General features: G+C 69.3%; 47 protein-coding genes (1 of these 47 running past the window's edge). 17 read left to right on the forward strand and 30 right to left on the reverse strand.

All coding sequences use genetic code 11. The features are described from left to right. Nucleotides 1-144: 144 nt before the first annotated feature. Nucleotides 145-2,352 (forward strand): prolyl oligopeptidase family protein, encoded by a 2,208-nt coding sequence (locus FMQ63_RS10220; protein WP_011553179.1) that lies wholly within the window; start codon nt 145-147, stop codon nt 2,350-2,352. A gap of 69 nt (nt 2,353-2,421) precedes the next feature. Here the strand turns inward: FMQ63_RS10220 and FMQ63_RS10225 are convergent, their stop codons facing one another. Next, entirely contained in the window at nt 2,422-2,784 is a 363-nt protein-coding gene (locus tag FMQ63_RS10225) for a hypothetical protein (RefSeq protein ID WP_225909229.1), read from the reverse strand. A 450-nt stretch (nt 2,785-3,234) separates the two neighbouring features. On the opposite strand from FMQ63_RS10225, the gene FMQ63_RS10230 reads away from it, so the two are divergent. Then, entirely contained in the window at nt 3,235-3,921 is a 687-nt protein-coding gene (locus FMQ63_RS10230) for a hypothetical protein (RefSeq protein WP_020478568.1), read from the forward strand. 125 nt (nt 3,922-4,046) lie between these two features. Next, nucleotides 4,047-4,424, forward strand: coding sequence for an ArsC/Spx/MgsR family protein (locus tag FMQ63_RS10235; RefSeq protein WP_011553176.1), 378 nt, complete (start codon nt 4,047-4,049; stop codon nt 4,422-4,424). 128 nt (nt 4,425-4,552) lie between these two features. Here the strand turns inward: FMQ63_RS10235 and FMQ63_RS10240 are convergent, their stop codons facing one another. Continuing rightward, on the reverse strand, nt 4,553-5,650 hold the full coding sequence (locus FMQ63_RS10240; RefSeq protein WP_011553175.1) for a winged helix DNA-binding domain-containing protein: 1,098 nt from the start codon (nt 5,648-5,650) through the stop codon (nt 4,553-4,555). A gap of 135 nt (nt 5,651-5,785) precedes the next feature. Here FMQ63_RS10240 and FMQ63_RS10245 point away from each other — a divergent pair, with 135 nt between their 5' ends. Then, nucleotides 5,786-6,877: a D-TA family PLP-dependent enzyme gene (locus FMQ63_RS10245; protein WP_011553174.1), complete on the forward strand. Its 1,092-nt coding sequence runs from the start codon at nt 5,786-5,788 to the stop codon at nt 6,875-6,877. Between the two features lie 10 nt (nt 6,878-6,887). Here the strand turns inward: FMQ63_RS10245 and FMQ63_RS10250 are convergent, their stop codons facing one another. Then, a complete protein-coding gene (locus FMQ63_RS10250) occupies nt 6,888-7,880 on the reverse strand; it encodes a hypothetical protein (protein ID WP_225909227.1) in 993 nt (330 codons plus the stop codon). Between the two features lie 212 nt (nt 7,881-8,092). On the opposite strand from FMQ63_RS10250, the gene FMQ63_RS10255 reads away from it, so the two are divergent. The 3 genes from FMQ63_RS10255 (at nt 8,093) to FMQ63_RS10265 (ending at nt 11,333) form a co-directional block, all read left to right on the forward strand. Further along, nucleotides 8,093-9,415, forward strand: a complete 1,323-nt coding sequence (locus tag FMQ63_RS10255; RefSeq protein ID WP_011553172.1) for a styrene monooxygenase/indole monooxygenase family protein — start codon at nt 8,093-8,095, stop codon at nt 9,413-9,415. A gap of 152 nt (nt 9,416-9,567) precedes the next feature. Beyond that, on the forward strand, nt 9,568-10,524 hold the full coding sequence (locus FMQ63_RS10260; RefSeq protein ID WP_011553171.1) for a ketopantoate reductase family protein: 957 nt from the start codon (nt 9,568-9,570) through the stop codon (nt 10,522-10,524). Nucleotides 10,525-10,613: 89 nt separating this feature from the next. Further along, the gene (locus FMQ63_RS10265) at nt 10,614-11,333 is read left to right on the forward strand and encodes a hypothetical protein (RefSeq protein ID WP_011553170.1); all 720 of its coding nucleotides are present in this window, start codon (nt 10,614-10,616) and stop codon (nt 11,331-11,333) included. Nucleotides 11,334-11,346: 13 nt separating this feature from the next. Here the strand turns inward: FMQ63_RS10265 and FMQ63_RS10270 are convergent, their stop codons facing one another. Then, nucleotides 11,347-12,357 (reverse strand): DUF4105 domain-containing protein, encoded by a 1,011-nt coding sequence (locus FMQ63_RS10270; protein WP_011553169.1) that lies wholly within the window; start codon nt 12,355-12,357, stop codon nt 11,347-11,349. Nucleotides 12,358-12,468: 111 nt separating this feature from the next. On the opposite strand from FMQ63_RS10270, the gene FMQ63_RS10275 reads away from it, so the two are divergent. Further along, on the forward strand, nt 12,469-12,684 hold the full coding sequence (locus FMQ63_RS10275; RefSeq protein WP_011553168.1) for an MbtH family protein: 216 nt from the start codon (nt 12,469-12,471) through the stop codon (nt 12,682-12,684). Nucleotides 12,685-12,777: 93 nt separating this feature from the next. Here FMQ63_RS10275 and FMQ63_RS10280 read toward each other — a convergent pair whose 3' ends face one another. Then, on the reverse strand, nt 12,778-13,467 hold the full coding sequence (locus tag FMQ63_RS10280) for a response regulator transcription factor (RefSeq protein WP_011553167.1): 690 nt from the start codon (nt 13,465-13,467) through the stop codon (nt 12,778-12,780). A gap of 527 nt (nt 13,468-13,994) precedes the next feature. Between FMQ63_RS10280 and FMQ63_RS10285 the strand changes: the two genes are divergently transcribed. Then, nucleotides 13,995-14,759, forward strand: coding sequence for an RDD family protein (locus tag FMQ63_RS10285; protein ID WP_026114164.1), 765 nt, complete (start codon nt 13,995-13,997; stop codon nt 14,757-14,759). 1 nt (nt 14,760) lies between these two features. Further along, the gene (locus FMQ63_RS10290) at nt 14,761-15,753 is read left to right on the forward strand and encodes a stage II sporulation protein M (protein WP_011553165.1); all 993 of its coding nucleotides are present in this window, start codon (nt 14,761-14,763) and stop codon (nt 15,751-15,753) included. Here the strand turns inward: FMQ63_RS10290 and FMQ63_RS10295 are convergent. After that, the gene (locus FMQ63_RS10295; RefSeq protein ID WP_011553164.1) at nt 15,687-16,196 is read right to left on the reverse strand and encodes a J domain-containing protein; all 510 of its coding nucleotides are present in this window, start codon (nt 16,194-16,196) and stop codon (nt 15,687-15,689) included. The two genes, FMQ63_RS10290 and FMQ63_RS10295, sit on opposite strands and share 67 nt — an antisense overlap. A 102-nt stretch (nt 16,197-16,298) precedes the next feature. On the opposite strand from FMQ63_RS10295, the gene FMQ63_RS10300 reads away from it, so the two are divergent. From FMQ63_RS10300 to FMQ63_RS10315, 4 genes are all read left to right on the forward strand, one after another. Then, nucleotides 16,299-16,817 (forward strand): HEAT repeat domain-containing protein, encoded by a 519-nt coding sequence (locus tag FMQ63_RS10300; protein WP_020478567.1) that lies wholly within the window; start codon nt 16,299-16,301, stop codon nt 16,815-16,817. A gap of 105 nt (nt 16,818-16,922) precedes the next feature. Then, on the forward strand, nt 16,923-17,450 hold the full coding sequence (locus FMQ63_RS10305) for a DivIVA domain-containing protein (RefSeq protein WP_011553162.1): 528 nt from the start codon (nt 16,923-16,925) through the stop codon (nt 17,448-17,450). A 77-nt stretch (nt 17,451-17,527) separates the two neighbouring features. Continuing rightward, nucleotides 17,528-18,727: a peptidase MA family metallohydrolase gene (locus FMQ63_RS10310; protein WP_171452223.1), complete on the forward strand. Its 1,200-nt coding sequence runs from the start codon at nt 17,528-17,530 to the stop codon at nt 18,725-18,727. A 163-nt stretch (nt 18,728-18,890) separates the two neighbouring features. Beyond that, nucleotides 18,891-19,433: a hypothetical protein gene (locus FMQ63_RS10315; RefSeq protein ID WP_090494907.1), complete on the forward strand. Its 543-nt coding sequence runs from the start codon at nt 18,891-18,893 to the stop codon at nt 19,431-19,433. A gap of 333 nt (nt 19,434-19,766) precedes the next feature. Here the strand turns inward: FMQ63_RS10315 and polA are convergent, their stop codons facing one another. The 11 genes from polA to FMQ63_RS10370 form a co-directional block, all read right to left on the reverse strand. Continuing rightward, nucleotides 19,767-22,493: a DNA polymerase I gene (polA, locus tag FMQ63_RS10320; RefSeq protein WP_011553159.1), complete on the reverse strand. Its 2,727-nt coding sequence runs from the start codon at nt 22,491-22,493 to the stop codon at nt 19,767-19,769. 45 nt (nt 22,494-22,538) lie between these two features. Further along, the gene (locus tag FMQ63_RS10325) at nt 22,539-24,770 is read right to left on the reverse strand and encodes an FHA domain-containing protein (RefSeq protein WP_011553158.1); all 2,232 of its coding nucleotides are present in this window, start codon (nt 24,768-24,770) and stop codon (nt 22,539-22,541) included. Between the two features lie 7 nt (nt 24,771-24,777). After that, nucleotides 24,778-26,565 carry an ATPase, T2SS/T4P/T4SS family gene (locus FMQ63_RS10330; RefSeq protein WP_011553157.1) on the reverse strand — a complete coding sequence of 596 codons (1,788 nt, stop codon included), beginning with the start codon at nt 26,563-26,565 and terminating at the stop codon, nt 24,778-24,780. Nucleotides 26,566-26,730: 165 nt separating this feature from the next. Beyond that, nucleotides 26,731-28,179, reverse strand: a complete 1,449-nt coding sequence (locus tag FMQ63_RS10335) for a type II and III secretion system protein family protein (protein ID WP_011553156.1) — start codon at nt 28,177-28,179, stop codon at nt 26,731-26,733. A gap of 35 nt (nt 28,180-28,214) precedes the next feature. Then, nucleotides 28,215-28,754 (reverse strand): prepilin peptidase, encoded by a 540-nt coding sequence (locus FMQ63_RS10340; RefSeq protein ID WP_011553155.1) that lies wholly within the window; start codon nt 28,752-28,754, stop codon nt 28,215-28,217. Nucleotides 28,755-28,861: 107 nt separating this feature from the next. After that, the gene (locus tag FMQ63_RS10345) at nt 28,862-29,728 is read right to left on the reverse strand and encodes an FHA domain-containing protein (protein ID WP_011553154.1); all 867 of its coding nucleotides are present in this window, start codon (nt 29,726-29,728) and stop codon (nt 28,862-28,864) included. Nucleotides 29,729-29,791: 63 nt separating this feature from the next. Next, nucleotides 29,792-31,858 (reverse strand): hypothetical protein, encoded by a 2,067-nt coding sequence (locus tag FMQ63_RS10350; RefSeq protein ID WP_225909226.1) that lies wholly within the window; start codon nt 31,856-31,858, stop codon nt 29,792-29,794. Continuing rightward, entirely contained in the window at nt 31,855-33,333 is a 1,479-nt protein-coding gene (locus tag FMQ63_RS10355) for a YncE family protein (RefSeq protein WP_026114166.1), read from the reverse strand. Before FMQ63_RS10355 ends, FMQ63_RS10350 begins: the two co-directional genes overlap by 4 nt. A 137-nt stretch (nt 33,334-33,470) precedes the next feature. Beyond that, nucleotides 33,471-35,582, reverse strand: a complete 2,112-nt coding sequence (glyS, locus tag FMQ63_RS10360; RefSeq protein WP_011553151.1) for a glycine--tRNA ligase subunit beta — start codon at nt 35,580-35,582, stop codon at nt 33,471-33,473. Beyond that, nucleotides 35,572-36,564, reverse strand: a complete 993-nt coding sequence (gene glyQ, locus FMQ63_RS10365) for a glycine--tRNA ligase subunit alpha (protein WP_011553150.1) — start codon at nt 36,562-36,564, stop codon at nt 35,572-35,574. Before glyQ ends, glyS begins: the two co-directional genes overlap by 11 nt. 47 nt (nt 36,565-36,611) lie before the next feature. Further along, nucleotides 36,612-38,918: a serine/threonine-protein kinase gene (locus tag FMQ63_RS10370; RefSeq protein ID WP_020478565.1), complete on the reverse strand. Its 2,307-nt coding sequence runs from the start codon at nt 38,916-38,918 to the stop codon at nt 36,612-36,614. Nucleotides 38,919-39,142: 224 nt separating this feature from the next. Here FMQ63_RS10370 and FMQ63_RS10375 point away from each other — a divergent pair, with 224 nt between their 5' ends. Further along, nucleotides 39,143-40,315 (forward strand): PAS domain-containing sensor histidine kinase, encoded by a 1,173-nt coding sequence (locus tag FMQ63_RS10375; protein WP_011553148.1) that lies wholly within the window; start codon nt 39,143-39,145, stop codon nt 40,313-40,315. A 23-nt stretch (nt 40,316-40,338) separates the two neighbouring features. Here FMQ63_RS10375 and FMQ63_RS10380 read toward each other — a convergent pair whose 3' ends face one another. Together FMQ63_RS10380 and FMQ63_RS10385 are read right to left on the reverse strand one after the other, a co-directional pair. Then, complete coding sequence (locus FMQ63_RS10380) at nt 40,339-41,538, reverse strand: cyclic nucleotide-binding domain-containing protein (RefSeq protein WP_020478564.1); 1,200 nt, start codon at nt 41,536-41,538, stop codon at nt 40,339-40,341. A gap of 140 nt (nt 41,539-41,678) precedes the next feature. Continuing rightward, nucleotides 41,679-42,074 carry an MmcQ/YjbR family DNA-binding protein gene (locus FMQ63_RS10385; protein WP_225909225.1) on the reverse strand — a complete coding sequence of 132 codons (396 nt, stop codon included), beginning with the start codon at nt 42,072-42,074 and terminating at the stop codon, nt 41,679-41,681. A 448-nt stretch (nt 42,075-42,522) separates the two neighbouring features. Between FMQ63_RS10385 and FMQ63_RS10390 the strand changes: the two genes are divergently transcribed. Then, complete coding sequence (locus FMQ63_RS10390) at nt 42,523-43,872, forward strand: sigma 54-interacting transcriptional regulator (protein ID WP_011553145.1); 1,350 nt, start codon at nt 42,523-42,525, stop codon at nt 43,870-43,872. Nucleotides 43,873-43,875: 3 nt separating this feature from the next. Here FMQ63_RS10390 and FMQ63_RS10395 read toward each other — a convergent pair whose 3' ends face one another. From FMQ63_RS10395 to FMQ63_RS10415, 5 genes are all read right to left on the reverse strand, one after another. Beyond that, nucleotides 43,876-45,249: a serine/threonine-protein kinase gene (locus tag FMQ63_RS10395; protein ID WP_011553144.1), complete on the reverse strand. Its 1,374-nt coding sequence runs from the start codon at nt 45,247-45,249 to the stop codon at nt 43,876-43,878. 12 nt (nt 45,250-45,261) lie between these two features. Beyond that, nucleotides 45,262-46,806 carry a hypothetical protein gene (locus FMQ63_RS10400; protein ID WP_020478563.1) on the reverse strand — a complete coding sequence of 515 codons (1,545 nt, stop codon included), beginning with the start codon at nt 46,804-46,806 and terminating at the stop codon, nt 45,262-45,264. Nucleotides 46,807-46,967: 161 nt separating this feature from the next. Further along, nucleotides 46,968-50,792: a serine/threonine-protein kinase gene (locus FMQ63_RS10405; RefSeq protein WP_011553142.1), complete on the reverse strand. Its 3,825-nt coding sequence runs from the start codon at nt 50,790-50,792 to the stop codon at nt 46,968-46,970. A 15-nt stretch (nt 50,793-50,807) separates the two neighbouring features. Next, nucleotides 50,808-52,664 (reverse strand): OPT family oligopeptide transporter, encoded by a 1,857-nt coding sequence (locus tag FMQ63_RS10410; RefSeq protein ID WP_020478562.1) that lies wholly within the window; start codon nt 52,662-52,664, stop codon nt 50,808-50,810. Nucleotides 52,665-52,680: 16 nt separating this feature from the next. Next, entirely contained in the window at nt 52,681-53,094 is a 414-nt protein-coding gene (locus FMQ63_RS10415; protein ID WP_020478561.1) for a hypothetical protein, read from the reverse strand. On the opposite strand from FMQ63_RS10415, the gene FMQ63_RS10420 reads away from it, so the two are divergent. Next, nucleotides 53,093-53,581, forward strand: a complete 489-nt coding sequence (locus FMQ63_RS10420) for a GyrI-like domain-containing protein (protein ID WP_011553139.1) — start codon at nt 53,093-53,095, stop codon at nt 53,579-53,581. The genes FMQ63_RS10415 and FMQ63_RS10420 overlap by 2 nt on opposite strands. A gap of 119 nt (nt 53,582-53,700) precedes the next feature. On the opposite strand, the gene FMQ63_RS10425 is transcribed toward FMQ63_RS10420, so the two are convergent. The 6 genes in view from FMQ63_RS10425 to FMQ63_RS10450 are tightly spaced (at most 37 nt apart) and all read right to left on the reverse strand, a layout consistent with a single transcriptional unit that may run on beyond the window. Beyond that, nucleotides 53,701-54,723: a carbohydrate kinase gene (locus tag FMQ63_RS10425; protein WP_011553137.1), complete on the reverse strand. Its 1,023-nt coding sequence runs from the start codon at nt 54,721-54,723 to the stop codon at nt 53,701-53,703. Continuing rightward, nucleotides 54,720-55,454, reverse strand: a complete 735-nt coding sequence (gene recO / locus FMQ63_RS10430) for a DNA repair protein RecO (RefSeq protein ID WP_011553136.1) — start codon at nt 55,452-55,454, stop codon at nt 54,720-54,722. The genes FMQ63_RS10425 and recO overlap by 4 nt, the downstream gene beginning before the upstream one ends. 9 nt (nt 55,455-55,463) lie before the next feature. Further along, nucleotides 55,464-55,850, reverse strand: coding sequence for a RodZ family helix-turn-helix domain-containing protein (locus FMQ63_RS10435; RefSeq protein WP_011553135.1), 387 nt, complete (start codon nt 55,848-55,850; stop codon nt 55,464-55,466). Between the two features lie 22 nt (nt 55,851-55,872). After that, nucleotides 55,873-56,634 (reverse strand): social motility TPR repeat lipoprotein Tgl, encoded by a 762-nt coding sequence (gene tgl / locus FMQ63_RS10440; RefSeq protein WP_011553134.1) that lies wholly within the window; start codon nt 56,632-56,634, stop codon nt 55,873-55,875. Between the two features lie 37 nt (nt 56,635-56,671). Continuing rightward, complete coding sequence (locus FMQ63_RS10445; protein ID WP_011553133.1) at nt 56,672-57,139, reverse strand: hypothetical protein; 468 nt, start codon at nt 57,137-57,139, stop codon at nt 56,672-56,674. 32 nt (nt 57,140-57,171) lie between these two features. Continuing rightward, a protein-coding gene (locus FMQ63_RS10450; RefSeq protein WP_026114167.1) for a hypothetical protein crosses the window boundary here: on the reverse strand, nt 57,172-57,219 show its 3' end. 642 nt of this gene lie beyond the right edge of the window; only the last 48 of its 690 coding nucleotides appear in the window; its start codon lies off the right edge, out of view; its stop codon occupies nt 57,172-57,174.

The following is a 57,219-nucleotide window of genomic DNA, read 5'->3' on the forward strand; positions in this document are numbered from 1 at the left end:
CGCACCGTCTCATTCCCAACGGTTGCACGGCGGAAGCGCGGGCGAACACCCGGCGCACGGCGGCATTCCCGACGCAACGAAGCCGTTTCCCGTCCCAAGGGACGTGGCAGGCTGCGTGCGCGTTTCCCAACCCCGAGGTGAACCGTGAAGCTGAAGACCGCATTGACGGCGGCGGTGCTGACCCTGCCGCTGGCTGCGCCAGCCGCCCCCGCCCCCGCGCCGGCCGCGACGGCGCCCCGCAAGGCTGCCTCCAAGGCGCCCGCGTCGCCGAAGAAGGAGACGGTGGACACCTACCACGGCACGGCGGTGAAGGACCCGTACCAGTGGCTGGAGGACTCGTCCGACGCGCAGGTGAAGCAGTGGAACGACGCGCAGAACGCGTACACCCGCGCCCTCCTGGACAAGCTGTCCGGACGCGATGCCATCCGCCAGCGCGTCTCCGAGCTGCTGAGCTGGAAGTCCCCTGGCTACGGCGGGCTGCACGAGGCCGGCGGCACGTTGTTCGCCATGAAGGCCCAGCCGCCCAAGCAGCAGTCCTTCCTGGTCGTGCTCGACTCGGTGGATGACACGTCCAAGGAGCGCGTGCTGGTGGACCCCATGGTGGTGGACGCCTCGGGCCACACCACCATCGACTGGTACGTCCCCACGCTGGACGGCAAGAAGATCGCCGTGTCGATGTCGAAGAACGGCACCGAGAGCGGCGACGTCACCGTCTATGACGTGGCCACCGGCAAGCCGCTGCCGAATGAGACCGTGCCCCGCGTGAATGGTGGCACCGCGGGTGGCAGCCTGACGTGGACGGCGGACGGCAAGGGCTACTTCTACACGCGCTACCCGCGCGGCGAGGAGCGCCCCGAGGCGGACCGTGACTTCTTCCAGCAGGTCTACTTCCACCAGCTCGGCACGCCCACGGAGAAGGACACGTATGTGCTGGGCAAGGACTTCCCGCGCATCGCGATGACGGAGCTGGACACGTCTCACGACGGCCAGCACATCTCCGCCGTCGTGGCCAACGGCGACGGCGGCGAGTACATGCTGTACCTGCGCGACGCCGCCGGGAAGTGGTCGCAGGTATCGAAGTTCGAGGACAAAGTCATCCGCGCGCGCTTCGGCCACGACGGCGCCATGTACCTGCTCAGCCGCAAGGACGCGCCGCGCGGCAAGGTGCTGCGGCTGCCGCTGGCCACGCCCACGCTGGACAAGGCCACGGTGGTGGTGCCGGAGGGCGAGGCCAGCATCCAGGGCTTCTTCCCCACGAAGTCGCGGCTCTACGTGAGCGAGCAGCTCGGCGGGCCTTCGCAGTTGCGCATGGTGGACCTGAAGGGCAAGGCGCTGGGGATGGTGCCCACCCTGCCCGTGTCTTCCGTGGGCGGGCTCGTGAGCCAGGGCGATGACGACGTGCTCTTCATCAACACCAGCTTCACCCAGCCGATGGCCTGGTACCGGTACTCGGCGAAGGACAACTCGGTGAAGAAGACGGCGCTGGCCCGCACGTCGCCGCTGGACCTGAGCGACGTGGAGGTGGTGCGCGCGTTCGCCACGTCCAAGGACGGCACCAAGGTCCCCGTCAGCATCCTCAAGAAGAAGGGCACCAGGCTCAACGGCAACAACCCGGCGCTGCTGACGGGCTACGGCGGCTTCAACATCTCCATCAGCCCGAACTACAACACGCTGGCCGGTTTCTGGCTGGAACAGGGCGGCGTGTTCGCGGTAGCCAACCTGCGCGGCGGCTCGGAGTTCGGCGAGAAGTGGCACGCCGAGGGCTCGCTCACGAACAAGCAGAACGTCTTCGACGACTTCCACGCCGCCGCGAAGCTGCTGGTGGACCAGAAGTACACGCAGCCGAAGAAGCTGGCCATCCAGGGTGGCAGCAACGGCGGCCTCCTGATGGGCGCGGCCGTCACCCAGCACCCGGAGATGTACGGCGCCGTCGTGGCGCGCGTGGGCATCTACGACATGCTCCGGGTGGAGCTGACGCCCAACGGCCAGTTCAACATCACCGAGTACGGCACCGTGAAGAACCCGGAGCAGTTCAAGGCGCTGCACGCGTACTCGCCGCTCCACAACGTCAAGGACGGCACGGCCTACCCCTCCGTGCTCTTCACGTCCGGCGCGAACGACCCGCGCGTGGACCCGTTCCACTCGCGGAAGATGGTGGCCCGGATGCAGGAGGCCACCAAGGCGAAGAACCCCATCCTGCTGCGCGCCAACGCGGAGACGGGCCACGGCGCCGGCACGCCGCTGAACGCGCGCATCGAGGAGGAAGTGGACGTGTACTCGTTCGTGTTCAACGCCCTGGGCATGAAGTACCAGCCCCCGGCGAAGAAGGTCGCGGCGCCCAAGCCGCAGTAGCCGCGTGAGGCCTGCATCCACCGCCGCCCGGACGCTGGCGCGGCGGTGGATGCGGTGCTGCACCGCGAATCAGCAGGTCCAGGTACAGGCCGTGCCGCCCCACACCTGGTTGCAGCGCCCTTCCGTCTGGGGAATCGAGTCGCAGAAGCTCTGCGCCGTCCCCGGAAGCGCCTGGCAGCAGCCCGTGCACGTCCAGATGCAGGAGCTACCCTGGTTGACTTCATTACAGCGCCCCGGCGTCTGGGGAATCGAGTCACAGAAGGCCTGGGTCGTCCCCGTCAGCGCCGTGCAGCACCCCGTATTGAGCGCCGCCTCTTCGCTCACGCCGTCGGACGCCGCGCCTTCTTCGTCCACCACGCCACAGCCCGTGAGCCCTGCCACGGCCAGCAACACGGCACCGTGAAGCGCGAACCGCTTCAGTGAACCACGCATGCGAAACCACCTTTCCTGAGCAAGCTGCATGGGCAGCCTAGCCCGAGGAAAAGCGGAAAAACACGTCACGCCAGCAAGTCGAGCAGAGCCTGCTGGACCGACTCCTCGGCATCGGCAGCGTCGCCCTCATCTCGGCGGACAAGACGTCTCCGGTCTCGGTCCTTCGCTGGATGGCAGGTGAGCCACAGGCATGTGTTCACGCGAGCCACGTGAAGCCTGCGTGCCAGGCGAGCGCTTCCTAAAGGCCTCAACGCAGAACGCCACTGCATGTGCGGCCGCGTGTCAGCAGGACGCGCGCTGCCATGCCTGGCCCCACCAGCGGTCTGGAGTATAGGGCCCGGCGTCCCGCTGCTAGCTCAAGCGCGCCGTGCCTCCCATCGCAGGCACGACGTACACAAACTCCGGCGGCGTGCGGCCAATCGACGCCGCACCACCAATGGAGAGCCGAGAATGAATTCGAATCAGTCCAAAGCGGCGCGGCCCCACCTGGAGTTCCTCAGCGTGCGGGCCTTGCTGTCGTCGCTGGTCCTCTTCGGAGGAAGCGCGAATGCCGCCGAGGTCATTCAGCAGTTTCGCCAGCCCGAGTCGCGCGATGAGACGGGAAAACTCCTCGTCGAGGAGTCGGTCGTCAGCATCATCAACTGCAATGGCTCGGGTGAGAACGGCGGCCAGTTCTACATCTACCAATATGTCAACCGCCCGGGAGTTCGGGCCATCCGGCCACCCGACTGGAGCCAGCCAATCGGCGGACGCGATTTCGCCGCCTTTGAAGAGGCGGTCGCGGCGGCCTGTGCACCCGCTTCTGCCCCGGGAGGCCCGACGCCGGGGGCCCCCACCCCTGCCGGCTGCTGGGGATTCTCCGGCACCTGGTCGGACAACATCTTCGGGACCATGCAATTGGTCCAGATTGGCGAGAACGCCAGTGGCACCTATTCCGGAACGACATCGCCCGGCGCCATCAACGGCAAGGTCACGGGCCAGGCCTTCGATGGAACCTGGGTCAGTCGTGAGGGCACGTCCGGCACCGTCCATCTCGAGCTGAGAGGGGATGGGAGCACCTACGAGGGAGCGGCGAGCACCACCGGCTGGGGGAACAAGGTCAGCGGCAAGTGCGTGGGCCCGCCGCCCGCGGGGTGATGCGGGGCGCGTGGGCACCTCCACGGGCAGACCAAGCGGGGGCGCGCCTCGCTTCTGCCTGCCGCAGCACCGACAGCCCGGCAAGAGTGCGGACGGGCGGCTCCGCAGCGTGCGAGACTGGCCGAATGGAGCTCTGGATCAACCCTGCCTGTTCAAAGTGCCGCGCCGCGATGGCCGCGATGGATGCGTCCGGTGCAGCCTACGTCGTCCGCCGCTACCTGGAGTCGCCCCCCACCGCTGCGGAGCTGGAGGCCGTACTCGGGCGGCTCGGGATGGAGCCCTGGGAGCTGGTGCGCATGGGTGAGGCCGCGGCGACCAAGGCCACGCTGGAGATGCTGCCCAGAGACGCGACACACCGTGCCGACTGGATTGCAGCCATGGTCCAGCACCCAGAGCTGATTCAGCGGCCCATCGTTACCGCCAGCGACGGGACGACTGTGGTGGGGCGGAGCCCGGAGGCGCTGGAGAGGGTGCTCGCCGCGGAGCGCAGCTCGGGCACCTGAGCGGGGGCTTCAGGCCGAGTGAGCTTCGTCCGCTTCCGGGGTCCGACATCATGTTCAAGTGGCCCGATGGCGAGCTGTACCACGAGCGTGTGAAGGCGCCGGTGGGCTCCAAGTCGGGCGCGAAGGCGTTAGTGCCCGCGGACCTCGAACGTGCGGGCTTCGGGCTCCATGAAACGCAGGAGCGCCTCGCCCTCCTTCACCAGGGCGTCACGGTCCTTCTTCTTGATGGGCGCAAAGGGCTCGACGACGAGCGTAGCCGCCGCGCGCTTGCGCTCCACCGTCCACGTCCCGGCGATGAAGCCGTCCACGAGGAAGGTGGCGGGGACTCGCAGATTCTTGGTGATGAGCTTGGAGCGGTACGCGTCATCCACCAGCCGGGCCCGGTCCTCATGGCCGAGCACCAGGCTGTCGAACTCCGGGAGGAAGCGCGCGGGGGCGGCCGTGTCCTCGTCCGGCCGGGGTGCCTTGGGCAGGTCGAACAGCTCCCGCCCCTTCTCGTCCCGGAACGTGCGCAGCGAAGGCCGAAGCGCCTCGAAGGTGGACTTCAGGCCCTTGAGGCCGGACCAGGTCTGGGCATCCGTCACCGATGCGGGACCGAAGGCCGCGAGGTAGCGCTGCACCAGCGTGGGAAGGTCCGCTTCGGCGCGCAGCGGTGCGTCCAGCCAAGACTCCGCGACCGCGAAGTCCGTGGTGCCGGGGTAGCCCCACTCCGTCTCCGTGGGGACCTGGATGAGGGGTAGGAACATCCGCACCGCGAAGCCCATGGCGCGTTCGTCGTTCTGGGAATGCCGGGCCACCAGGTGGTCGCGCAGCGCCTCGAAGGTGCGCGGCGCTTCATCGAAGAAGGCGCGCGCCTCCTTGACGAGCGGCGCGACGTCCAGCCCCTTCGCGCGCTCGCGCAGCACCGACGCCACAGAGGCTTCGAGCAGCGGTGTGAAGCTGGCTCGCAGGTGCCGGTAGTCCTCCGCGCTCGCCAGGTGCAACGTGCCGCGCATCAACGTGGCGCGGACCACCTCCTTGCGCTGGAGCAGCACCTGGAGCGCGTCTCGCTCGAAGCCCGCGACACGCGACCACAGGCCGATGAACGGCGGCTTCGCCTGTTGGGCCTGAAGCGCCAGGAGCTTCTCCACCGCGCCGAGCACGGACGTCTGCTCGCGCGCCAGCAACATCTGCCGCGCCAAGGTCGCGCGGTTGAGGGCCCTGAGGGTCAACGGGGAATCTGGCATGTGGCCTCGCTCGCGGGGGGCACCTGGCGGGTCGTGGCGCCGCGCGAGTCGCGGAGGTGTAGCACTTCACGAACGAAGGGCGAACATGCCCGGTACTCCTGGAGCCCGGCACACCGGAGTGCCACATTGCACGGCATGAATGTGGACTGGCTCGACATGATGACGACACCCGCCGCCCTCGTGGACCTGGACCGTGTGGACGCCAACCTGAAGCGCGTGGCCATGTACACCCGCCAGCACGGCCTGCGGTGGCGGCCCCACACGAAGACGCACAAGACACCGGAGTTCGCCGCGCTCCAGCTCGCCGCCGGAGCCCAGGGCGTCACCGTGGCCACCGTCCGCGAGGCGGAGGTCATGGCCACCGTCTGCGACGACATCCTGCTCGCCTATCCTCCCGTGGGCGACGACAGGCTCACCCGGCTCATGGCGCTACCACCACACGTCCGGCTCACCGTGGCCCTGGACTCGGGCGAGGCGCTGGAGATGCTGAGCCGCGCGGCCCGGAGGGCGGGCCGTACGGTGGGCGTGTTGGTGGAGCTGGACCTGGGCATGCGGCGCGTGGGAGTCCAGTCCCCCGAGGACGCAGTCGCACTGGCCCGCGCAGTGACGTCCAGCAGTGGCCTGGAGTACCGGGGCATCACCTTCTACGCCGGACACCTGCGTATGCCACAGGCGGAGCTGGGCGACGCGATGCGTGAGCAATCCGTGCGGCTGGCCACCTACGTGGACACCCTTGCGGACGCGGGACTGCGGCCCAAAACCGTGAGCGGCGGCTCCACGCCGACGCTGTGGCGCTCGCATGAAGTCGCCGGGCTCACGGAGATTCGCCCGGGCATCAACATCTTCAATGACCGCAACGCCGTATCGGTGGGTGCATGCCCGTGGGAGGAATGTGCCTACTCCGTGCTGGCCACGGTGGTGAGCACCACGGTGCCGGGACAGGCCGTCATCGACGCGGGTTCCAAGGCCCTGGCCAAGGAGGAAGGCTTCACCGACACGGGCGTCTACGGCGCCCTGCTCGACCGGCCAGACGTCCTGGTGCGCGGCCTGTCCGAGGAGCACGGCCTGCTGGACCTCTCCAGCACCGACTGGCGGCCCCGCGTGGGCGACCGCGTACGCGTGGTGCCCAACCACGCCTGCGCCTCCGTCAACCTGCACGACCGGTTGCACCTGCTGCGTCAGAGTACCTGGGCCGGCACGCACGCCATCACCGCGCGAGGCTGGTGACGCGCGCCACTCAGTCCATGCGCTGGAGCTCCTTCGTCAGCGACTGCTCCAGCTCGCGAATGTTGCGATAGACGATGCAGCGATAGGACGCGACGTCGAAGCGGAGTTCCTTCACGTCACGCACCAGCAGCAAGGTGGGCCGGCCCCGCCCCCACGCATAGCCGACCTCCAGGTACACGTTCGGATTGGCCAGGGACAGGTCGGCGATCACCACCTTCGCCGTCTCGATGCGCTCGCGGATGCGCTGGATGATGGGGCCGTCGAACAGCTCCTGGTCCACGCGCTCGCACAACATGCGCGCGGCCTTCACCGGGCCCTGGATGCCGTAGTGATAGGTGTCCTCCAGCTCGGGTGCGAAAGGCATGGCCACGAAGGCGTGAGGCTTTGCCATGGACACGGTGCCCGCCGTCGCCAGGGGTGGTGCCTGCGTCACGGAAGACATTCGCCGCACACGAAAGACACCCTCCGGAAGCGTCTCCACGCCAGGCGTTGCGCTCAGGCCGCGCGCGAAGGCCTTCGCCAGTCTTTGTGCCCGGCTCGCGTTCCGCTCCACCACCGTGAAGCGCGCCAGGGATTGGGGCCCGGAGCCACGTTGGAAGGCTTCAACGAGCCCGCCCACGAAGGCGAGCACGGCCTCGTCTTCATCCAATCCGTAGTTGGGGCCATGAACGGTGCCCGCGACATGCGCGAGGCCCGAGTGGTTCTCCAGGGCCGCCAGCGCGCGCACCGCGAACTGGCGAATCTCGTGGTAGCCGAACTCCCCCAGGCGAACGGTGCCCACGAAGAGCGCCCGTCGCGCGGTCAGCGCCCCCCGCGTCTCCACGAGGCGCGTCGCGCCCGGCGCGAGCTCGAGCTGCGCGAGGGGAACACCCGCCTGCTCCAGGCGCCGCGCCGCTTGACCTGTCGCGCCATAGAGACTTTGTGCGTATTTGAACAGCACCGCGTCCGCGGTGAACTCGGTCAGGTCTCCTACCTTCAACGCCACGTCGAGGAACTGGGCCATTGCGTCCCACTGTAAAGCCTTGCGTCTGCTGTTCCCAACCCGACGTCCACGTCTGCCCATCAGTGCATGACGCAATGCGCCTCTCTTTTTCTCGGCTATCAAGTACGTCCTGTCTGAAGATCTCCGTTTGTGTTGTGTTAAGGAACGCCCCTGGCCCTTGGGGGGTCCATCCCGACACAGCCATGACGGCACGGGGCACGGAGGAAAGTCATATGGAGCGCATTGCAATTGTTGGCGCCGGCACCGCGGGACTTCACCTGGGTCTGAAGCTGCTGTCCCACGGTGTGCCCGTGACGATCTACACGGAGCAGGAGCCGAGCAGGCTACGGGTTTCCCGTCTGCTCAACACGGTGGCGCACCATGCCCCCACGCGCATGCGCGAGCGCATCCTGGGCGTGGACCACTGGAGCGGCCCCAACGCTGACATGTTCTATATCGGCATCCATGTGAACGGCGGCCCTCACCCGTTCAGCCTCCGGGGTCGCTTGGATTCCCCCACCATCTTCGTGGACTACCGGCAATACCAGCCGCGCCTCGCGGAGGACTTCGTGGCGCGCGGCGGCAAGCTGGAGGTCCTTCCCGTGGACCTCGACGTGCTGGAGCGCCTGGCCCAGCAGCACGCGCTGATGGTGGTCGCCACCGGCCGCAATGGCCTGACACGCCTGTTCCCTCGCGTGCCCGCTCTGTCGCCGCACACGCAGCCGCCGCGCATGCTCTTCGCCGCGCTGCTCAAGGGCGTGCGCATGCAGGAGCCCATTGGGATGAATGCCAACCTGATTCCGGGCCAGGGCGAGATCTTCGAGTCCCAGGTCGTCACCGCGGACGGCCGGGTCCCCAGCGTGCTCATCGAAGCCCTTCCCGGCAGTGAGCTGTCGCGGCTCAGCACGCAGCGCTACGACGAAGACCCGCGCGCCTTCGAGGCGATGCTGATGAACTTCCTGCGGCGCTTCGCGCCCACCACCTACGAGCGCGTGGATTCAGCGAGCTTCGGCGTGCGAGGTCCCATGGACTACCTCCAGGGTTCCTTCACGCCGACGGTGCGCCAGGGCTGGGCGCCCCTCTCCAACGGCCGCTTCGCGCTGGCGGTGGGCGACACGCACGTGACGAACGACCCCGTCGCGGGCCAGGGCGCCAATGCGGGGTCCGCTTCCGCCTTCGCGTTGGCGGAGCACATCGTCACCGCGCTGGCGGACAACCGGCCCTTCGACGAGGTCTTCTGTCGGGAGGCCGAAGCGGGCTCGTGGGCCGCCACCGCGCCGGCGACGCACTGGACCAACACCCTGCTCCAGCCGCCGCCTCCGCATGTGATTGATTTGCTGGCCGCTGGCAGCAAGGACGCACGGGTCGCGGACGCCATCGCCACCGCCTTCGTGACGCCCGAGCTCATCCTCTCCGCATGCGCCAGCCCGGAGAACTCCGCGGCGTTCATCGCACGGCACCGCCCCATGGTCCGCGAGGCCGCGCCGCCTCCGAGCCCCCTGGCGTGGCACCCGCCTCCCGAGGAGCCCAAGGTCACTGTGTCGTTGACCCGCTGAGGACCATTGAAGTCGTCGCGGAGAGGCGGCTCGAGCAGGCCGCCTCGTCGTGCGACTGTGCTCCAACACAGCGGCCTCGCTCGCTGATGCGCGAAGTGCGAGCGCGTGATTCAACCCTGCCCCGCTGGGGACGTGCGGTTATCTTCCGCGCCATGCGATTCGCCATCTTGGGGTCTGGAGGCGTCGGTGGTTTCTTCGGCGCGAAGCTGGTCCGCGCCGGGCATGACGTGACGTTCCTCGCGCGCGGAGCGCACCTGCGCGCCATGCGGGAACACGGGCTCACCATCCACGGCGCCGAAGGAGACTTCACGGTCGCGGTCAAGGCCGACGATGACGTCCAGCGCTTCGGCCCCGTGGACGTCGTGGTCCTCGCGGTGAAGAACTACGACGTCGCTTCCGTGCTCCCCGCGGTGAAGACGTTGCTCTCCGCGCGAGGCGCACCGGCGCCGGGCGAAACGCCGCCCTTCGTGCTCACCTTGCAGAACGGCGTGGACAGCCCCTCCGAAGTGGCCGCCGCCGTGGGCGAAGCCGCCGTCCTGGGCGGCACCACGTACATCTCCACCGCCATCAGCGAGCCAGGCGTCATCACCCAGACCGGAACGAACCATCGAATCGTGCTCGGAGAAGTATTCGGTGACACCTCGCGCATCTCCGACCGGGCACAGTCCCTGCGGGACGCGCTGGCCGGCGCGGGCATCACCGTGGAGGCCGTGGCGGATGCGCGCGGAGCGCTCTGGGACAAGCTGTCCTTCCTCGCCTGCATGTCCGCGTTCAGCACCGCGTCCCGGCTGCCCGTGGGCGCCCTCCGGGACAATCCGGCCTTCCGCGAGGTGTTCCGGCAAGCCGCCGCCGAGGTGCTCAGCGTCGCCGCCGCGGAGGGCATCACCACCACGCGCACGCCGGACGCCCTGGTGCAGTACATGGACGGGCTGCCCGCCCACATGCGCCCATCCATGCTGGGCGACCTGGAGAACGGCAAGCCGCTGGAGGTCGAATACCTCCAGGGCTCGGTGGTGCGCCGGGGCCGCGCGCGGGGCGTCCCCACGCCGGTGATGAGCACCCTCTATGTCCTGCTGCAGCCCCACGCCCAGGGGGAACGAAAGGCCTGAGCCACGACGCCCGGCTGGAGGCCAGCCAACACCCTCCCCGCCTTCAGGGCTCGCGCAATCGCCGGGCCCGATGGGCATATGAACGTCATATGACCGAGCCGAAGCCCCGTCCTTCCGAGAACGAGCTGCCCCCCGTCTTGGGCCGCGTGGCCTTTCTCGCCGTCGTGTCCGGCCTGACGCCGCTCATCCCCGTCCCCTTTCTGGATGACTACGCACTCCGGCAGGCCCGCGAGAGCATGGTCCTCACCATCCTCTCCGAACACGGCCTTCCCAGGCCGGCCCAGGCGGTGGAGGTCCTCGCCGGCTCACACGTTGGCCGGACGGCGGGCGGCCGACTGATGAGCTACATGAAGGGCCTGGTGCTCTTCCCGGTGCGCAAGGTGTTCCGCAAGATCTTCTTCGTCTTGTGGGTGAAGGACTGCGTGGACGTGGCGTCATCAGCGCTGCACCACGGCTACCTGCTCAACCATGCCATGGACCGTGGCGACCTGAGGCCCGAGGACATGGAGGGCCCGCTGCCCGGGAAGATTCACGACGCCATCGTCGCCGCCTGCGCGGAGTTGGACCCGCGCCCCGTCAATCAGGCCCTCCGCCGGCTCTTCGTCGGCAGCCGCCTGCTCATGGCCGAGGCCACTCGCGCCTTCTTCAGCTCCGACGCCCTCGGCCCCCGTACGCCCGAGCCGGGCGAGAGCGCCGAGGTGAAGACCTTGACGGAGCGCCTCATCGCCGCGCTCTGGGAGGAGCGCGGTTACTTCGCCGCGCTGCAACAGCACTACGACACGCACCTGAAGGCGCGCCACACCCCGTAAAGGGCCTGGCGTGTCACGGCACGGCGTCGGCGGTGGCGGCGGCCAGCGGCTCGCGGATGCGCCGCGAGAAGTCCGGGCGTCCATCCGCCGCCTGCGCGCGCGCGTTGATGTGGTAGCGCTGGCGTACCTGCTCCAGCGGCGCGTCCCGGTCGATGAGCTCCAGCTCATACGCCAGGGCGTCCGAGTACGCCGGCAGCAAGGTCCGGTGGTCGTAGGGCACCCGGCTCTGGCTCACCTTCTCCAGGTGCCGCACCAGGTTGGTGGTGCAGTTGTTGGTGAGCGTGTCGTAGAACTCCGGCTTCTCGTGCAGCGCGTTCATCCGCGCCACCATGTCGAGGAAGAAGCTGGCGATGCGCTCCTTCGACGCATCCACCGGGTAGAGATAGACGTCATCCTTGCGGTGGTTGGAGCGCAGTTGCACCAGGTCCCGCTCGTCCCCCACCACGTAGGTGAGCTCGAACTGGCGGAACAGACCGCCCAGCGCGGAGAAGGTCTCCCCCTTCTCCCGGCGGACCTCCACGGAGAAGACGAGGTAGCGCCCATCCGCGAAGCCGAAGCTCACCATGGTGTGGGCCGCGCCCCAGACGCCGGAGAAGGGCTCCACGATGAACCACGCGCCCGTGAGCTCACGCGTGTCGTACGTGGCCGAGTACCACGACGCATCCCAGTCCGACGTGGTGCGGTAGCGGAAGTCACGCACGTCATGCAACGTCACACGGGAGCCCTCCACCACCGCCCGGGCGGAGCGCGCCAGGTCCGGCGCCCAGTCCGCCTGCGTCGCAGGTCGGACCGTCTGGGTCCACCCCCAGATGGCCACACACCCAACGCCCATGACGGACAGGGCCGCCCCTTGTGAGTGACGCCGCCAGGCAACCACCGCGCCCGCCGCGAGCAGCCCGGCCCCCAACGCCCGCAGGACGTGCGCGCCCTCGGGGCCCGCCCCCGTCAACGCCAGGGCCAGCGCCGCCCAGGTGACGCCCAGCGCGAGGAGCAGCGCCGTGATGACACGGAAGACTCTTTGCATGGCCGGCGAGTATATGCGGGCTTCAGACGCCGACCGCACCCACGCCTTCCGTGTCTTGACCCCTTTTCCTGGATTGTGGCCAGAATACGCCCCGTTCCAGGAGAGAAATCAATGACGGATGAGCGAGAGGACACGACCGTCTACAAGGTCGTGGTGAACCACGAGGAGCAGTACTCCATCTGGCCGGCCGACCGCGAGAACGCGCTCGGCTGGAAGGATGCAGGCAAGCAGGGCCTCAAGGCCGAGTGCCTGGAGTACATCAAGGAGGTCTGGACGGACATGCGTCCGCTGAGCCTCCGCAAGAAGATGGAAGAGCTGAAGTCGTAGTCACGGCACCGTCCGTGCGCACGCCCCTCGCGACCCCTGGCAACGGCGCCAGGGTCCGGGGGGCGTGCTGCATGAGCGGAACGACAGCGACGCCTAGAGGTCCGGCGGCGGCCGGACGCCCAGGTGGCACGCCCTCAGCGCCAGCTGCGTGCGGTTCTCCGCGCCCAGCTTCCGGTAGAGTTGCGTGACGTGGGACTTCACGGTGCGCTCGGCGATTTGCAGGTGCGCGGCAATCTTCAGGTTGTCCGCGCCGCCCGCGACATACGCCAGCACCTCGCGCTCGCGCTGCGTGAGCGCCAGCAGCACGCTCGCGGTGGGTGACGTCACCGGTGGATGTTCGAAGTCGTTCCTCAGGAGCTGCACCGGAAACAGCCGCTCGCCTCGGACCAGGGAGTTGATGGCGGACGCCACCGCCGTCGTGCCCAGCCCCGCGCGGAACAGGTAGCCGGAGGCACCCTCGTCGAAGCACTGCGAGATGATTTCCGGTGTGCTCACCGCGGAGAGCAGCAGCATCCGCACCTCCAGCCGGCGCTTGCGCGCCTCCCGCAGGAGATTGATGCCTTCCGTGACGGAGCAGCCCACGGCGGCCTCGCTGTCGCCCTCCACGTCCATCACCGCGACCTGCGGCGGGTCTGTCCCCAGGCTGTCGAGGAACAGGCGCACGTCCCTCGTCACCGAGGAGACCTGCACGCCTTCACCACGGAGCCCGTCGGCCAGGCCCTGCCAGGCCGCCCACGGTCCTTCGAGAATCGATACACGAATCGCTGCTTGATTGGTTGCCATGCGAAGGCCCCCCAGCCGTCATGGCGAAAACTGCATGAACAGACAACTGACCACAGCCGGCTCCGGTACCACCTGGGCCAGTGGGTTGCATGACAGGGAAGAACGAGCGCGTCCGCTGAGCCACTCCGGAGTCGGCCTACCGATGTACGACTCGACTCCTGGCTGTTTTTGACTTTCAGCTACTCCTGACGTCCCTGCGGGCCGCACCTCCTTCGGCCCAGGTTCATGGTCCAACGCAGAAACCCTATCACCGGGAAAGCGCAGACGCGAACCAGCCCCAATGGGAGTGTCCAGTGTGCATGAATCAGAGCCCGTTACAGGGGTTTCATCCGTTGGTTCGTCATCGCTGTCCGGAGCCGGACACGCCCGGGCGTCCACAAGTCGATGAAAGCCCCCTCCCGCACGGCGCTGTCTGTCAACCGTGACACATGCGTCTGGGCCCTGAAAGTCCCGCAAGTCCAAGCAAAAAAAGGGGGTGCGACATGGAGGCGTGGGAGGAAGGCAGACGTGTATGCTGCCGACCCCGCATGCGCTCCGCTCCGACTCCCCATCTCGACGTCGCCACCCCCGAACGCGTGGCGCTCACGCTTCCCATCGCGGGCATCGGCTACCGGTGCCTCGCGTGGCTGGTGGACGCGAGCCTGCTGTTCTTCTTCTGGCTGGTGGCCTACTTCGTCTTCACGTTGCTGGTGTCGGACGTGCTCGGCGTCTTCCAGGCGCTGTCGGGCGTGGGGCAGACGCTGCTGGTGGTGGGCGTCTTCGCCACGCAGTGGCTGTACTGGACGGTGAGCGAGGTCTTCTTCCACGGCCAGACGGTGGGCAAGCGCGTGCTGGGCATCCGGGTGGTGCGCACGGACGGCTCGCCCGTGGGTGTCTACGAGAGCGCGGTGCGCAACCTCTGCCGCGCGGTGGACTTCCTGCCCATGCTGTACGCCGCCGCCTGTGTCAGCATGCTGCTCACCCGTCAGCACCGGCGCCTGGGAGACCTGCTGGCCGGCACGCTGCTGGTGCGCGAGGAGCGCATCGACCTGGACAAGTACACCGCCGCTCCGGCCGCGTCCGTGCCCTTGCCACAGAGCACGGGTGCGCGGCCCCTGTCGCCGGAGGACGTGGAGCTGGTGCTGTCCTTCCTCTCGCGCGCGCCGGGGCTGGCGCCAGAGGTGCGGCAGCGGCTGGGCGCGCGGCTGGTGGAGCGCGTGGGGCCTGACGACGCGGAAGCACGCGCGGCGGTGCTGGCGTCCGAGGAGCGCACCGAGGCCTTCCTGCGCGCCCGCGTCCAGGGAGAGCGCTGAGATGGCCACGCCCCTGCCCGCCTACGTGGCCCAACGCCGCGCGGACTGGGATGCGCTCCAGGCCCTGCTGGCGAAGCAGCGCTCCGGCACGCTGAAGCTGGGCGAGCTGCGCACGCTGGACACGCTGTACCGCCGCGCGTCCGCCGACCTGGCGCACGCGCAGACCTTCTACGCCGGCACGGATGTCCACCGCTTCCTCAACCAGCTCTGTGGCCAGGCCTACGCGTCCATCTACCAGCCGCCGCGCGAGCGCTGGCCCGCGGTGCGGGACTTCTTCCGCCGCGAGTTCCCCGCCACCTTGCGCCGCGAGCGTGGCTTCGTGGGCGCCAGCGCCGTGCTGTTCATCCTGGGCATCCTGCTGGGCGCCCTGGTGGTGCTGTGGGAGCCCCGGGGCGCCGAGCTGCTGGTGCCCTCCGGCGTGCGCCACTACGTGGCGCAGGGCCGCATGTGGACGGATGACATCCTGTCGGTGGCGCCGCCCAACTCGGTGGCGTCCGGCATCGCCACCAACAATCTCACCGTCACCATTGTCACCTTCGCCCTGGGCCTCACCGGCGGCCTGGGCACGCTGTTCCTGCTGGTGAACAACGGGGTGCATATCGGCGCCATCAGCGCGCTGTGCGCCCGCGAGGGCATGCTGGGGGGATTGCTGGACTTCATCGCCGCGCACGGCCCGGTGGAGCTGTCCATCCTGGTCATCGCCGGCGGGGCGGGACTGATGGTGGGCCAGGCGCTCATCGACCCGGGGGAGCTGCCTCGGGGACAGGCGCTGGCGGTGCGCGGGCGGGAAGCGGTGAAGCTGGTGCTGGGCTGCGCGCCCTTCCTCGCCCTCATCGGCGTGGTGGAGGGCTACGTCTCCCCAGGGGACATGTTCCCCACCTGGCTGAAGGCGGGGCTGGGCCTGGTCCTGGGGGCGCTCTTCTGGGCCTACCTGCTGCGCGCGGGAAGGACGGAGGCGGAGGCCACGGGCGCTCCGGCCGACAGCGCCTCCTGACGCTTGCGCTGGCGGTGCCGGAGGATGCGCTCATAGGCCGCGTTCAGCTCGCGCATCTTCTCCGCGGAGCCGCCACGGTCCGGGTGCTGCTCCATTGCCAGCGCGTGGTAACGCGCGCGAACGGTGTCGGCCGAGTCCAGCGGCGAGACACCCAGCAGCCGGTAGGGGTCCTGCTCTTCCAGCGCGGACAGCCACCGGTCCAGCCGGTCCTTGACCTCGATGAACTGCTCGTCCTGGGCGCCGGTGTCCTTCACCGGGTGCGTGCGCACCTTCGCGTCCGCCCGGAAGACGTCGGAGTACACGCTGGACACCCAGCGGTGGCACCCGGAACACCGGAAGTAGCGAACCCGGGTCCCCGGTTGCTGGGTCATCCGGATGCCGCAGTGGGTGCACTCCACATCGACGTTTTCCAGTGTCTGCCAGTTCGCTGCCGCCGCGTTCATCGAACCTTGCTCCCGTTTGCAACACGCCTGTAGCGCGGGGAAGGTCCCACGATGGGAGATCGCGTCAAGAAAATCTCTCCGCCCCGGGTTAGAAGGGCCTCCATGCGTCCCCTGTTTCTCGCTGGCCTGCTCCTTGCCACCGCCGCCCGTGCCCAAGCCTCGTCCCCCCCGGGTCCGGCGCCCACGCCCCCGGTGGAGGCCGCGCCGGCGCCCGCGATGGACGACGCCGCCCTCCTGCGGGGCCTCCTGGGGGCGGTGCGGCCCGCACCGGAGGAGATTCGGGCCATCGCCATCGAAGACCTGGCGCTGCTGGGAGATGCCCGCGCCCTAGACGCGCTGGCCACGCTCCTGTGGGACCCCAACCCCCGCATCCAGCAGGCGGCGTTGAGGGCCGTCACGCTGTTCCAGCACGCCCGCGCGGAGGAGATTCTCGCCAACGTGGTGCGCCACCCCCGGCTGCCGGACGCGCTGAAAATCCAGGCGCTCAACGGGCTCGTCTTCCAGCGCACGCCCACCGCGCGCCGGGCTGTCCAGGACGCCGCTGTCGACTCGCGGCTCACCGCGGGGGTGCAGAACGCCGCGCGCGCCGTCGTGACTCAGTGGGACGCGACGCGCCGCTGACGCCCGCCCGTCGGGCAGCCATGCAGGCACCACCCGCCAGCGCCGGCGCCCAGGTCAAGGGCCGATTCCTGGAGATGTGACGCCCCTGCGCTACACTGCGGCGTCATGAAAATCACTCCGCTCGACATCCGGCAGAAGCGGTTCGAAACGGCCCTGCGCGGCTTCTCTCGCCGTGAGGTGGAGGCCTACCTCGAGCTCATCGCCGGTGAATTCGAGGAGGTGGTGAAGGAGAACATCGCGCTCAAGGAGGAAGTGAAGCGCACCCAGTTCAAGGTGGAGCAGCACCAGGAACGGGAGCGCACCCTCCAGGAGACCATGGTCACCGCCCAGCGCATCAGCGAGGACCTGAAGGACGCCGCGAAGAAGGAAGCGGAAATCATCATCGCGGACGCCGAGCATCAGGCGGAGAAGATCGTCCACGGTGCCCACCAGCGGCTGGTGCAGGTGGTGGAGGACATCAACGAGCTGAAGCGCCAGCGCACCCAATTCGAGTCGCAGGTCCGCTCCGTGTTGGATGCCCACCAGAAGCTGCTGGAGACCTTCAAGAGCCCCACGTTCGCGGACCGCGACTACGCGCGCGTCGAGGACAACGTCGCGTATCTGTCCCAGAAGAAGGCCAACGGCGACTCCTGACGCACCGCGCCGCGCGGTGAGGTTGCTGCAACCTGGGGCGAGGCTGTTATGTCAGTGGGAACGTGAGGCCGCCGCACATGCGCCACCTGCTTGTCCTGCTCCTGCTGCTCGCCGCCCCCGGGGCCTGGGCCCAGGAACCAGGCGGCCCTCATGGCACCCACGCCCATGACGTCGTGACGGACGCCGCGCTGGTGCCCTTGACGCGTCCGCCCCAGGTCAGCGGGGACGTGACGACGAAGCGCTTCCGCATCCTCCACACCGCCGCCGCCACCGCGGCCGCGCACGAGCTGTCCCGGCAGATTGAAGGTGTCCGAGACAGGTTCGGCACCATCCTGGGCAAGGACTGGCCGGGCGTCACCGAGATTCGCCTGGGCGTGGGCCGCAAGGAGTTCGAGGCCCTGGCGCTGCCCGGCGGAAAGCCCCCGGGATGGGCCGTGGCGCTGGCCTACCCCGCCCATCAAATCATCCTGCTGGACGCGCTCAGCCTCCATGAGCCGGAGGGCCAGCAGACGCTCCGGCACGAGCTGGCGCACGTGGCCCTGGGGCAGTTGGCCCCGTCGTGGCCCCGCTGGTTCCAGGAAGGCGTCGCGCAGTACGTCACCGGGGAGCGCTACTCCCTGACGCACTACTCCGCCCTCTTCCGGGCTGTCACCCAGGAGCGCGTGTTCCACTTCGAGCACCTCGACCGGGCCTGGCCGGACGTGCCGTCGGACGTGGAAATCGCCTACGCGCAGAGCGCCGCCTTCGTCGCGCACCTGTCGGCGAAGTTCGGCCCCCAGGCCATGGCCGCGCTCGTGGACGGCGTGGCGCGCGGCGAGCCCTTCGAGACGGCCTTTGGCAAGGCCTTCCGCACCTCGCTGTTGGTGGAGGAGACCGACTGGCGTGAAGGCCTGGCCGCGCGCTACGGCTGGCTCCCGCTCACCACCAGCTCCGCGCTCGTCTGGCTGAGCGCGTCCTTCCTCTGCGTGGCCGCCTATGCCCGCCGCCGCCAGCAGCGCGCCGCGAAGCTCGCGGAGATGGCGGCCCAGGATGCCGCGGAGGACGCCGCGCTGCGGCTGCTGGCCGCCCAGGCCGCACAGGCCCAGGCGCAAGGCACCGCCGTGAGTGCCGGGGACTCCACCTGGCCGGACTGGCCCGCGGGCTCGCAGGGCACGGAAGCCCACCTGGAAGCCCAGGACAGCGAGGCGCCCGCGGACAGCGCCATCAGCGACCTCCCGGGTGAACTGGACGACGAAGACGGCCTTAACGGCCGGCCGCCGAAGCCCACCCTCCACTGAACGTCGCCCTTCCCGTCCTGCCATGACTACAGGGCGGGGCCTGTAGTTTCTACAGGCGCGCTGCTCCTCTGCCTGCCCATCCCTTCAAGGCAAATGGCTGATTTCACTGGGAAGACTTATCCCAGGGGTGTTGGCCGATGGATTGCTTTGGCTTCCGTACGCGATGCGGAAGGCACTGGACATGAGCGAGCGTGGACGTAAGGCAGCCGTGCTGGCGCGATTCTTCCGTCAGCAGCCGGATCGAATCTCCGCGCTGTGGCGACGGATGGTGCTGGCGGCGCCCGATTCGGACGCGTCGCGGGGCGCCCCCACCCAGTTGGACAACCTGGTGGAGCCCTTCATCCGCGAGCTGGGCCGGACGCTCGCGGGCGAGGAGTCCAGTCCCTGGAGCCGCACGCGCGCGGTGCTGCGCTTGTCGGCGCACCGGGGCGCCCGCTCGCTCTATGACGAATTCGCGGCGCTGCGGCGCTGCCTGGTGGATGCCTCCGAGGTGCTCGGTGGCGGGGATTGGGAGCGCGAGCGCATCAACCGCGCCGTGGACGAAGCCGTGGACTCCGCGGTGGCGCTCCTCCAACGGATGAAGGACCCGCGAGCGGATGGCCCGCGGGTGCCCTTCGGTGGGTTGGTCGTCGAGTACTTCGAGCGTCCTTCCCGGACGCGGCGCGTGTCCCCGGACACGGGAGACGGACGTACGGCAATGCACTGAGGGCGTGTAGGGGTTGGCCGGCCCGTTCGACTTGACGTGCCCGGAAACGAGCGCGTCCGAGACCGGCGGGAGGGAGTGTGCCTGGGTGGGGGCCCATGGCGCGCTTTGTGGGAAGGCGTGCTCCCGCTGGGGAGTGGTGAGCGCGCACCGCGAGCCGCTGGCAAGACGCGTGGATGGGGGTCCACGCGACTCGCCGGTCGGACGGGTCGGCGCATTTGTCGCAGGGTGTGCAGCAGCGGCTGTGGGGGCCGCGGGTGGAGCATGCGGGAGGGGCGCCTACGGGGGTGGGCGCTCCTCCCGTATTTTTTCGCGCCGCCCCGCCCTGCCCGCGCGTCAGTGCGCGTCCGCCCAGCTGCGCCCCGCGCCCACCTCTACCTTGAGCGGCACCTTCAGGTCGGCCACCGAGGACATGGCCTTCACCGCCAGCGCCTTCACCTGCTCCACTTCCGCGTCTGGCGCCTCGAAGAGGAGTTCGTCGTGGACCTGCAGCAGCATCCGCGTGCGCAGCTTCTGGGCCGTCAACGCCTCGTCCACCGCCAGCATGGCCTTCTTGATGAGGTCCGCGGCGGTGCCTTGAATCGGCATGTTGATGGCGGCGCGCTCGGCGGCCTGGGCCACGCCGCGGTTCTTGGAGTTCAGGTCCGCCATGTAGCGGCGGCGGCCGTAGAGCGTCTCCACGTAGCCCGTCTTGCGCGCCCTATCGACAGTCTCCTCCAGGTAGCGCCGGATGCCGGCGTAGCGCGTGAAGTACCGCTCGATGATGTCGCGGGCCACGTCCTGGGCAATGCCCAGCCGCGCCCCCAGGCCGTGCGGTGACAGGCCGTAGGCGATGCCGAAGTTCACCATCTTCGCGACGCGGCGCTGCTCGCGGTCCACCTGCTCCTTGGCCACGCCGAACACCTCGGCCGCGGTGCGGGTGTGGATGTCCTCGTCATGGAGGAAGGCCTCGATGAGCACGGGGTCGTTCGCGATGTGCGCCAGCAGCCGCAGCTCCACCTGGCTGTAGTCCGCGCTCACCAGTTGGTGCCCTTCCGCGGCCACGAAGGCGCGGCGAATCTCCCGGCCCAGGTCGGTGCGGACGGGGATGTTCTGGAGGTTCGGGTCGGTGGAGGACAGGCGTCCGGTGGCGGTGGCCGCCTGGTGGTAGGTGGTGTGAATGCGCCCGTCGGCGGCCACCAGCGTGGGCAGCGTGTCCAGGTAGGTGCTCTTCAGCTTGGACAGGCTGCGGTACTCGATGATGGCGCCCGGCAGCGGGTGCTCCTCGGACAGTTTCTCCAGCACCTCCTGGTCCGCGGACGGGCCCGTCTTGCCCCGCTTGATGATGGGCAGCTTCAGCTCCGTGAAGAGCACCTCCACCAACTGCGGATTGGAGCCGATGTTGAACTCGCGGCCCGCGTGCCGGTAGACCTCCTTCACCTGCGCCTCGACGGCGGCGTCCACCTTCACGGAAGTGCGCGACAGCTCGGCGGTGTCCAGCAGCACGCCCCTGCGCTCCATCTGCGCCAGCAGCGGCAACAGCGGCAACTCCATGTCGCGAGCCAGCGCCGCCAGCTTCGCCGCCTCCAGTTCCTTCCACAGCTCGGGCGCCAGCCGGCGCGCGGCCTCGGCGCGGATGGCGAAGCCGGTGGCCACCTCCTCCACCGTGTGGTCCGCCAGCGCGCGGTCCTTCTTGCCGCGCTTGCCCTCCGCGGCGGGCGGCAGCGGCGGCAGCTCCGTGTTCAGCCGCTCGCGCGACAGGTCCACCAGCGCGTGCTCGCGGCGGGACGGGTTGAGCAGGTAGCTGAGCAACTCCACGTCGTCGTGTGCGCCGTGCAGGGTGATGCCGTCGTTGGCCAGCACCAGGCTGAGCGCCTTGAGGTCATGCCCGCCCTTCTTCACCGCCGCGTCCTCCAGCACCTCGCGGAAGGCCGCGGTGAAGGCCTCCGGCCGCACCTGGGTGACGCCGAGTTGCGCGTGCCGCAGTGGCACATACGCCGTCTGCCCGTCCGGCAGCGCCACGCCCAGGCCCACCAGCTTCGCGCCGAAAGGCGAGCCCTCGTAGGCGGGAATCAGGGTGACGGCGCCCGCCTCGCGCACGGCGCCCGCCAGTTGGGCGAGCTCCGCGTCCGCGCCCACCAGCCGCGGCGTCACCGCCAGCGGCGCGGGCTTCTCCTTCACCTCATCGGGTGCCCCGGCGACACCGTCCTGCTGGGGCAGCTCCTTGAGGAGGGCGAAGAACTCCAGCTCGGTGAACAGCTCGCGCGAGCGCTGCGCGTCCACCGGCCGGCGGGCCAGGTCCGCCATGCGCACGTCCAGCGACAGGTCCGTCTTGAAGGTGACGAGCACCTTGGCGCGAAGGAGGCTCTCGCGGTGCGAGGCGATGTTCTCCCGGATCTTCGGCTTCTTCACCTCATCCAGGCGCGAGAGCAGCGTCTCCACGTCACCGAACTGCTGGATGAGCTCGGTGGCCGTCTTCGGCCCGATGCCCGGCACCTTGGGGACGTTGTCCACCGCGTCGCCGATGAGGGCCAGGTAGTCCCGCATCTGCCCCGGCTCGATGCCCAGCCGCGCCTTCACGTCCGCGGGCAGCGTGTGCACGTCCTTCATCGGGTCGTACAGGCGCACGTCGTCGTCGACAATCTGCACGAAGTCCTTGTCGCCGGTGACGACCTGGACGCAGAAGCCCTCCTGCTTCGCCTTCACGGCCAGCGTGCCGATGACGTCGTCGGCTTCCCAGCCGGCCACCTCCAGCACGGGCACGTTGATGGCTTCCACCACGCGGCGGATGAGGGCGAACTGGGGGACCAGGTCCTCCGGGGGCCCCTCGCGGTTGGCCTTGTACGTTGGATCAATCTTCTGGCGCTCGGTGCGGCTCTCCTTGTCGAAGGCGAGCGCCACGTGCGTGGGCTTCAGCTCACGCAGGGCCTTGAGCACCATGCGCGTGAAGCCCAACACGGCGTTGGTCTGCACACCCTTGCTCGTCGTGAGCGGAGGGATGGCGTGGTAGGCGCGGAAGATGAAGCCGGACGCGTCGATGAGGACCAGGGTGGGCGCGGAGCGCGAAGGGCTGGTGTCGACCATGCCCCCGTGCCTAGCGCGCCCGCCCGGCCCTGTCCACGACGCGTGCTACTTGCAGCCCAGCTCCGCCTGCTTCGCGACGACCATCTCCTCCACACCGTCGCCCTTGACGGCGTAGTCCAGCGCCACCGCCATGTCGCCGCAGCCCGACGCCGCACGGAAGGCCTCCAGTGCCCTCGAGGAGCAGAAGGCCGCCGCCTTGTTCAGGTTCGGATTGCCCGCGTAGAAGCTGAACCCCAGCTTCCACACGCGGCAGGCGCGGCGGCGGTCCTCGCGGTCGGCCCAGTGCTTGCCGCGCTGGTACGACTTCTCCGCGATGTCCTGGAGGATGTTGCGCCGGTAGAAGGACGGCTTGGACTCCGCGAGCTCCAGCATCACCGCCTTGTCCGTGGCCAGCGCCTCGCGGAAGGGCTCCGCGGCCTTCTCCGGATCCTCGGCGGCCAGATAGCTCTGGCCCACCTTGAAGAGCTGATCCACGGTGGACATGATCTTCATCAGCTCGTCCGCCTCGGCGTGGTACTGCGCGGCCTCGTAGTTGGCGCGCAGCTTCTGCATGGTGGCCAGCGCCTCGCTGCCACGGCCACCCCAGTAGTCCAGGAGCGCGGCCTGCATCAGCTTGTTGGGGAAGCGCTTCTTCGCCGCCTCCATGACGAAGGTGCGCGGGTCCGCGACCCGCTCGTCACCGGCCAGAACCTCCGCCACCGGGCACACCCAGGGCGCCGCGTTGGCGTCCATCTTCTGCCGCGCGATGAGGAACTTCACGAACATCGGATCCTTCGGCCGCCACTCGTCGCGGCGCAGGCGGCCCTCCAGCTTCAGCGTGAAGCCCAGGGGCGGCTGCAGGTCCTCGCGCGGCTTCGACTGGCACCACACCGCCATGTACACCTCGCAGCGTGACACGGCGGCGCTCCACTGCGAGTCACGCAGGTACAGCTTGCAGTCCTCCTGTGCGCGCTTCGTCACCGCCTCGGCGGCCTCGCGCGCCTTGGCGCGGGCGCGGCGGAAGTACTCGCTCTCCTTCTGGATCTTCCGGAACGACTCCAGGGCCTCTTCCGGCTTGAGGCGCTGCAGGAGCCGCTCGCCCTGCGAGTAGTACTCGAAGGACTCCTTCTCCAGCTTGATGCGCCGGATGAGCGTGTTCGCCTCCGGGTGGATGGGGTCCAGGTCCAATGCCTGGGTGCAGACCTCGTGGGCCTTCTCCCAGTTGGGGGCGCCCAGCTCGCTGGATGCGTAGGAGCGGCACTCGCTCAGCAGGTCCTGGATCTTCTGCGTCGGATCCATCTGCGCGGCCCCGCCCGGCCCCTGAACGTCCACCGGCTTGGGGTTCAGGATGGAGGACACCATGCCCACCATCAGCAGCACGCCCACCAGCCCGGCCGCCACCATGATGAGCTTCTTGCGCTTGGCGGCGGGATCCTCGTCCGCGCCCCCACGCGCCGCGCCCGCCGCGCCCCGGCGCACGGGCACCGCGGACGGTTCGGGCTCGAAGGTCATCTCCACCACGCCGAACTGGAGCTGATCCCCCGGCTCGAGCGGGACCGGCGTCTGGTCCAACGGCTCGCCGTTGAGCAGCGTCCCGTTGGCGCTGCCCAGGTCCCGCACCGTCACGCCCGAGCTGGTCGCTTCCAGCTCCGCGTGGCGGCGGCTCACGGAGTCGTCATCCAGCATGATGCCGGCGGGCGGCTGCCGCCCCACCAGCACCTTGCCCTTGAGCGGATATGTCTGGCCGGCCCAGGGACCGACCATGCCGCGAAGCACCGGGCCACCCGCCGGCGCCGGACGTGCGCCGCCACCCGGGGCGGGACGTGCCGGACGCGCGGGCCGCTTCGCCAGCGCCGCGCCGGGCTCGCTCTTCGCTGCGCCGGAGCCCTTCTTGATGCTGGGCATGGCCCGGGTGGCGCGTACACCGCCGCCCTCGTCGCCCACCGGCATGGGCTCATCGCCCCCCGCCGCGGGCCTGGCCGCCGAGCGCCGGGCCCCAGAACCCCGCACCGCGGCCGGTTTGAGACGCAGCACGTAGTCCCCGAGGAGGACCTCCGACTGCGGCGTCAGGGCCGTGGGCTCCATGATGCGCTGGCCGTCGACGAACGTGCCGTTGGCGCTGCCCACGTCCTCGATGAAGACGGTGCCGCCTTCGTCGAAGACGCGCGCGTGCGTACGCGACACGCCCCCTTCGGTGATGAGGATGTCACTGCCCTGCTGGCGGCCAATCTTCAGCTCGCCCGTGATGGCGAATTCGTTCTCAGTGCCGTCGGGGTGACGGACGACCAGGGTGGCCATGGGCGCGTCAGTCCTCGCGGAAGATGCTCATGTTGACGGGGATGCCCTTACGCTGCAGCTCGTCGTAGAACTTCGGCACGAAGCCGGAGGCGACGTAGCGGCCACGGACCTTGTGGTCCTCCGTGAAGCCATCCTGTTTGAAATAGAAGATGTCCTGGAGGGTCACGATATCGACCTCCATGCCGGACACCTCGGTGATGTAGCAGATCTTCCGCGTGCCGTCGGAGAAGCGCGTCTGCTGCACGATCATGTGCACCGCGCTGGCGATCTGCTCACGGATGGCCTTCACCGGCAGGTCCATGCCGGACATGAGCACCATCGTCTCCAAGCGGGCGATGGCGTCTCGCGGCGTATTCGCATGGAGCGTGGTGAGCGAACCGTCGTGGCCGGTGTTCATGGCCTGGAGCATGTCCAGCGTCTCACCGGAGCGGCACTCACCCACGACGATGCGGTCGGGCCGCATGCGCAGGCAGTTCTTCACCAGCTCGCGGATGGTGATGGCGCCCTTGCCTTCCAGGTTGGGCGGCCGGCTCTCCAGCTGCACCCAGTGGTCCTGCGGCAGTTGCAGCTCGGCGGCGTCCTCCACGGTGATGATGCGCTCACCCTCCGGGATGAAGGAGCTGATGATGTTCAGCGTCGTCGTCTTCCCGGAGCCGGTGCCGCCGGAGATGACGATGTTGCGCCGGGCCTTGACGCACATCTCCAGGAACTCGGCCATCTGCGCCGTGACGGTCTTGTACTTGATGAGGTCCGCGATCTTCAGCGAGTCCTTCTTGAACTTGCGGATGGTGATGCAGGGACCCTTCAGCGCCAGCGGAGGGATGATGGCGTTGACGCGGCTGCCGTCCTTGAGGCGCGCGTCCACCAGCGGGCTGGACTCGTCGATGCGGCGGCCAATGGGCGCCACGATGCGCTCGATGACGCCGAGCACCGCCTGGTTGGAGGAGAACGTCTTCTCCGACAGGGTCAGCTTGCCCTTGCGCTCGATGTAGATCTGGTTGGCGTGGTTCACCATGATCTCGCTGATGTCATCCGACGCGAGGAACGCCTCGAGGGGCCCGAGCCCCAGCGCCTCGTTGATGACGTCCGTGAGCAGCTCCTCGCGGTCCACGTCCTCCGGAAGCTCTCCGTCCGCTTCCATCTGGTCGATGATGTCGCGGATGGCCTTCTCGGTGCGGCGCCACAGCTCGTCGTCGCCGAGCCGGTCCATGTCCATGCGGCGCAGATCGAGGTACTCGATGAGCCGGTCATGGATTTCCTTCTGGAGCCGGGTGTAGCGCTCCTGACGCGGATCCACCTTGCGCTTGTTCTTCGCCAGGGCGGACGCCAGCGACGCCGGCATGCCCTTGGGAGCGGGCGCGGGAGGCGGCGCTTCTTCTTCCTCCTCCTCGTAGGGCTCGTCTTCTTCGTAAGCCCCTTCCTCGTCCTCGTAGGGCTCCTCGCCCTGCTCGTCGTAGTACTCCTCTTCGGGCTGACCCGCGCGGGTCATCACCGGGCCCTCGTCCTCGAGCGCCTCGACGTTGAGGATGTAGTCGCCGATGTAGACCTGGTCGGTCGGCTTGAGAACCTGGGGCGCGGCAATCTTCTTGCCGTTCACGAACGTGCCATTCGTGGACTTCATGTCCACGATGATGAACTTCCCGTCCTTGGCAACGATTCGCGAGTGGTACTTGGAGACGTTGCCCTTCGCGAGGATGATGTCATTGCCCGGCAGACGGCCGATGGTGACTTCATTCTTGTGATACTCGCGCTGCTCGGTCCCGCCGCCCTTTTCAGCGAGGGTGATGAGAAACATGGGGACGGATGCTAGCAAGCCCCCCTTCGTCCTCAAAGCGTGAGAACCGGGTTGCATGCTTGCCCGCAAGGCGACGGGCCGGCATCCGCCCCCGGAAGGGGAGAAGCCGGCCCGTGCCGTGGGCCTCAAAGGCCCGTCTCAGGCGGCGCCCCAGGGGCGCCCACCTCAGTCGAAGATGTTGAAGTTCACCTCGGACCGGGCCTGCTTGTAGCGGCTCTTCACGTCCTCGATGATGGTGCGGACCTTGTCGGAGTCCGGGTTGACGATGCGCGGGGTGACGAAGATGACCAGCTCGCGCTTGGTGGAGTCGAAACCGCGGCTCTTGAAGAGCTCACCGATGATCGGGATGTGACCCAGGCCGGGGAGCTTCGACACGGACTTCTGCTCGTCGTGGCTGAACACGCCGGACAGGACGATGGTCTCACCGTGGCGCACGGTGACGTTCGTCTTCACCTTCCGGGTCCGGAAGCCGGGGATGGAGGCCGAACCACCGAAGGACACCGCCACGGAGGTGTCGATTTCGGAGGCCTCCGCCTCGATCTCCGTCTGGATGTTGCCGTTGCGGTCCGCGGTGGGGCGCAGGTTCAGGATGACGCCGTACTTCTTGAACTCCACCGTGAACTGGTTGTTCGTGATGAGCGGGATGGGAACCTCGCCACCGGCGAGGAACTCCGCCTTCTCACCGCTGGCGCACACCAGCTTGGGCTGCGCGAGCAGACGGCCGTAACCGTCGTTGCCCTGGAAGCCGAAGGAGAAGTCCGCGTTCGCGTTGAGGGTGAGCGTGGAAACGCCGGAGCCGAAGGTGCCCGGGAAGAGCTCCTGGGAGATGCTGGCGATGGCCGTCGCGGTCCCCGTGATGTCCGTCGGGTAGCGGATGCCGTAGCGGTCTCGGCTGTTGCGGCGGATTTCGACGAACTGGACCTCGGAGAGGATCATCCGCTTGATGCCGACGACGAGGAGGTTCTCCACCTTCTCACCGATGGCCTTGGTGATGAGCTCCGCCTTCTGGAGATCCTGCTGGCTCTCCACGGAGCCCTCCAGGAAGATGGTGGCGCCCACCACGTTGGCCTGGACGTTCTTCAGGCCCGCCTTCTGGAAGGCCGCATTGAGGTTCTGGGCCACCAGCTTCTTGGCGTTGGGGGCAATCTTCACGAACGACTTCACGTTCGGGTAGAGGCCCACCACCTGCTCGATGCGGTCGGCGTCCTGCGTGGTGTAGGCCTGACCGTCCAGGTAGATGCGATCACCCACCATGCGGACGGAGACGCCTTCAATCTCACCCAGCAAGCGCTTGATTTCGGAGATGACCTCGTTGGGGTCCTGCTTGCGCACCGCCACCAGGTAGCTGACGCGCTGGCCCGAGGACTTCCAGACGAGCAGCGTCGTCTTGCCTTCAGCCTGACCGGTGATGAGCAGCTGGCCGGAGCCGAGCGTCTTCACCTCGGCGACGCTCGGATCACCGAGCGCCACGCGGCTGAGACCAGGGATGGTGATCACCTTCTGGGAACCCACGCCGAGGCTGACGGTGGTGCCATCCTGCGCCAGGGCGCTGCCGCCCGCCACCAGTGCGATGAGGGCGCCTAGCGCCGCGGCATGCGTGATGCGTGTGAACATCGTCCGTGTCCCCTCTTCTCTTCCAGAAGTCCGAGCTAACCCAACGTTCCGTGCTGCCACCACAGCGCCCAGACGGTGCCGAGCGCGATGGCCACTCCATAGGGAATGTGGCGCTGGGGCGCCGGCTGCGCGTCCGCGCTGGCCAAACGCACCCACACCGCCCACCGGCGCACCACTGCCGCCAGCGTGTCCCAAACCGCGCCTTGCCAGAGCAGTGTCACCACCGCTTGAAGCGCACCCACCAGTGAGATGAAGGCCGCGGCCGCGAGCACCGCCGGGAAGCCCAGCACGGCTCCGACCCCGCCCATCAACTTCACGTCGCCCCACCCCATCCGCCCGCGAAGCGCCGCTGACAGCAGCATCAACGCGAGCCCTACCCCCGATACCACACCACTGATGAGCCCATGCTCCAGGTCCCCCACCCCTTCGGTGGCCAGGCGCACGCCCAGACCCACCGCCATCAGCGGGTAGGTGACCGCGTCGAGGATCTCGCGGCGAAGCACATCCGTCACCACGGAGATCACGAGGGCCACTCCAAGAACCGTCCACAACGCGATTTGAACAGGCGTCATCATCGCCTGTCCTCTTCGCGGCAGGCGTCCGGTATCAAACCAGGGACGCCTGGAGCCCGTCAATTGGCGAACAACCAGAAGCCCCGCGGGACGGGGCCTGGGTCACCTCATTATCGGACCAGGAGACGGATTTTCTCGCTGCAGATGAAATACTCGTCCCCGTCCTCAACCTTGCGGCGCTTGATGCGCTGCTTGTTGAACCAGGTGCCGTTGGACGAGCCCAGGTCTTCGATGATCCAGTCGTCGCCCTCGTGGACGATGACCGCGTGCTCACGGGAGACCTTGCCGGAGTTGATGACGAAGTCGCAGTGCTTGCCGCGGCCGATGACGAAGCGGTCCTTGACGATCTGCTCCTGATCACCGGACTCGGTCACCAGGTACAGCGCGCCGACCTCCTCCTCCTCGGCGAGGTCGTCGGCGGGCTCTTCCTCCGCCTCATCGGGGGGCGGCTCCTCGTCCATGAGGCCCGGATCCTCGGCCTCGGGCAGCGGCTCCTCGTCCTCCTCCACCATGTCGTCGGCGGGAGGGGGCGGCTCGCTGTTCTTGCCCTTGATGAGGCGCTCCAGCTCCGCGGCGGTCTCCAGGACGCGCTCGGCCACCTCGCGGCGCACCGGGTCATTGTCCAGGCCATTGGCGGGGGCCCGCTCTTCCGGCGTGGCGCGCACGGGAGGACGCGCGGGCGCGGGCGTGGACTCAGGCCGGGGCGCGGGCGCCAGCACCGGCGGCGCGGCCGGACGCGGCGGCGCGGCGGCAGCGGCCTGCACGGGCTTCACCGGCGCAGCGGCCACGGGTGCCACGGCGGCCTCGGAGCGGGACTTCACCTCGAGGAAGCCGTTCAGGCGCGCGAACATGAAGAGCGCCTGGTTGATCAGGGCATCGCGATCCGAGCCCATCTGCTGGGCCATGTCTTCGAACGCCTCCCACAGGTGGTCGGCGATGCCTACCTTGCGGGCAGGACGGGAGTTCTGATCGATCATCGGTCTTGACTCGCGTGAACCAGGAAGCCCCGGACGATAGCAGAGGCCTCCACTCCCGCCCAGTTACTCGAAGGGAACCAGTGCCAATGACTGCGCCCGGTTGTCGGTGAGCCCCTGAAAGCCGACCTGGAGGATGCCATCCGCCGACGGGTAGGCGATGTAGGCGAACCTCGCGCTGCGGTCCTGGGCAGCCACCACAGGCCCAGGCAGCGTGTAGAAGGCCAGCTGCGTCCCCGCCCTGACGTCAGGGGTGAAGACGTAGTTTCGGATGCCGGAAATCACCGTCACCACGTAGCGGTCTCCCCGACGCACCTCGCGGCCCACGGCCGCCACGCGAATGCGCAGCGGCGGCGGCGGCTGGGGGAACTTGGACAGGTTCGGCACCGGCGGCGTCTGAGGGTTGGAGTCGTCGTCGAAGTAGAAGGTGTCGGGGTGGAAGAAGTACTCCGTGGGGATGCTGTAGCTCGAGCCCCCCGTCACATCGCGGGACAGGAAGGTGCCCGCCTCGTCGAAGAGGACGAAGGGTTGGTCTCCACCCGCACGGACGGTGAAGCGCGTCAAGCTGGCGCAGTCCGTCGGAATCTCCTGCGAGTCCGCGATGGCGAAGCGCACCCGGGTGGTCCCCGCAACGGGCTCCACCGACGCGATGGGCAGGTCAACGGCGCACACGACATCCGTGCCCTCCAGGACGATGATGTCCCCGGCCCGCGCCGAAGCGGCCGCAGTGGCCTCGACCTCAAAGAGCCGCGGGGTGGAGGGCTCCCGAGGCAGGCCGCTCAGCCCTGGCAACGCGCCCTGGTAGATGATCCGGTAGAAGCCGTTCGGAACGGAGCCCTCGTAGAGCACCGTCGACTGGAGCGTCTGGTCTTGGGTCACCGTCACCAGGTCCGCCGTCTCGATGACGATCGGCAACTCGTTGCTGTCCAGCAGCGCCACCGTGGAGCGTGCGCTCGCCCCCGACAGGTCGAATTGGCGCAGGTCGCTCGCGGAGAACAACGAGATGTAGCCGTTGGAGGACGGCATGACGCCCAGGAGCGGCACCCGCACCTCGGTCGCCGAGCCATCGTCGAGCACGATGCGAAGCTGCGCGTCCGGAACCAGGGTCAGTCCCGTCGGCAAGCCGCCCGCGGGGAAGATGGGCAGCATCGGCGCACCGCTGAGGTCCCGCGCCGTCTGCCCAGGGGGGGATGACTCGGTGTCCACCGCGAGCACTCCGGAACACTCGCGCGCGGCAGAGCAAGAGGCCTCGTCACGGACGCCGAAGATGTAGCGGCCCGCGTTGATGGCCTCGACGTCGGGGATGAGGATCCGGGGGTGGCTCACCAGGAGCCGCACCGGCACGTTGCCGAAGCCCTCGGACAAATCCATGGTGGGCGCGGAAGGCTGAAGACAGTCCGCGACCGGCCCCGAATCGGTGACGAGCAGCGTGCGGCCCGACCGGCCCGAGGCCTGCCGCGTGGCCACCGCGAACTGGCCCTGGCCCGCCAGCATCGTCATGGACAGGATGGACTCACCGGGCTGGAGACAGAACACCGTCACCGGTTCGGGAATCGCCGCGGGCTCCGCGGCCTGCAGTGCGTCTGGCCCCGGAATCTCCTGCCGCAGCACCCGGGCGCCACCGGTGTCCGCGCTGAAGATGCCGTCGGGGTCCTGGATGGCGTAGTACAGCGTGCTGGGTCCGCCGCTGCCCGCAGCGGGCGAGCGCGCCGCGAAGGCCGTGACGATGCTCGGCGCCTGGAGCCGGACGACCTGCCGGAGCTGGTCGCGCGCGGACGCCACCACCGAAACCGCCGACGAGCCCGAGCTGCGCGCGTAGATGTACGGCCCCGGGACGTCGTTGCCTTCCGCGTTGTACGCCACGTCGCGCGTGAGTGCGTCCGGCCGGTCCAGCACGGGGATGGACAGCGCCTCCAGCGGGTTGGGCGCGGGGACGAAGGTGCGCGGGTTCGAGTCCAGGTCGAGCACGCGCAGCTCGTCCCGGTCCGACGACGTGACAAAGACGAGGTTGTTGGCCAGCGTCACGTCGAAGGTGCCGGACAGGCCAGCGAAACCCGTCGTCACGTTGGTGGAGGAGCAACTGCCGGACAGGCCGGCGCTCGCGAGGAGCAGAGCAAGGGTACCGCGCTTCACGGTGAGGTCTCCTGGCACAGGCTGGTGCCCTGGCGCGGGTCTCTTCCCTGCCGGGCGCCGAGCCGCGCCACCAACCGGGCGTTCTGCGGCCGGTCGAGGTCGGGAATGTCGATGATGGCCACGCGGCCGTCACCAAAGGTGCTGGTGAAGATGCGAGCGCTGTTGCCGCGGACGTCCGCGGCCAGGCCAAAGGGCTGGCTGGGCTGGTTCGGATCGTTGTCGCCCACCTGCACCTGGGCGACGAGCTGCCCCACTTCTTCGTCGAAGATGGCCACGGCTTCGTCGCCGCTGCCCGTCACCGCCACCAGGTTGCCGCGCCCAGGGCCGCGAGGAATGACTTCCAGTTCGCTGGCGCCCGCGGGCACCGGCAGCGCCGACACGATGCGCACGCTGGGGGTCGTCCCCGCGTCGGGCGCCGTGCCCGCCGCGTTCAGGACGTCCAGGATGAGCAACGTGTCCGGACCGCGCGCCAGCAGGTAGACGCGCTCGTCCACGATGGTGAGCTCGGGCGACGCCGGGTCGGGCACGCGCGTGGCCGAGGGAACCACCGCCACGCCGCGCGCCTCACGCACCGAGTACGACAGCTCCAGGTCGGTCTCCAGCACGCGGCCCGCGACGGTCCGGTCCACCAGCCGCAGGATGAAGCGCGCCGGCAGCGCCCCCATCTGCGCGGAGGAAGAGTTGCGCCCCGAGGCGTACACATACCGGCTGCCAATGGCCGTCGCGTGCGCGACGCCAGAGAGGCGGTCATTGGTCCCCAGCGCCACGAACTCGCTGGTGTTCAGCGCGTCGCGCGTGGGGTTCGCCGCGGGGAGGTGAAGCACGTAGCCCGCCAGGTCCGCTTCGGCGAAGGTCGTCGGCGGTCCGGCCAGTTCCGTGTGCGTCACCCAGACGCGAGCGTCCTCGCCGTTGCCGGCGACGCTGACCCCCAGCGGCCCCGGAGCCGAAGGCAATCCGTTGGAGGCACCTGGGACATCCAGCAGCGACAGCGCATTGACGCGGCAGTCGCGCTCGCCGCCCTGCACGCAGCTCAGGCTGAGGCCGTCATCGCCCACGTCGATGGCGTGAAGCAGACTGCCCTCCGCCCGCGCCGGGACGAACAGCCGCGGTGGCCGCCCCGGAGGGCTCCACAAGGCCATCTCCCCAGCGAAGCTTTGAATCTGCACGTAGGACTGGGCGCCGATGCCAAGCGACGTGACGTCGTTGGGCAGCGACTCCCCGGGGTCGAAGTCCGTGCCGAAGGGCCGCACCCCCACGGCATCCAAATCCAGCGCGACGACCGAACCCGAGTCGTAGCACTTGTCGAAGTTGGCGCTCGCCACATAGAGGTATCCGTTGGTGGACGGACCCGCTTCGGGGCGCCAGAAGGCAAGACCGCTCGGGTACACGAGCCGGGTGGACGGAGGAGGCTTGCTCTCGGTGCCGACGTTGCAGGACACGAGGAGCAGCGCGGAGGTAAGAAGGTAGGCGCGCATCGGAGGGGGGCGGAGTCTAGGAAGGGGTCTCCCCCCGGGCAACCGGAAACGCGGCGGGCCATTCCCATGCGCCTTGCGCCCGACGCAGCCGTGCCCCCCGGGGTGCTTCATTCCCCGGAGGGCAGGCAGGCCACGCATCAGGCCGCGGCGGCTGTTTCAGCCTGGATCTTCGAGAAGTCGGCCACCTGGTTGAACAGGGCGCCAATCTCCACGAGCAGGCGGATGCGGTTTTCCCTCAGGGCCTTGTCCTCGGCCATGACCATCACCTTGTCGAAGAAGGTGTCCACGGCGGGCTTCAGGCCCGTGATTTCCCGGAGAGCACCGGAGAAATCATCCACGCGCACCAACCCCGACACCGTGCTCCGGGCCTGGGTGAAGGCGGTGTGGAGGTTCCGCTCCGGCTCGTCCACCAGCTTCTGGGGGTTGGTCTCCCCCCCCTGCACGTCGCGGCCCTGCTTCTCCACGATGTTGACCACGCGCTTGAAGGCCACGGCCAGGGGCTGGAAGTCCGCCCGGCCGACGATGTGGCTCAGGGCCTCCAGGCGCTTCTGCGCGGCCACCAGGTCGTCGAAGCCGGCGGACAGCACCGCCTCCACGACGTCCGTGCGGTGCTGCTCACCCCACAGCGCCTTGAGGCGGCCGCGGAAGAACTCCAGCACCTGCTCACGCGGCGCGGGCTCGCCGGCCTTGCGCTTGGCGTTGGCAATCTTCGGCGCCAGCAACCGGAGCGACTCGTCCACCGCGGCCGACAGGCTGAAGCGGTAACCCCGCCCCAGCACCAGCCGGATGATGGCGATGCACGCGCGGCGCAGGGCGAACGGGTCCGCCGCCCCCGTAGGCGCCTTGCCGATGGCGAAGATGCCGCACAGCGAGTCGAGCCTGTCCGCGATACCGATGAGCGCGCCCGGGTCCTGCGTGGGCAGCGCGTCCTCGGCGCCACGCGGCAGGTAGTGCTCCGCGATGGCCAGAGCCACGGCGTCCGGCTCACCGCCCGCGCGGGCGTACTCCCGGCCCATGATGCCCTGGAGCTCGGGGAACTCGCCCACCATGCCGGTGACGAGGTCGGCCTTGGCCAGGGTGGCGGCGCGCTCGATGGTAGCCGCCTCCCCTGCTCGCCCCGCCTCCTGGCCCAGCCACACCGCCAGCGTGCGGAAACGCTCCACCTTCTCCAGGTAGCTCCCCAGTTGCCCCTGCCACACCACGCGGCCCAGCTTCTCCACGCGGTCGATGAGCGGCGTCTTCCGGTCCTCGTCGAAGAAGAAGCGTCCGTCGGCCAGTCGCGCGCGCAGCACGCGCTGGTAGCCACGCAGGCTGAGCTGCTCGTCGCGCACCGGCGTGTTGGACACGGCGATGAACTTCGGCTGCAGCTTGCCCGCGCTGTCCACCAGCGAGAAGTAGCGCTGGTGGCTCTTCATCTCCTGCACCAGCACCTCCGGGGGCAGGTCCAGGTGGCGCTCCTCGAAGGTGCCCACCACCGGGCTGGGCAGCTCGACCAGGTTAGTCACCTGGTCCACCAGCGACTCGTCCTCCAGCAGTTGGGCTCCGGCCTTGCTCGCGGCCGCCCTCACCTTCTCCACCAACTGCGCGCGGCGCTTCGTGATGTCCGCCACCACGTGCGCCTTCTCCAGCGCCACCTCGTACTCCGCCGGAGCCTTCAGCTCGATGGCGTCAGGCGACAGGAAGCGGTGCCCCCGCGTGGTCCGGCCGCTCGTCACGTCACCGAACACCACGGGCAGAACATCGCTCCCCAGCAGCGCCACCAGCCACTGAACCGGGCGCGCGAAGGACGTGTCCACGTCACCCCAGCGCATGGACTTGCGGAAGTTGATGCCGTGCACCGCCGCGTGCAGCGTGTCCTTCAGGATGTCCGCCGCCGGGCGGCCCTTCTCCTCCACGCGCGCGGACAGGTACTCGCCCTTGGCGGTGGTGGCGCGGCCCAGCTGGTCCACCGCGAGCTTGAGGCTCTCGGCGAACTTCTCCGCCGCCTTGGTGGGCTTGCCCTGCGCGTCGAAGGCCGCCTTGGCGCTGGGGCCGAGCACCTCCTTGATGATGTCCTCGCCCGCGTCCGCCACGTCCTTCACCCACACCGCGAGCCGCCGCGGCGTGCCGAAGGTCCGCACCTCGCCGTGCTTCAGGCGGGCATCCGCCATGCGCTCGGTGATGACGCGCTTCAGGTCATCCAGTGCGGGGCCGATGAAGGACGCCGGAATCTCTTCCGCGCCCACTTCCAGGAGCAGGTCACGCGCCATGGGCCACCTCCGCCTTCTGCTTCTTCTCCACGGGCTTGTTGAGGACGACCGTCTTCCAGTAGTCGCTGGCCGGCTTGCCCTCCAGCACCGGGGGCTGCTCACCCACCGTCCACGGCGACTTGAGCAGTGGGTAGCCCAGCCGCTCACGCATCTGGAGATAGCCCTCCGCGCACAGCCTGGCGTTGTCGCGCACGCGCTTGATGAAGTTGGCGCGCTCCGTGACGGAGATGGCGCCGCGCGCGTCCAGCAGGTTGAACGCGTGCGAACACTTCAGCGCGAAGTCGTACGCCGGCAGCGGCAACTGGCGTTCGATGAGGCGCTTGCACTCCTTCTCGTACGCGTCGAAGAGCGCGAAGAGCATCTGCGCGTCCGACTCCTGGAGCGCGTACTTGCTCATCTCCACCTCGTTGGGGTGGAACACCTCGCGGTACTTCACGCCCTTGACCCACTCGAGGTCGAAGACGTTCTCCACGTTCTGCAGGTACATGCAGATGCGCTCCAACCCGTAGGTGAGCTCCGCGGAGACGGGCTTGCAGTCGAAGCCGCCGCACTGCTGGAAGTAGGTGAACTGCGTCACCTCCATGCCGTCACACCACACTTCCCAGCCCAGGCCCCAGGCGCCGAGCGTGGGCGACTCCCAGTCGTCCTCGACGAACCGGATGTCGTGCTCCAACGGGTCGATGCCAATCTTCCGCAGCGACTCCAGGTACAGCTCCTGGACGTTCTTCGGCGCCGGCTTGAGGATGACCTGGAACTGGTGGTGCTGGAACAGGCGGTTGGGATTCTCTCCGAACCGGCCGTCCGCGGGACGCCGCGAGGGCTGCACATACGCCACGTTCCAGGGTTCCGGCCCCAGGGCACGCAGGAAGGTGTACGGGGCCATCGTGCCCGCGCCGACCTCGACATCGTAGGGCTGCGTGTTGATGCACCCCTGGTCGGCCCAGTGCTTCTGGAGCGTGAAGATAAGGTCCTGAAAATACATAGCGCGCGGACCCTAGTGACGGGGGTCCGGAGCGTCAAGGACGGCGCTCACTCCTTGTACGGTGGGAGATCCGCCAGCCGGATTTGAATCTTCGTCTCCTCGCCCGGCTTGATGGGAGCCGACAGGAGCCGGCTCACCGACTCCACCCCCGTCGGGTCCACCACGCGCAGGCGGTAGACCCCCACGGGCAGCGGGAATTTCTTCAGGGGCGTGGTGCCCAGCTCCGTGGCGCCGTCGAACACGGCCGCCCGCGGCACCGTGTAGAGGGTCATCCACCCCAGGCCCGCCTTCGCGGCCCCCTTCGCGGTGCTGGTATCCAGCACCTCCGCCATTCCCTCGGGGTCCTGCGTCACCGTGGTGACGGGCTCGGCGGCCGGCTGGGCAGCCGCCACGCGAGGCGCTGGCTCACGCGGAGGTGGGCTGGCCTGCACGGGCGGCGCGGCCTTCGCACTGACAGGTTCGGCCTCGGCCTTCGGGGCGGCTGCTCGGCGCGACGGCGAAGAGGCACCTTCCTTCGCCTTCTGCCCGGGCGGGGCCTTTGTCGGAGCCTTGGCTTCCGGCGCGCCGTCCACCGCCTCTTCGTCCGAGCCTTCGCCGCCAGCAGCCTGCTCGACCTGGGCAACAGCTTGGGAAGGCTCGGCCTGACGGAAGCCGGGTGGCGGGCCCGCCTGCTGCGGTGGCCAGGGCTGGTTCGCGGGGTCCTCCGCCGGCGGCGGATTCAACTCCGCGCTCACCCACGCCTTGGCGGCCTCGAAGCCCGGCAGGAGCTGCGCACGCACGGCAGGCAGCGTCGCAGCCCAACCGAGGCCTCCCAGCAGAAGGAGCAGGAACAGCCGACTGGCCCAGCGCGATGGCGGACGGGCTGCGGGCGTCTCCACCGGCGTGTCCGAGGCCCGGGACGTATCGGGGCGCGCCGACCGTCCGGAGACCCGAGCACCGTCCGCGCCGGGCCGCTGGGGCCGGGAACGGAAGCGCTGCGTCTGGAGATCGCTCGGCTCGTCGAGAGATTCGGACTCGGCCGGGACCTCCTGCCGGGCAGTGGGCCGCGGCCGAGGTGTACGCGCGGCCGGCGCGCTGTCCTGCCCTCCGCGCGGTGTGCGCGAAACCGGAGAAGCCGCCTCACTGGTCCGGCGCTGAGGGGCGGGCTTGGGCGCGCTCCCGTTGCCGGCGACTGAGGGGCCACGCAAGGCCACGCCGCCCTCCGCCGGACGGCGCTGGGGCACGGGCTTGGGCGCGCTCGAATGCGGGGCCGAAGGCGCACCAGGCCGGGCGCGCGGGGCCGGCATCTGCGACGTGGGGGCGGAGTCCGCGCTGTCCTCCTGCTGGAGGGCACCCGCCGCCTCGCTGACGCGGGCATCCTCCGCGCGGCTGGCCAGCTCCAACAGCGTGCGCGTCTTCTGGCGCTTGTCGGCGAAGAGGTCGCCCATGACGGCGGTCATGGCGTCCTCGTCGAAGAGCTCCGAGCCGAGCGCCGCTTCAATGGCGCGCGCCATCTCCCGGCAGTTGGTGAAGCGCTGGGACACGTCCCGGGACAGCGCTCGCGTCGCCACGGCTTCCAAGGCTTCGGGGACGTCCGGGTTGATGCCGCGCAGCGGAGGCACGTCGGCCTCCACGATCTGCATCATCACCGCCGCTTCGTGCGGCCCGCTGAACAACCGCTGGCCACTCAGCAGCTCGTGCAGCATGACGCCCACGGAGAACAAGTCACTGCGGCCATCCAGGGTGGCCACGCCTCGCACCTGCTCCGGGGACATGTAGCCACTGGTCCCCTTCACCGTCCCCACCTGAGTGCGCCCCAACCGTCCGCGCGCCTTGGCGATGCCGAAGTCGATCACCTTCACGACGCCGTCGTAGGTGAGCATCACGTTCTTCGGAGACACGTCGCGGTGCACCACCACCGCGGGCCGGCCCGACGGGTCCGTGAAGTGGTGCGCGTAGTGCAGGCCCAGGCAGGTATCGCGAATCACCCGCCCGACGAAGCCGAGCGGCAACGCGTAGCCCTGGCGCGTGGAGGCTTTCATCACCTGCTCCAGGTTCTGCCCGGGCAGGAACTCCATGGCGAGGTACAGCTCGCCGCCATCCTCGCCCAGGTCGAACACCTGACCGATGTTCGCGTGCGAGAAGGCCGCGGTGATGCGCGCCTCGTCCAGGAACATCTGGACGAATTGCTCGTCCTTCTTGATGTCCGGGAGAATCTGTTTCACCGCGACGAACTTGCGAAATCCCCCAGGCCCCGAGGTGTAGGCCAGGAACAGCTCCGCCATCCCTCCGATGGAGAGGCGCGTGAGGATTTCGTATTTCCCGATGCGCCGCCCCCGATCGGGATCGTCACCGGCGCCACCCTGCATGGACATTCGGCGCGGCATGTTAACTCCCGCATGGGTCCGAGTCGACCTTCGTGACGACCCCTTCCTCGACAAGCTGGAGGGGGCTCCCGCACACCGCGTCGGGGACTGGCACCGGCTGGCTGCCTGCCCGTGCGCCGGCCGGAGTGTCCGATGGCCGATGGCCACATCGCGCGATTCCCCGTGACGGAGGGGGGCGTGTTCTCATACCAGCAAGTCAGAGTAGGAGGCTCATGGAAGACACCAACGGCTGCCCCGGACTTGCCAGGCGCATCGCATATTCCGGGCAAGGCGAATCCAAGCAAGACGCCGCGGACCAGCTCCGGCTGTTGATTGAGAGCGTCACTGACCATGCCATCCTGACGCTCGACCTGGACGGATACGTAGCGAGCTGGAACCCGGGCGCTGAGCGCATCAAGGGCTACCGCGCGGACGAGATTCTGGGGCAGCACTTCAGCCGCTTCTATCCGCCCGAAGCCGTGGCGCGGAACCGGCCGCGGCACGGGCTCGAGGTGGCGACGCGTGAGGGCCGCTTCGAGGAGGACGGCTGGCGCGTCCGCAAGGACGGCAGCCGCTTCTGGGCCAACGTCGTCATCACCGCGCTGTATGACGAGACAGGGCAACTGCGTGGCTTCGGCAAGGTGACGCGCGACTTCACCGCCCGCTACCAGGCCCAGGAGCAACGGGAGATGGAGCGCCTACGGGAGGCGCTTCGCATCCGTGACGACTTCCTGTCCGTGGCGTCCCACGAGCTGCGCACGCCGCTCACCCCGCTGCAACTGAAGCTGACGGCCATGCGCCGCGCCGTCGACAGCGCCCCGGGAGGCATGCTGCCGAGCGAGCGCGTGGAGCGCGACCTCGACGTCGCCGTCCGCCAGGTGCGCAAGCTGGTGGAGCTGGTGGACGACCTGCTTGACGTGTCACGTATCAGCGTGGGCCAGCTGGCCCTGGAGCGCGTGCCCGCGGACCTCACGGCGCTGCTTCGAGAGGTCGTCGCCCGCTACCTGCCACAAGCCAGCCAGCTCGGAAGCACCGTGGAACTGGACGCGCCTGCGCCCGTGCAGGGCGAATGGGACACACGCCGGGTGGAGCAGGTGATGACCAACCTCCTCTCCAACGCGCTCAAGTACGGAGGGGGCAAGCCGATTCACGTCAGCCTGCGCGCGGAAGGCGGCATGGCGCTGCTGAGCGTTCGCGACGAGGGCATCGGCATCGCGCCGGAAGCACTGCCCCACGTCTTCGACCGGTTCATGCGGGCCGTGTCCGGCCGCAACTTCAGTGGGCTGGGGCTCGGCCTCTTCATCGCCCACCAGGTCGTTTCGGCGCACGGGGGCGACATCCAGGTGTCCAGCGTGCCGGACAAAGGGAGCACGTTCAGCGTCCGGCTCCCGCTCGGCCCCACGTAGACACACGCCATGGGACGCCCCTGTCAGGTGCTCAGCGCACGCACCCGGCCCGCGAGGTTCTGGGTGAAGAGGCGGAAGATGCGCAGCGCCGCCGCCTCGTGCGTATCCACGAAGCGTTCGAAGTCGACACGGCTGATGCGCAGCGCCCGCACGGAGGTCCGCGCACGGACATGGGCGGACACGGGCCCATCCTGCACCAGGGAGATTTCCCCCAGGTACGCCCCGGGCCCCAGCGTGTTGAGGTGCCGGGCGTCCTCCTCGGGGCCACTGAAGACGTCCACGGAGCCGTCCATGAGGACGAAGAGTCCCAGGCCGGGCGCGCCCTTCTCCAGCAACACGGCGCCGGGCGCGATGACGACCTGACGCGCCAGCCGATAGAGGTCCTTCATGTCCTCCAGGGACAGCTCGCCGAAGATGGGGATGGCCTTGAGGAACCGGTACCCGTTCGCCGCAGGCGCCGACGCGCCTCCGGAACGGCGAATGAGCATGGCCTCCGCTTCCGCCTCCATCCCCATGCGGCGCAGCAGCCGGGCCTTCTCCGTCACCAGCGCCGGGTCCCCGCGCGCATCCTCCGAGCTGCTCACCGCGTCCGCGAGCACCGCCAGCGCCCGGTGCGTGAAGCCCTCCGCGTCCAGCAACTGGCAGATGCGCAGCACCGCCTCCACGAAGCGCGGGTCCTCCGCGCGCACGCCTCCGAGCGCCTCGACCTCCGCGTGCGCCTGTCCCAGCTCCCGGTAGAGCGTGGCCGCCTCGAAGGGACGGTCCAGGCGCACCAGGCACTGCGCCATGGCTTCGCGCGAGCCCAGCTCCCGGTAGATGGCCAGCGCGCGTTCCAGCGCGCCACCTCGCTCGAAGGCGGCGGCGGCGCGCTCGGCATCACCCGCTCGGAGGTAGCTCTCCGCGGCGGCCATGTACTTGCCACTCTGGAAGTAGAGGTCCCCGGCGGTGGCGTCCTCGCCCTGGCCGTCCATCAGCCGGGCCGCGCCCAGGAAGTCCCGCGCGCGCCGCAGCACCTCGACGAAGCCACGGCGCTCCTTCGCCGGCCCCTGTTCAGCTTCGTGACGGATGCGCTCGCGCTGCGCATCGCCCAGCTCCTCGTAGAGCTGTGCCGCCCGGTCCGTGTCCTCCAACTCGACCAGAGAGCGCACCGCGCGGAGGGCACCCTCCACGGGCGTGCGCAGCCGCCCGCTCCCCTCGCCCTGACCACCTGCTGACTCTGTCATGTCGGGTCTCCCGTTCCGGTGAGACCGGCCAGCATGGGCGCCGCCAAAGCGTTGCGCCCCTTCCCGGCCTGCCCCCCTCTTCTCCCAGAGCCTCGCATTGAATGCCGGGCCTGCCAACGCCTGCCGCGAAAACGCGGGCGTCAGTCCGCGTCCCGCGCCCGCTCCGCCAGCTGCCGCTGGGAGGCAGTCCTCCGCCACGCGTCCTCCAACAGTTGGCGGACGAGCGCCGGACGCGCCGCGGCAACGCGCACGAGCAGGTACTCGGGGTACCCCGCGTAATGTTCGGTGATGTAGCAACTGTCTGGCTCGGCCTGAATGAGGACGTCCCGCACGCCGGGCTCGACCTTCACCACCAGCGACTCGCCGTCCTCATGGAAGCGGGCGATGAACTTCTTGCGCACGCGGAACGCGGGCGTCCCGAAAGACGTGCCCTCCTCCATCCCCGGTAGAGACAGCGCCAGCGCGCGCACCGCGTCGAACGTCAGCCCCTGCGTCCCCCCACCGCGCATCGCGCGGCGCCTACCCCGTGTCGCCATGGCGCATTCCTACCAGAGGCCCAGGCAAACGCGGCAGGTAGCGCGCCATGTTGAAACTCCGCCCCGTGGAATGACAGACATGATTTCATCCCCGGGCAGATGTGGCGATGCGATGACCCGCGGTGTCATGTCTGTGATTTCATCAGCACGACCGCCCGCGCCGACATGTGGGGTCCGCGACACTCCGAGTCCGCTGTGACACAGCACCTCCCAGCCGAGAAGGTCCAGACAGCCTCGACTAGCGGAAATCCCGGAGATGCCGCGCCTCCGCGCGGGCCCCGCCTCGCTCCCAAAGCGGGCGGCCAACAACCGCCCCCCAATAAGAATGAGCCCGGGAGAGAACCGTTCGGATGTCGGCTCCCGTGATATCTTGACTTCCATGTCTGCACTGGATCGGGCTCATGCCGCACCCTCCTCGCCGGACGTGAAGGGCGACTCGCAATGGAAGATGGAAGTCGAAGGTGGGCGTGACACGCCGCTGCACGTCACGCTGCCCTACGAGCACGCGCGCCGGGGCTATGACGCCTCCACGGTGCGCCGGTTCCGGCTCACGGTGGCGGAAGGCCCGAACATGGGGACGACGTGGGAGTCCACGGGCGACACCTGCTCGGTGGGCTCGCACCCGCTGAACGACTTCGCCGTGGAGGACTCCACGGTGTCCCGGTTCCACTGCGAGGTGCGCATCGGGCCACGGGGCCCCCAGGTGAAGGACCTGGACAGCCTCAACGGCGTCATCGTCGACGGGGTGCAGGTGGTGGAGGGCGTGCTGCGCAGTGGCAGCCTGCTGCGCCTGGGCCGCGTGGTGCTGCGCTTCGACTTCAGCGCGGAGAACAACCGCCTGCCGCTGTCGGAGAACTCGCGCTTCGGCACGCTGGTGGGCGCCTCCGTGGCCATGCGGGGCTGCTTCGCGATGATGGAGCGCGCGGCGGGCCGCGACGTGACGGTGCTGCTCGAAGGCGAGACGGGCACGGGCAAGAGCCAGGCCGCGCTGGCCATCCACCAGGCCAGTCCCCGGCGCGACGCGCCCTTCCTCATCGTGGACTGCGGCGCCATCCCCGCGCACCTGTTGGAGAGCGAGCTGTTCGGCCACGAGAAGGGCGCGTTCACCGGCGCCGTCCAGCGGCGCGCGGGCGTCTTCGAGGAAGCCGACGGCGGCACCGTCTTCCTGGACGAGATTGGCGAGCTGCCCGCGGAGTTGCAGCCCAAGCTGCTGCGCGTGCTGGAGAACCGCGAGATTCGCCGCGTGGGCAGCAACACGTATCAGCCGGTGAACGTGCGCCTCCTCGCCGCCACGCACCGAGACCTTCGCGCGGAGGTCAACGCGGGCCGGTTCCGCTCCGACCTCTTCTTCCGGCTCGCGGTGCTGCGCTTGCTGCTTCCACCGCTGCGTCAGCGTCCGGAGGACCTGCCCATGTTGGTGGAAGGCATCCTCGACCTGCTCGGCGCGGACCGCGAGCGCACGGGCGCGCTGCGCACGCAGGACTTCCTGGCCAGGTTGCGGCACGCGGCGTGGCCCGGCAACGTGCGCGAGCTGCGCAACTACCTGGAGCGCTGCCTTGTCTTCGAGGAAGCAGTCGAGCTCTCCGAGGAAGAAGCCCACCGCTCCGGCCCACCCGAGGTGGACCCCTCGCAGCCGTACGCCGACCAGCGCCGTCACGTCGTCGACGACTTCGAGCGCCGCTATCTGCGCGCGCTGCTGGAGAAACACCAGGGCAAGGTGGCCCAGGCAGCCGTCACCGCGGGCATGGACCGCGTCCACCTCTACCGCCTGCTGCGACGCCACGGCATCAAGCCGTGAGCCTCACCGCGGGCGGCTGACGCGCAAGCACCCCAGTCCCGCGGCGGACACGGGTGTCACCAGGAAGGCCGTTTCCAGGCCCTCGAGCGCCCGAGCGGTCGCCACCAGGTCCGTTCCTGGTGGCTCCGCGACCCAGCCCGGCAGGTGCAACAACCCGCCGCCGCTGCCCTCGCGAGGCAGCTCCGCGACGTGAACGGTGATGGCCAGGTCCACCGGGCGCGGCGCCTCGCTCGCCGCCACGAACTCCACCAGGGCCAGCGCGGCGTGCAGCACTCGCGCTCGCGCGGCCTGCTCCGCCCCTGCTTCCGGCGGCAGCGGCGCGAAGGCCAGCAGGCAACCGCTCCCCTCCAGCCGCACGTCCAGCCCGGCGGCGCGCGCGGTCCCCCCCACGCGCTCCAGCAACGCATCCAGCCGCTCCAAGGACGAAGGTTCCACCGCGCCGTGGAGCCGGGCTTCCGCGTACAGCGCCACGGCGAGCGTGGGCTGGTCCTCCGTGGGACTGCCCTTCACCGCGCGCCGGAGCGCGTCGAGCCAGGCATCGATGTCCGGGTATCGGTCCTCGCGCCGCTTCCCCATGCTGCGCAGCACCACGGCATCCAGTGCGGCAGGCACCGGGGCGCGCTCACTGGGCCGAGGAGGCGGCGCATTCAGGTGCAGGTCCTCCACCTCATGCCGGGTGGCCCCCTGGAAGGGCGGCTGCCCGGTGACGAGTTGGAAGAGCAGCACGCCCATCGCGTACAGGTCCGTGCGGGCGTCGGGCGGCTCGCCGCGAATCTGCTCGGGCGCCATGGACAACGGCGTGCCCAGGGAGACGCCCGTCAGCGTGAGCGTGGACGCGCCCGGCGCATCCGGCGTCAGCCCCTTCGCCACGCCGAAGTCCACCAGCTTCACGCGCGGCGCTCCACTGCCCGTGCTCAAGCGCACCACGTTCTGCGCCTTCAAGTCCCGGTGCACGACACCGGCCTGGTGCGCGGTGCGCAGCGCGCCGCCCACCTGCTCCAGCACCTCCAGCGCCTCTCCTGGCGACAGCGGCCCGCGCGAAGCCAGCTCCGCCGCGAGGTCCCTCCCCTCCAACCACTCCATCGCGATGAAGGGCCGCCCGTCCGCGAGCGTGCCGTAGCCAAGCACGTCGACGATGTGCGGATGTCTCAACCGCTGGAGCGTCTCCGCCTCCCGACGGAAGCGCCGCAGGGCGACGTCCGAGGGCTGCGGGAGCAGGACCTTCAGCGCCGCGAGCGCACCCGTGCGGACATGTCGGGCACGGTAGAGCGTGGAGACAGGCCCCCGGTAATGGACCTGCTCCACCAGCCAGTCCGATACCAGGGCGCCGACGCCCAGCTCCTCGCCATAGAGGGCCTCTTCGTCACCCGACGCCATGCGGCAGAAGGCCTACTTCTTCCGAGGGAAGGGAAAGGGCAGCTCCTCCCCCGTAGGCAGCGGCTTGACGGGCCCCGATGAACGCCCGCAGGACTGGGTGCGCATCTCCTTCGCCACTGTGTCGCACGGGGCATGGAGGTAGGTGGTCACCGACTGATTCCACAGCACGTCGTCATCGTCGTGGCACGCCTCGTAGTCGCCATCCCTCGGCGTGAGGGGCCCATCCAGGATCTCGCACTTACCGGCCACGGGCGGACTGAGGGATGTGAAGCAGGGCCCCGTCACGCGCGCGGCACAGTTGGAGCCCGACGAGGGCAGCGCGCAGACGCGGTTCACCGCGTACGCCGCCCCGCTCGACCAGGCCGGGTCGTAGCAGGAGAACATCTTCCGGTAGATGGAGCCGCGCACGATGACGTCGGCACCCACCACCACGTACCGCTTCTTGTCCCCATCCCCGAGTGCCACGACGTCCACCTCCGCCCCCAGCTCGTTCGGCAGGAAGATGTTTCCGTAGAATGCGCCCTCGCGCACGGAATAGACCTGCTGCTCGGACAGGCCATAGGTGGACGCGGAGTCCGGATACGCCTCGACGTTCGCCAGCCATTCCACGGTCGTGCTTGAAGCCGGCGCGGTCATCACGCTGTAGTGGCCCCCGGCCGGGCAGGTGAAGGAGACCACTGGCACGGCGGGCGCCCCCGCGCAGCTCCCTGTCGCCTCGCCCAGGTTGCGCGCGTCGAGATGGTCACACCCCGCGATGCCCTCGCACACCCGCAGGACGGTGGGCCCATTCACACTGGAGCCCACGATGGGAGACAGCCCCGCGCAGGACAGCGGCCCCCCCGCTCCCACCACGACGGTCGTGGAAGGCGTGCAGCGGCCAATGCCATCCGGCGTCCAACCGCAGTCACGCTGCTCGCCTGATTCGCCCAGGCCACAGTCCCCGAAGCTGGCCAGCGCATTGCCCGTGATGGGGACGTGCGCGGCCGGGCGCGTCTTCGCATCCAGCGTGTAGATGTTGGGGCCCGACGCGTAGAACTGGTGCTCGCCGCGCATGGACAGCTCCACGCGCCGTCCCTCCGCGTTGTTGCGCGCCAGTACACAGGCGGAGACACGCTCCAGGCAGCTCCGGCTCGGCGGGGAGTCGTCCCAATCCGGGCAGAGCCCCGCCTGTCCAAGCCATTTCCGGACGCCGGGACTGGGCTCCCGCGGGTCGTAATAGGCAATCTCCTGGTCGACCGTCAGCGCGCAGCCCACCACGTACTCCATGAACCGCTGCGCATTGGGGTCATGCAGCCGTCGGCGCGTGTTCTCGTCGCCCTGCGTGGGGTGGAACAACTGCCCAAGCGCCGAGGTCCCCAGCAACTGGTTGGAGTCGGCGTTGGTGGAGATGGCGTTGAGCACCAGCGCCTGCGTCGTGAGCGAGTTGGCGATGCGAATCTCCGACGCCTGCGTCCCTACCGTGGGCGTCTCCTCTTCATGAGGCCCGGTTCCGCAGCCCGACAGGGCGAAAAACACGAGCGAGGAAACCGCCAACAGGCGAGGCGAACCAAGGGCCATGAGACGTCCTCCAAGAACGACGGAAGGAAGGAGTGCTGCCTCCCAGCAAGCATGTGCCGAGCCAGCCTGGGAGGTTGTATGCGGTGCCATGAGAGCAGATCTCCACGCAGCATTCGCGTAGCGCTTCACGTCACACTGCCGCCGGACAGTGACATTTCTCGCTACACGTCGAAAAGGGCAACCCGCAGGGACTCCAGGCGGGCTCGCCACAGGGGAGCGCCCTCCTCCACCGCGCGCTCGGCCCGGACCACCCAGGTGCGCGCCTCGTCGGTACGTCCCGCCTGGAGCGCGCCCCGGGCGGCCTGGAGGAGAATCTCCGCCTTCTCATCCGCCGAAGCCAGGGTGTCCGCGTCGTCCGCCAGGGCCAGCCACGCCTCCCGCGCCGAGCCGCCGCCCCGTGCGTCCTGGACCTGTAGCTCCACCAGCCTCCGCATGACGGCGGTGGGCGGCAGCGATTCGGGCGGACAGTGGGCGTCAATCCACCGGAGCTGCCGCGTCGCCTCCTCCAGGTCGCCCAGCGCGGCGGCCATGCGCGCGAGCAGCAACGCATCCACCGGGACAGGGTGCTCACGGAAGAAACGCACGCCCAGTTCGTGAACACGCCGGGCCAGCGGCAGCGCCTCCTCCAGTCGGCCTTGCATGTAGAGCACCTCGGCGAGGTTGAAGGTGGACCAGCGCTCCACTTGCGCATGGCCCAGCTCCCGGCCCAGCACCATCGCGCGGCGCAGGTCCTCTTCCATCCGAGCCACATTCCCCAGGCGCAACCACAGCAGCACACGGTTGATGAGCGTAGCGGCCCGGTGCAGCGCGTCCCCGGCCTGCTCACAGCGCAGCAGTGCCATGTCGAAGCGGGTCGCGGCTTCGTCGGTCCGGTCCAGGAACGTGAGCGCCGAGCCCAGCAGCGCCAGCGACACCACGAGCGTCTCGTGGTCATGCACCCGCTCCGCGCCTTCCACCACCCCGGTAAGAACGCGCACGGCGGCGCCCCACTCCCCCAGCCGGACGTGGAGCCGGCCTCGGGCCAGCGAGCAGCGCAGGGCCAGGCGAGGATCATCCAGCCGCTCGATGCGTTCCAGAGCCTCACGTGTACAGGCCGACGAGCCCTCCACGTCCTCCATCCAGTCGCGGGCGGTGGCTTCCTCCAGCAGTAACTCCACCTGCTGGGCCTCGTCACCGCGGGCCACGGCCAGTGCCCGCGCCGCGCCCAGGTCCGCCAGCCCCTCCCGGAAGCGCTGAAGCCGGTGACGGACGCGCCCACGCCCCGACAACGCCAGGGCACGGCGCTCCACGTCTCCCTCCGGCAACAACGCGAGCGCGCGCGTGTAGTGCTGCTCCGCCTCGACGGACAGGTGCGCACGGCGCGCGGACTCCGCGAGCGAGAGGAACGCGGTGATGGCCTCCGCATGAGCACCACAGGCCGCGGCATGGTGGGCCCAGCGACGGCGCTCGGCCATCCCGTCCCGGGGCGTGGCACGCAGCGCCGCGGCGTGGAGGACGCGCCGTGAGGGCGCCGGCAGCAACGCCTCCAGCGCCTCGCGCAGCAAGGGGTGACGGAAGGCGAAGTGGCCCGGAGCCGTGGGCCGCAACAGCCCCGAGCGCGCCAGCCGCTGGAGTCCAGCCCCCGCGTCGAGCGACGTCACGCGCGCCATCTCATCGCTCGGCTCCAGGTGTCGCAGGGCGGCATCCACGCGGGACACCTCCACTTCCGTGCCCAGCACCGCGCAAAGCCGCGCCAGGACTCGGTGTGCCGCGGGGAGCCCGGCCAACGCCCGCGCGGCGAGTCGTTCGAAGAGCGGCGTCACGGAGACGTCCAGCAACGCGTCCGGCGCGATGTACCACCCGCCTCCTGGAGACGCCCGCAGGGCCCCCGCGGCCCGCAGCGCACCCGCGAGTTCCACCAACGACAAGGGGACGCCCTGCGCCAGCTGTTCCAACCGCGCGAGCACCGGCTCGGGGACGTGCTCGGCGGGGCGCAGCAGATGCAGCAACAGGGAACGGCTCGCCTCGGGCGTCAACGGCGGCAGTGCGATTCGCGCGACGCGGGCGCTGCGCTCGCCCAGGTGCGGTCTCAACCCGAGCAACGCGGGCCTCGCGGCGACACAGACCCAAAGTGGCGCACGCACACCCGCCAAGGTGGCGACCTCCAGTGCATCCAGGCTGGTGGGGTCCGCCAGGTGCGCGTCGTCGACGAGCAACACTCGAGGGGCCGCCTGGGCCTGCCGCTGGAGTCCCTCTGCGAGGCAGCGCGCGGCTGCGTGTCGCGCATCCGCGAGTGGAAGCGTTGGGGCCTGGACAACACGGGCCGGCTCGGCGGTGGCTCGCAGCGCGTCCAGCAGCGACTCCGAGGACGCGGCGTCCGGAGCGGACGCGCGGAGCCGCACCACAAGACACCGCCCCGCGGCCTCCAGCCGGGTGGACAGTGCCTCCAGGACGCGGGACGTGCCGTGCCCCACGTCCCCCGTGAGGACGCACAGCCCTGGGACACCCTCCTCGATGCAGCGTGACGCCTCGGCCTCCAGCGCCGCCAGGACGGCATCGCGGCCCGACAGGGGCGGTGCATCCGCGGAGGACGTGGCCGCGCCCCCGTCGTGCAATCGCAGGCGTGCGCCATCGGGCGAGTGCTCCATGGCGCCCGGCCCCAACCTGGCCGCGGCGGAGGCAGTGACGCGCGCTTCTCCCAGGGAGAGGTCTTCCGGCCACCAGTCTCCTGCGGATTCCAAGGCAGGCCCTGCGACCCGCGTGGTCGTGGCGCCCGGAAGAACGTGCAGCCGCGACAGGTGTAGGACGGTGGCGGCCTTGCCCTCCTCCATCAGCTTGCGCGCCACCAGTGCGCCTGCGCGAAGGTTGGCCTCGGCGGACAGGGACTCGGAGAACGCGACCAGATAGCCCCGTGCGTGGACGCGCGCGAGCGTGCCGCCCTGAGGCTCGAAGGTCAGCCGAAGCACATCGACCGGAATGTCCGCGCGGACGCCCAGCAACGCGACCCAGCGCTCGCCGGCCCCAGGCCCGGACGACGTGGGCACCGCGGCGGGCGCGCCCTCTGGCGGAGCCATGGACAGGGACTGGGTACACGCGGCATCGAAAGCGGCGAGCACATCCGAAGCCCGCGAGAAACGTTCGGAGGGCGCCTTCGCCAGACACCGCGACAGCACCGCGTCGAGCGCCGTCGGCACGGGTGCGCGCTCCGACACCCGGGCGGGGCGAAGGCTGACGTGCCCGTGGCGAATCTCCTCGGCGCCGCCGATGAACGGCGGCGCGCCAGTGAGCAACTCGTACAGGAGAACGCCCAGCGCGTAGACATCCGCGGCGGCGCCGGCCTCGCGCGCGTCCAGGCACTGCTCAGGTGCCATGTAATACGGCGTGCCCAGCCGCTGCCCCACGAGCGTCAAGCCCTCGGGCTCCGGGCTCTCTCCGTCTTCAGGTGCGTCCAGGAAGCGCGCGAGCCCGAGGTCCAGCAGGCTGAGCGCCCCACCCTCACGCAGGAAGATGTTCTCCGGCTTGAGGTCGCGATGGGCCACGCCCGCGGCATGGACGCGCTCCAAGGCGGCGCAGAGACCCCTGAGCAATTCGCGCACGCGGGGCACGGACGCCGCGCCCGAGCCCGGCAACGCCTCCATCCACGCTGCGAGCGTCTGGCCATGCAGCCGCTCCATGACGAGGAACGGCCGCCCTCGGACAACCCCCGAGTGGTGAAGCGTGGGCGTCGTCGGCGCGCCGATGCGGCGAAGCGCGGCGGCCTCCCGGACGAAGCGGTCACGGTGAGGCGGCCGTCCCACCTTGAGCGCAACCTCACGGCCATCCTCCTCGCGGTAGGCGGTGAAGACGTGTGAGAAGCCGCCCGAGCCCAGCAAGGCCGCGGGGCTCAAACCTGGCACGTCCGGGAGCGGAAAGGGCTCGGCGTCAGGGCCAGGCGACGAAGCGCGCTGGCCATGCACAGGACACACCGCGCCGAGGGCGAGACGGCGGTGGCAGACCGGACAGCGCATGGGGTGAAACGAACGTTACCAGAGCGCCTGGCTCAGGACGATGACAACCCCCATCAACCCTTCGCCTGCAATGAGGCCGGCGGCCAGCGTCACCACCCGCCCCTCCTGCACCCCTGGATTCGCCCTGCGGGCCAAGGCCGCCGCCACCCCGCCCAGGAAGAACCCCAGCGCCGTGGACGCCGGCAACAGACAGGCCAGGCCCATGCCCAGAGGCGAGGGCACCCAGTGTCGCACCCGTTCGGGAAGCAGTCGCTCCGTCAGCGTGAGGACAGCGGCGGCGAGCGCGGCCCAACCGAGCGCCGCGCGCGTGCCCGGCTCCAACCCCGAGAAGCCCGAAGCCAGCACCTGGGCGATGCTGGCGGTGACCGTGGCGGCGGGTGCGGGGAAGCGCTCGCCCCCCAGCGCCGAACGGTCCGGCACCAACAGGAAGAACAGCGGCACCACCGCGGCGGCCCCCACCGCGCAACCCACGAGCTGCGCCAGGAACACGCGGCGGGGATGGGCCCCCAACAGGTGTCCCGTCTTCGCGTCACTGAGGAGGTCCGCCGCGGACGACGCCGCGTTGACGGTGATGCCCGCGGTGGCGAGGTTCGCCTCCACGTTGCGCGGCAGCAGCACGCCATAGGTCATCTGCGTCACCTGCCCCAGCGGGCCCACGGGCGTGACATCCGTCTCCCCCGTGACGCGGCAGGCGATGAGACACAGCACGAATGACAACGCCACCGCGAGCGCGGCGTGTGGCAGCGGAACGCCAAAGCCCACCTTGGCCACGGCGAGCGTGGCGGGCGTCAACACGACCAGGCCCGCCAACAGCCAGCGTCCCGGCACCTGAAGTGCGTCCACCGGATGGGGCGCCACGGAGGGACGTTTGAAGAGTCCCTTCAATGCGCGCCCCAGGACGCGGCCCTCCAGCGCGAAGTGCAACAACGACGCGGTGGTGAGCGCCGCCGTTCCGGGCCAGAGACTCCAGGCGAGGAAGTCTCCATCTGGAAGCAGCAGCCCCGAAGCGAACACGCGCGGTGCCACGACTCCGTGAATGAGCAGCGCGCCCAGGAACCAGGACGCCGTGAGCCGCAGTCCCAGCAGCGCGCCCGCGCCCAGCGGAAGCAGACTCATCTCGAAGCCAAAGCCCAGGCGCTCCAGCGACATCCCGCTCAGCGTTCCGGGGAAAGGAAACACGTAGGGAAGGCGGCCCAGCCCATCCCGCACCAGGGTGACGAGCGCGGCGATACCTCCGCCCAGGCCCAGCATCGACAGCCGCGGACGGGACGACGCGCCCGTGGTGTGAAGAGCACGGATGGTCGCCGCCGCGGCCGTGCCCGTGGCGAACGGAAGCTGCTCATGGTCCACCAGCTTGCGCTTGAGGGGCACCGCGAAGAGCACGCCCAGCGCGGACAGGAGGAAGGTCCACGCGAGCAACGCCCACGCGGGGGGATGACTGCCCGTCGTGAGCAACCACGCGCCCTGAACGGATACCAGGGCGCCGCCCGTCGCATAGCCCGCGGACGAAGCCACGGCCTGCGCAGAGCACGTCTCCAGCGGCGAAAGCGGAGCACCCGCGACGCCCGGCGCCACGCGCCGCATCGCTCCGTGTGCCGTGTGCGCGAGCAACGCGGCGGTGATGGCCACGGGAAAGGCCACGGCCATCTTCAGGCCCGCGTAGAGGTTGGTCGCGCAGGTGATGGCACCAATGCCACTTCCGAGCAGCACCGCCCGCAGGGTGAGCTGTGGCACCCGGTCCCCCTGAAAGACCTCGCGCAGCCAGAAGGTGTCCAGGGCCTCGGGGGAATCCCCTGGGATTCGCAGCAGCGTCAGCGGTGCCTGCGCCGGTGTCACTTCCTCGGAGGCAGCTTGGGGGACGGGCTGAGACATGGGCCGTTCCATCTTTTCATTCCGAGGCCATCGGGGACGAGCCCCCTTCCCCGTTCGCCACCACGGGACGCAGGCGCTGCACGCCCAGCATCAGGAGGTACCGGTCGGCGACACCGGGCAGATAGCGCTCCAGGTGAAGCCCATCGGGACGGAATCCCAATTCGGCCAGGAAGCGGAACACGCGATGCGCGGCCTGGTCATCACGGACGGCACACTCCAGCGTCGCGAACAGGGTCGGCGCCATCTCCTGCCGCCGGCTCCCGGGAGGCAGCCTCCTGCGGGATTTGATGCGAAAGCCCACCTCGCCCAGAAGTTGCCCGTCCGCCACGTCGAGTGTGCGAACGTAACCACTCGTCAGCACGGGGATGCCGCGGCGCTCGAGTTCCTTCTGAGGTTGAACCAGCTTCAAGGTGGAGGGTTCGGAAACCATGAACGTTTCCATCGTCTCCCGAGATGAAATCAAGCTGGTGGGCATCAAGGTGGTCGGCCGGCGCAGCGAACTGAGCCACCGCGTCCCGCTGGCGTGGCTGGAGCACCTCTCTCGTCTGGACGAACTGCCCGGAGTGGTCGACCGCGACGTGTTCCATGGCTGCGTGCCGGGCAGCGACCACGAGCAACCGGGCGATGACCCCGTCTACCAGTACTGGGCCACCACCGAGGTCCGAGTCCTCGACGGGGTCCCAGAAGGCCTGAAGGCCCTCACGATTCCCGCGCGCGACTACGCCATGACACCGGTGCAGGGCACGGCGGACGCCATCAACGCGGCCTACGGCCGGCTGGCGAATTGGCTTCAGTCGGAAGGCAGGCGCTCAGCCCCTGCCGCCTACGTGCTGGAGCGATACGGCCAGCGTCGACAGCCTGTGACCCCGCCGTACGAGCGCTTCGATTACGAACTGCTCACGCCCCTGGCGCCCTGAGCGACTTCTCCCAGGTACCGTCAACGAGGAGCGCGGGCACCAAGCAAGCGCCCGCGTCAAACCGTGCGCACGACAACAGAAGATTGTTCGTCGGACGCGACGACACCACCGTCACAGCACTATGCGCGAGAGCTGTCCGGACGCGACGGCATGACGTGAGCCAGCACTTCCGCCCGGGGAAGCCCATCCACCGCACCGAGCTTCTCCACGACACGGGCCCCGACCTCACACGCGAACGTGGCCAGCGTCACCAACTCCTCACCGGTTGCATCACGCAGCCCCCCAGCGCCGCCGTACCAGCGCACCAGCCCCTGAAGCAGGCCCGCGACGAAACCATCGCCAGCACCGGTGGTGTCGACGACGCGCGCCTGCGGCGCCGCGACGTGGATGCACTCCCCCTTCCACTGCAGCAGCGCGCCACGCTCGCCCAGCGTCACCACGGGCAGCGGCACGCCCATCGCGGCCAGTCGCGTCAGCGCTTCGTGGGGCACCTCCGTCCCCGTGACGAAGCCAATCTCCTCCTCGGAGAGCTTCACCACGGTGCACAGCGGCAGCATCCGCGCCAGCAGGCCCTTCAGGAGAGACGTGTCCTCCCACGCGTGCAGCCGCAAGTTGGGGTCACAACTCACGATGAGGCCCGCGTCGCGCGCCAGCCCCAGCATCCGCACCGCGGCCTCCTGCGCCTCCGGCCACTGGAGCGAGTTGGAACCACAGTGCACTGCCTTCGCCCCCGACAGGAACGCCGCGTCGACATCCGCCTGTCCCAGCAGGAACTCAGCGGAGCGTGTCCGGAAGAAGGTGAAGCTGCGCTCGCCCTTCCCATCCAGGGAGATGAACACCAGCCCGGTGCGAGCCTCCGCCGTCTGGCGCAGGTGACTCACGTCCACGCCTTCCGCCGCCAATCGCTCGCGAAGGAAGTGCCCGAACTCATCCGCGCCCACCACGCCCAGCATGGCTGGACGCAGCCCCAACCGGGCCAGCCCCACCGCGACATTCGCCGGCGAGCCACCAGGGCACGGATGCCACGCGGGCACGTCGCGCACGCGGTGCCCTGGAGCCGCCGGGAGGAAGTCCACCAACGTCTCGCCAAAGCACACGACATCCAGCGGCGGCATGAGCCCCTCGCTTCCGAACTTCGTCAATCCAGGCCCACCTGGGCCATGAAGTCCACGCTCTTGAGGCGGCGACCCAGGTGATGGGCAATGAAGACGTTGAGCAGGCCGCGAGCACGCGCGCGCAGCTCCGGCGGGAGCGGCGTGCGCGCCCCTTCCTGGAGCGCGCGCAGGCCCGACAGCAGCGCCACCGGCACCGCCACGGACTCGCGAGCACGGACTCCACACGGCTCACACACCGCGCCGCCATGGGCCTGGTCGAAACGAGGCCGCTCGCCCGGAGCGCCGCCACACAGCGAGCACGAATCAAACCGAGGCATCAACCCCGCGTGCGCCAGCGCGGACAGCTCGAAAGCCAAGAGCGACGTGGGCCCGGCCTCCTTCGCATCCAGTCGCGTCAGGTACGACTCCAGCAGGGCAAACAGCTCCGGCTGCGGCTCATGGTCCCGCGTCAGCTCGCGGCACAGCTCCACCGCGTACAAGGCCCGGGCAATCAGGGACAGGTCCTCGCGCGCCGCATAGAAGCCCGCGACGATGTCTGTGCCGTCCAGCCGCACCGTGCTGCCGCGCGTCTCCACGATGTGCACGCGAAGCCGCATGAACGGCTCCAGCGCGCCGGCGAAGCGCCGCTTGCTCTTGCGTGCGCCCGCGGCGAAGGCCGTCAGCTTCCCATGCTCGCGCGTCAGCAAGGTGACGAGCCGGTCGGACTCGCCATAGTCCACCGAGGACAGCACGAGCGCGTCGTCGTCGTATCGCTCCATGGAGATGCTTCAACGCGCGAGCGGATTGGGAAGCTTTCCGCTCAGCACCAGGAACAGGTACACGCCCAGGAGCAGGGCCGCCAGCAGCACGGACAGCCCCACGTAGGCCCGCTTGCGCCGCTCCTGCTCCAACTGCACGGGAGATGGCGCCGGGACGGACTTGTCCACCTCCTCGTAGCGCAGCACGGCCTCTTCCGGAGACATGCCGATGACCTGCGCGTACGCGCGGATGTAGTTCACCACGAAGATGCGCGAGGGCAGCCGTTCCACCTGACCGGCCTCGAGCGCGGTGATGAGCGTGGGAGGAATCTTGGTCTCCCGCGCGACGTCGTCACGCGAGAGCCCTCGGAGCTCTCGCTGCTGGCTCAGGTATTTGCCGAAATCGACGTGGTCCACGGGTCCCCAGATACCCAACGCGCTAGAGCTTTTCCAGCAGCCTCCGGCAGTCATCCTTCAGCACCTGTTCACCAGCTTTCGCCTTGGTCTCACAGGTGGCGAAGGCTGCCTTCGCCGCATCGACCTGCCCCAGCTTCGCCTGGCAGACGCCCTCACGCATGTACGCTTCCGCCACGTCCGGGCAATTCTCGCGGTAGTGCGTGAACTGGCGGCACGCCTCGGAGGTGCGCCCCGTCTCGTCGTAGATGAGCCCCAGGTTCTTGTAGCCCAAACAGAAGTTGGGGTTGGTCGTCACCGCGGCCTTGATGCTCTCCACCGCGCGGTCCGGCTCGCCCTTCTTGTAGTACGCCCACCCCAGGTTTCCCTGGGCGATGAAGGGCGTCGGGTAGAGCATGTCATTGAGGACCAGCTCATAGAGCTTGATGGCGTCGTCGTAGCGGCCCTGGTCCAGGTGCACGTTGGCGAGGTTGGTGCGCGCCTCGGAGAAGTCGGGGCGAACCTCCAGTGCCTTGGTGTAGTGCTTGACGGCCTCGTCGGGACGGCGAAACGCCAGGTGCAGCAGGATGCCCATGGCGTTGTTCGCGTCGGGGTAGTCCGGGTCGTTCTTCAGCGACACCTGCAGCTCGCGCAGCGCATCCTGGAGCTCGCCGGCCTGCTGGGCCTGCAACGCCAGGTCGTAGTGAATCTCGGCGCTCCGCTTCTCCTTCTCCGTGGGCGTGTGGGAGCAACCGGAGGACACCAGCAGCAGCGCGAGCGAACAGGACGCGGTGGAAAGGCGGAACATGGGGAGCGGCTCTCGACGAGGGTGAGGGGGCGGTGACTCAGAAGGCGGCCAGGAAGCGGCCCAGGGTGGTGGTGACGTTCTTCTTCTCCTCGGCGCGCGCCACCACAGCGGGCACGAGCGTCGGGTCCTTGAAGAACACCGGCAACGTCTTGAGCTGCTCGTCCTGCTGCTCGGGGGCCATCGCGCGCCAGTTGGCGTCGTCCATCATGAACCCGAGCGACTCCACGAAGGCCAGCGCGTCCCCCTCGTCGTCGCGGTACTCATCCGCTGACACGTTGCGCCGGCCGGACAGGTACACCGCGCAGTCCGCGGCCTCCGCCAGGTACAGGTACACGAAGACGGCCGCGGTCCCCTGCCCTCCCCGGAGGCCCACGACAAAGGCCTGCGCCGGACCGGCCTGCTTGCCCGGAATGGCCACGTGCGGCGCGTTGAGGGAGGTATGCAGCGCCAGGATTTGTTCCCGCGTGGCGGGCAGCCCGCGGTAGCGCTCGTCGAGGTTGAACACGGTTGTCTCCGTTACCCGAAGCCCCGCACCCGTCAGCGCGTGGTGAGGGTGAACTCCTGTGTCGCATCCTGCGTGTCCGC

It is taken from the genome of Myxococcus sp. CA005, assembly GCF_006518205.1.
Lineage (GTDB): Bacteria > Myxococcota > Myxococcia > Myxococcales > Myxococcaceae > Myxococcus > Myxococcus xanthus.

Coding starts and splice junctions, on each gene's coding strand:
- FMQ63_RS10225 (WP_225909229.1), bottom strand. CDS start 2,784: ATGCGTGGTTCACTGAAGCGGTTCGCGCTTCACGGTGCCGTGTTGCTG.
- FMQ63_RS10230 (WP_020478568.1), top strand. CDS start 3,235: ATGAATTCGAATCAGTCCAAAGCGGCGCGGCCCCACCTGGAGTTCCTC.
- FMQ63_RS10235 (WP_011553176.1), top strand. CDS start 4,047: ATGGAGCTCTGGATCAACCCTGCCTGTTCAAAGTGCCGCGCCGCGATG.
- FMQ63_RS10240 (WP_011553175.1), bottom strand. CDS start 5,650: ATGCCAGATTCCCCGTTGACCCTCAGGGCCCTCAACCGCGCGACCTTG.
- FMQ63_RS10245 (WP_011553174.1), top strand. CDS start 5,786: ATGAATGTGGACTGGCTCGACATGATGACGACACCCGCCGCCCTCGTG.
- FMQ63_RS10250 (WP_225909227.1), bottom strand. CDS start 7,880: ATGGCCCAGTTCCTCGACGTGGCGTTGAAGGTAGGAGACCTGACCGAG.
- FMQ63_RS10255 (WP_011553172.1), top strand. CDS start 8,093: ATGGAGCGCATTGCAATTGTTGGCGCCGGCACCGCGGGACTTCACCTG.
- FMQ63_RS10260 (WP_011553171.1), top strand. CDS start 9,568: ATGCGATTCGCCATCTTGGGGTCTGGAGGCGTCGGTGGTTTCTTCGGC.
- FMQ63_RS10265 (WP_011553170.1), top strand. CDS start 10,614: ATGACCGAGCCGAAGCCCCGTCCTTCCGAGAACGAGCTGCCCCCCGTC.
- FMQ63_RS10270 (WP_011553169.1), bottom strand. CDS start 12,357: ATGCAAAGAGTCTTCCGTGTCATCACGGCGCTGCTCCTCGCGCTGGGC.
- FMQ63_RS10275 (WP_011553168.1), top strand. CDS start 12,469: ATGACGGATGAGCGAGAGGACACGACCGTCTACAAGGTCGTGGTGAAC.
- FMQ63_RS10280 (WP_011553167.1), bottom strand. CDS start 13,467: ATGGCAACCAATCAAGCAGCGATTCGTGTATCGATTCTCGAAGGACCG.
- FMQ63_RS10285 (WP_026114164.1), top strand. CDS start 13,995: ATGCGCTCCGCTCCGACTCCCCATCTCGACGTCGCCACCCCCGAACGC.
- FMQ63_RS10290 (WP_011553165.1), top strand. CDS start 14,761: ATGGCCACGCCCCTGCCCGCCTACGTGGCCCAACGCCGCGCGGACTGG.
- FMQ63_RS10295 (WP_011553164.1), bottom strand. CDS start 16,196: ATGAACGCGGCGGCAGCGAACTGGCAGACACTGGAAAACGTCGATGTG.
- FMQ63_RS10300 (WP_020478567.1), top strand. CDS start 16,299: ATGCGTCCCCTGTTTCTCGCTGGCCTGCTCCTTGCCACCGCCGCCCGT.
- FMQ63_RS10305 (WP_011553162.1), top strand. CDS start 16,923: ATGAAAATCACTCCGCTCGACATCCGGCAGAAGCGGTTCGAAACGGCC.
- FMQ63_RS10310 (WP_171452223.1), top strand. CDS start 17,528: ATGCGCCACCTGCTTGTCCTGCTCCTGCTGCTCGCCGCCCCCGGGGCC.
- FMQ63_RS10315 (WP_090494907.1), top strand. CDS start 18,891: ATGCGGAAGGCACTGGACATGAGCGAGCGTGGACGTAAGGCAGCCGTG.
- polA (WP_011553159.1), bottom strand. CDS start 22,493: ATGGTCGACACCAGCCCTTCGCGCTCCGCGCCCACCCTGGTCCTCATC.
- FMQ63_RS10325 (WP_011553158.1), bottom strand. CDS start 24,770: ATGGCCACCCTGGTCGTCCGTCACCCCGACGGCACTGAGAACGAATTC.
- FMQ63_RS10330 (WP_011553157.1), bottom strand. CDS start 26,565: ATGTTTCTCATCACCCTCGCTGAAAAGGGCGGCGGGACCGAGCAGCGC.
- FMQ63_RS10335 (WP_011553156.1), bottom strand. CDS start 28,179: ATGTTCACACGCATCACGCATGCCGCGGCGCTAGGCGCCCTCATCGCA.
- FMQ63_RS10340 (WP_011553155.1), bottom strand. CDS start 28,754: ATGATGACGCCTGTTCAAATCGCGTTGTGGACGGTTCTTGGAGTGGCC.
- FMQ63_RS10345 (WP_011553154.1), bottom strand. CDS start 29,728: ATGATCGATCAGAACTCCCGTCCTGCCCGCAAGGTAGGCATCGCCGAC.
- FMQ63_RS10355 (WP_026114166.1), bottom strand. CDS start 33,333: ATGCGCGCCTACCTTCTTACCTCCGCGCTGCTCCTCGTGTCCTGCAAC.
- glyS (WP_011553151.1), bottom strand. CDS start 35,582: ATGGCGCGTGACCTGCTCCTGGAAGTGGGCGCGGAAGAGATTCCGGCG.
- glyQ (WP_011553150.1), bottom strand. CDS start 36,564: ATGTATTTTCAGGACCTTATCTTCACGCTCCAGAAGCACTGGGCCGAC.
- FMQ63_RS10370 (WP_020478565.1), bottom strand. CDS start 38,918: ATGTCCATGCAGGGTGGCGCCGGTGACGATCCCGATCGGGGGCGGCGC.
- FMQ63_RS10375 (WP_011553148.1), top strand. CDS start 39,143: ATGGAAGACACCAACGGCTGCCCCGGACTTGCCAGGCGCATCGCATAT.
- FMQ63_RS10380 (WP_020478564.1), bottom strand. CDS start 41,538: ATGACAGAGTCAGCAGGTGGTCAGGGCGAGGGGAGCGGGCGGCTGCGC.
- FMQ63_RS10385 (WP_225909225.1), bottom strand. CDS start 42,074: ATGGCGACACGGGGTAGGCGCCGCGCGATGCGCGGTGGGGGGACGCAG.
- FMQ63_RS10390 (WP_011553145.1), top strand. CDS start 42,523: ATGGAAGTCGAAGGTGGGCGTGACACGCCGCTGCACGTCACGCTGCCC.
- FMQ63_RS10395 (WP_011553144.1), bottom strand. CDS start 45,249: ATGGCGTCGGGTGACGAAGAGGCCCTCTATGGCGAGGAGCTGGGCGTC.
- FMQ63_RS10400 (WP_020478563.1), bottom strand. CDS start 46,806: ATGGCCCTTGGTTCGCCTCGCCTGTTGGCGGTTTCCTCGCTCGTGTTT.
- FMQ63_RS10405 (WP_011553142.1), bottom strand. CDS start 50,792: ATGCGCTGTCCGGTCTGCCACCGCCGTCTCGCCCTCGGCGCGGTGTGT.
- FMQ63_RS10410 (WP_020478562.1), bottom strand. CDS start 52,664: ATGTCTCAGCCCGTCCCCCAAGCTGCCTCCGAGGAAGTGACACCGGCG.
- FMQ63_RS10420 (WP_011553139.1), top strand. CDS start 53,093: ATGAACGTTTCCATCGTCTCCCGAGATGAAATCAAGCTGGTGGGCATC.
- FMQ63_RS10415 (WP_020478561.1), bottom strand. CDS start 53,094: ATGGTTTCCGAACCCTCCACCTTGAAGCTGGTTCAACCTCAGAAGGAA.
- recO (WP_011553136.1), bottom strand. CDS start 55,454: ATGGAGCGATACGACGACGACGCGCTCGTGCTGTCCTCGGTGGACTAT.
- tgl (WP_011553134.1), bottom strand. CDS start 56,634: ATGTTCCGCCTTTCCACCGCGTCCTGTTCGCTCGCGCTGCTGCTGGTG.